At 50.5% G+C, this 49,696-nt stretch carries 38 protein-coding genes, 6 tRNA genes, 3 rRNA genes and 1 other annotated feature; of the genes, 4 read left to right on the top strand and 43 right to left on the bottom strand.

The genetic code is table 11. The annotated features are described in order from the left end of the window. Position 1: 1 nt before the first annotated feature. The 14 genes from C1A11_RS13640 to C1A11_RS13575 all read right to left on the bottom strand — a co-directional run bounded on the left by C1A11_RS13640 (position 2) and on the right by C1A11_RS13575 (position 13,582). Positions 2-76: transfer RNA gene (locus tag C1A11_RS13640), tRNA-Glu, on the bottom strand. A 15-nt stretch (positions 77-91) separates the two neighbouring features. Then, positions 92-208, bottom strand: a 5S ribosomal RNA gene (rrf, locus tag C1A11_RS13635). Positions 209-333: 125 nt separating this feature from the next. After that, a 23S ribosomal RNA gene (locus C1A11_RS13630) occupies positions 334-3,173 on the bottom strand. Between the two features lie 202 nt (positions 3,174-3,375). Further along, positions 3,376-3,452: transfer RNA gene (locus tag C1A11_RS13625), tRNA-Ile, on the bottom strand. Positions 3,453-3,457: 5 nt separating this feature from the next. After that, positions 3,458-3,533: transfer RNA gene (locus C1A11_RS13620), tRNA-Ala, on the bottom strand. 128 nt (positions 3,534-3,661) lie between these two features. Then, positions 3,662-5,188, bottom strand: a 16S ribosomal RNA gene (locus C1A11_RS13615). The 16S, 23S and 5S rRNA genes sit together here with 3 tRNA genes alongside, the layout of an rRNA operon. A 584-nt stretch (positions 5,189-5,772) precedes the next feature. Beyond that, complete coding sequence (locus C1A11_RS13610) at positions 5,773-6,444, bottom strand: sigma-70 family RNA polymerase sigma factor (RefSeq protein ID WP_102050982.1); 672 nt, start codon at positions 6,442-6,444, stop codon at positions 5,773-5,775. A 3-nt stretch (positions 6,445-6,447) separates the two neighbouring features. Further along, positions 6,448-6,885 carry an anti-sigma F factor gene (spoIIAB, locus tag C1A11_RS13605; RefSeq protein ID WP_102050981.1) on the bottom strand — a complete coding sequence of 146 codons (438 nt, stop codon included), beginning with the start codon at positions 6,883-6,885 and terminating at the stop codon, positions 6,448-6,450. Further along, complete coding sequence (locus tag C1A11_RS13600; RefSeq protein ID WP_102050980.1) at positions 6,882-7,205, bottom strand: STAS domain-containing protein; 324 nt, start codon at positions 7,203-7,205, stop codon at positions 6,882-6,884. The genes spoIIAB and C1A11_RS13600 overlap by 4 nt, the downstream gene beginning before the upstream one ends. Positions 7,206-7,392: 187 nt before the next feature. Next, positions 7,393-8,682, bottom strand: coding sequence for a bifunctional folylpolyglutamate synthase/dihydrofolate synthase (locus tag C1A11_RS13595; protein ID WP_102050979.1), 1,290 nt, complete (start codon positions 8,680-8,682; stop codon positions 7,393-7,395). A 352-nt stretch (positions 8,683-9,034) separates the two neighbouring features. Beyond that, entirely contained in the window at positions 9,035-11,659 is a 2,625-nt protein-coding gene (locus C1A11_RS13590) for a valine--tRNA ligase (RefSeq protein ID WP_102050978.1), read from the bottom strand. Between the two features lie 146 nt (positions 11,660-11,805). Continuing rightward, positions 11,806-12,010, bottom strand: a binding site (T-box leader). Positions 12,011-12,083: 73 nt separating this feature from the next. Then, positions 12,084-13,160 (bottom strand): 6-phosphofructokinase, encoded by a 1,077-nt coding sequence (locus tag C1A11_RS13585; protein WP_102050977.1) that lies wholly within the window; start codon positions 13,158-13,160, stop codon positions 12,084-12,086. 237 nt (positions 13,161-13,397) lie between these two features. Continuing rightward, a tRNA-Pro gene (locus C1A11_RS13580) sits at positions 13,398-13,473 on the bottom strand. Between the two features lie 35 nt (positions 13,474-13,508). Continuing rightward, positions 13,509-13,582 (bottom strand) — tRNA-Gln (locus C1A11_RS13575). A 241-nt stretch (positions 13,583-13,823) separates the two neighbouring features. Between C1A11_RS13575 and C1A11_RS13570 the strand changes: the two genes are divergently transcribed. Continuing rightward, complete coding sequence (locus tag C1A11_RS13570; protein WP_102051104.1) at positions 13,824-14,045, top strand: YdbC family protein; 222 nt, start codon at positions 13,824-13,826, stop codon at positions 14,043-14,045. Between the two features lie 2 nt (positions 14,046-14,047). Continuing rightward, entirely contained in the window at positions 14,048-14,632 is a 585-nt protein-coding gene (locus tag C1A11_RS13565; RefSeq protein ID WP_102050976.1) for a hydrolase, read from the top strand. A 42-nt stretch (positions 14,633-14,674) separates the two neighbouring features. Here C1A11_RS13565 and trxA read toward each other — a convergent pair whose 3' ends face one another. From trxA to mraZ, 14 genes are all read right to left on the bottom strand, one after another. Continuing rightward, on the bottom strand, positions 14,675-14,986 hold the full coding sequence (gene trxA, locus C1A11_RS13560; RefSeq protein ID WP_102050975.1) for a thioredoxin: 312 nt from the start codon (positions 14,984-14,986) through the stop codon (positions 14,675-14,677). Positions 14,987-15,324: 338 nt separating this feature from the next. Beyond that, positions 15,325-16,464 carry a coiled-coil domain-containing protein gene (locus tag C1A11_RS13555; RefSeq protein WP_102050974.1) on the bottom strand — a complete coding sequence of 380 codons (1,140 nt, stop codon included), beginning with the start codon at positions 16,462-16,464 and terminating at the stop codon, positions 15,325-15,327. Between the two features lie 261 nt (positions 16,465-16,725). Continuing rightward, the gene (gene ftsZ / locus C1A11_RS13550; RefSeq protein WP_102050973.1) at positions 16,726-17,889 is read right to left on the bottom strand and encodes a cell division protein FtsZ; all 1,164 of its coding nucleotides are present in this window, start codon (positions 17,887-17,889) and stop codon (positions 16,726-16,728) included. A 218-nt stretch (positions 17,890-18,107) separates the two neighbouring features. Beyond that, entirely contained in the window at positions 18,108-19,184 is a 1,077-nt protein-coding gene (locus C1A11_RS13545) for a cell division protein FtsQ/DivIB (protein WP_180950373.1), read from the bottom strand. Positions 19,185-19,244: 60 nt separating this feature from the next. Next, positions 19,245-20,501: a UDP-N-acetylglucosamine 1-carboxyvinyltransferase gene (murA, locus tag C1A11_RS13540; RefSeq protein WP_180950372.1), complete on the bottom strand. Its 1,257-nt coding sequence runs from the start codon at positions 20,499-20,501 to the stop codon at positions 19,245-19,247. Between the two features lie 130 nt (positions 20,502-20,631). Then, entirely contained in the window at positions 20,632-21,810 is a 1,179-nt protein-coding gene (murG, locus tag C1A11_RS13535; RefSeq protein ID WP_102050970.1) for an undecaprenyldiphospho-muramoylpentapeptide beta-N-acetylglucosaminyltransferase, read from the bottom strand. A 58-nt stretch (positions 21,811-21,868) separates the two neighbouring features. Further along, positions 21,869-23,008 (bottom strand): putative lipid II flippase FtsW, encoded by a 1,140-nt coding sequence (gene ftsW, locus C1A11_RS13530; protein ID WP_102050969.1) that lies wholly within the window; start codon positions 23,006-23,008, stop codon positions 21,869-21,871. Between the two features lie 67 nt (positions 23,009-23,075). Continuing rightward, on the bottom strand, positions 23,076-24,089 hold the full coding sequence (mraY, locus tag C1A11_RS13525; protein ID WP_102050968.1) for a phospho-N-acetylmuramoyl-pentapeptide-transferase: 1,014 nt from the start codon (positions 24,087-24,089) through the stop codon (positions 23,076-23,078). A gap of 67 nt (positions 24,090-24,156) precedes the next feature. Then, a complete protein-coding gene (locus C1A11_RS13520) occupies positions 24,157-25,545 on the bottom strand; it encodes a UDP-N-acetylmuramoyl-tripeptide--D-alanyl-D-alanine ligase (protein ID WP_423242028.1) in 1,389 nt (462 codons plus the stop codon). Positions 25,546-25,564: 19 nt separating this feature from the next. After that, positions 25,565-27,016 (bottom strand): UDP-N-acetylmuramoyl-L-alanyl-D-glutamate--2,6-diaminopimelate ligase, encoded by a 1,452-nt coding sequence (locus C1A11_RS13515; protein ID WP_102050966.1) that lies wholly within the window; start codon positions 27,014-27,016, stop codon positions 25,565-25,567. Between the two features lie 47 nt (positions 27,017-27,063). Then, entirely contained in the window at positions 27,064-29,298 is a 2,235-nt protein-coding gene (locus C1A11_RS13510; RefSeq protein ID WP_102050965.1) for a penicillin-binding transpeptidase domain-containing protein, read from the bottom strand. 110 nt (positions 29,299-29,408) lie between these two features. Beyond that, positions 29,409-29,879 carry a hypothetical protein gene (locus C1A11_RS13505; RefSeq protein WP_102050964.1) on the bottom strand — a complete coding sequence of 157 codons (471 nt, stop codon included), beginning with the start codon at positions 29,877-29,879 and terminating at the stop codon, positions 29,409-29,411. Between the two features lie 44 nt (positions 29,880-29,923). Beyond that, the gene (gene rsmH / locus C1A11_RS13500; protein ID WP_102050963.1) at positions 29,924-30,859 is read right to left on the bottom strand and encodes a 16S rRNA (cytosine(1402)-N(4))-methyltransferase RsmH; all 936 of its coding nucleotides are present in this window, start codon (positions 30,857-30,859) and stop codon (positions 29,924-29,926) included. Next, complete coding sequence (gene mraZ, locus C1A11_RS13495) at positions 30,860-31,279, bottom strand: division/cell wall cluster transcriptional repressor MraZ (protein ID WP_102050962.1); 420 nt, start codon at positions 31,277-31,279, stop codon at positions 30,860-30,862. A 267-nt stretch (positions 31,280-31,546) separates the two neighbouring features. Here mraZ and C1A11_RS13490 point away from each other — a divergent pair. After that, positions 31,547-31,633, top strand: a tRNA-Leu gene (locus tag C1A11_RS13490). A 296-nt stretch (positions 31,634-31,929) separates the two neighbouring features. Here C1A11_RS13490 and C1A11_RS13485 read toward each other — a convergent pair. Together C1A11_RS13485 and C1A11_RS13480 are read right to left on the bottom strand one after the other, a co-directional pair. Then, on the bottom strand, positions 31,930-33,348 hold the full coding sequence (locus C1A11_RS13485; protein ID WP_102050961.1) for a sodium:solute symporter family protein: 1,419 nt from the start codon (positions 33,346-33,348) through the stop codon (positions 31,930-31,932). Positions 33,349-33,976: 628 nt separating this feature from the next. Then, on the bottom strand, positions 33,977-35,095 hold the full coding sequence (locus tag C1A11_RS13480) for a PrpF domain-containing protein (protein ID WP_102050960.1): 1,119 nt from the start codon (positions 35,093-35,095) through the stop codon (positions 33,977-33,979). A 334-nt stretch (positions 35,096-35,429) separates the two neighbouring features. Here C1A11_RS13480 and C1A11_RS13475 point away from each other — a divergent pair, with 334 nt between their 5' ends. Continuing rightward, positions 35,430-36,173: a C1 family peptidase gene (locus tag C1A11_RS13475; protein WP_102050959.1), complete on the top strand. Its 744-nt coding sequence runs from the start codon at positions 35,430-35,432 to the stop codon at positions 36,171-36,173. Between the two features lie 102 nt (positions 36,174-36,275). Here the strand turns inward: C1A11_RS13475 and C1A11_RS13470 are convergent, their stop codons facing one another. From C1A11_RS13470 to C1A11_RS13410, 13 genes are all read right to left on the bottom strand, one after another. Further along, positions 36,276-37,226, bottom strand: a complete 951-nt coding sequence (locus C1A11_RS13470; protein ID WP_102050958.1) for an L-lactate dehydrogenase — start codon at positions 37,224-37,226, stop codon at positions 36,276-36,278. Between the two features lie 169 nt (positions 37,227-37,395). After that, the gene (locus tag C1A11_RS13465) at positions 37,396-38,910 is read right to left on the bottom strand and encodes an L-lactate permease (RefSeq protein ID WP_102050957.1); all 1,515 of its coding nucleotides are present in this window, start codon (positions 38,908-38,910) and stop codon (positions 37,396-37,398) included. 128 nt (positions 38,911-39,038) lie between these two features. Further along, positions 39,039-39,329 (bottom strand): hypothetical protein, encoded by a 291-nt coding sequence (locus tag C1A11_RS13460; RefSeq protein ID WP_102050956.1) that lies wholly within the window; start codon positions 39,327-39,329, stop codon positions 39,039-39,041. 336 nt (positions 39,330-39,665) lie between these two features. Then, entirely contained in the window at positions 39,666-40,358 is a 693-nt protein-coding gene (locus C1A11_RS13455) for a V-type ATP synthase subunit D (protein WP_102050955.1), read from the bottom strand. Positions 40,359-40,391: 33 nt separating this feature from the next. Then, a complete protein-coding gene (locus tag C1A11_RS13450) occupies positions 40,392-41,765 on the bottom strand; it encodes a V-type ATP synthase subunit B (protein WP_102050954.1) in 1,374 nt (457 codons plus the stop codon). Between the two features lie 2 nt (positions 41,766-41,767). Next, positions 41,768-43,540 carry a V-type ATP synthase subunit A gene (locus tag C1A11_RS13445; RefSeq protein WP_102050953.1) on the bottom strand — a complete coding sequence of 591 codons (1,773 nt, stop codon included), beginning with the start codon at positions 43,538-43,540 and terminating at the stop codon, positions 41,768-41,770. 39 nt (positions 43,541-43,579) lie between these two features. Further along, complete coding sequence (locus C1A11_RS13440; protein ID WP_102050952.1) at positions 43,580-43,906, bottom strand: V-type ATP synthase subunit F; 327 nt, start codon at positions 43,904-43,906, stop codon at positions 43,580-43,582. Then, positions 43,899-44,864, bottom strand: coding sequence for a V-type ATPase subunit (locus C1A11_RS13435; RefSeq protein ID WP_102050951.1), 966 nt, complete (start codon positions 44,862-44,864; stop codon positions 43,899-43,901). The genes C1A11_RS13440 and C1A11_RS13435 overlap by 8 nt, the downstream gene beginning before the upstream one ends. 21 nt (positions 44,865-44,885) lie before the next feature. Beyond that, positions 44,886-45,476 (bottom strand): V-type ATP synthase subunit E, encoded by a 591-nt coding sequence (locus C1A11_RS13430; RefSeq protein WP_180950371.1) that lies wholly within the window; start codon positions 45,474-45,476, stop codon positions 44,886-44,888. A 45-nt stretch (positions 45,477-45,521) separates the two neighbouring features. Beyond that, positions 45,522-46,004 (bottom strand): V-type ATP synthase subunit K, encoded by a 483-nt coding sequence (locus C1A11_RS13425; protein ID WP_102050949.1) that lies wholly within the window; start codon positions 46,002-46,004, stop codon positions 45,522-45,524. A 2-nt stretch (positions 46,005-46,006) separates the two neighbouring features. Next, positions 46,007-48,031, bottom strand: a complete 2,025-nt coding sequence (locus C1A11_RS13420; protein WP_102050948.1) for a V-type ATP synthase subunit I — start codon at positions 48,029-48,031, stop codon at positions 46,007-46,009. A gap of 33 nt (positions 48,032-48,064) precedes the next feature. Beyond that, positions 48,065-48,373, bottom strand: a complete 309-nt coding sequence (locus C1A11_RS13415) for a hypothetical protein (RefSeq protein ID WP_102050947.1) — start codon at positions 48,371-48,373, stop codon at positions 48,065-48,067. A gap of 279 nt (positions 48,374-48,652) precedes the next feature. Further along, entirely contained in the window at positions 48,653-49,552 is a 900-nt protein-coding gene (locus C1A11_RS13410; protein ID WP_102050946.1) for a hypothetical protein, read from the bottom strand. Positions 49,553-49,696: the final 144 nt, after the last annotated feature.

Below are 49,696 nucleotides of genomic sequence, written 5' to 3'. Positions count from 1 at the left end.
TTGGTGACCCGTGGGAGAATCGAACTCCCGTTTGCGGCGTGAGAGGCCGCCGTCTTGACCGCTTGACCAACGGGCCATAAAAAAGAAAAAGAGCCGGCACCTACCTATCCTCCCGGGTCGTCTCCAACCAAGTACTTTCGGCACGATCGAGCTTAACTTCTGTGTTCGGAATGGGAACAGGTGGAACCTCGACGTCATCGGCACCGGCTACATATGCTCAGAACTTTGCTTCGAGCCTAGCCTTACACATATTCTTTTTCTTTTAAAGGGTTTGTACCCTCAAAACTAAACATTGATTTACTGCGTTGACAAATGTAGAACCTGACAAAAGATGTGGTCAAGCCCTCGACCTATTAGTACATCCTAGCTCAATGCCTCACAGCACTTACACATGATGCCTATCAACCTTGTAGTCTTCAAGGGGTCTTACCTGATTAACTCAGTGGGATATCTTATCTTTGGGCCGGTTTCACGCTTAGATGCTTTCAGCGTTTATCCGATCCGCACTTAGCTGCCCAGCTATGCCCTTGGCAGAACAACTGGTGCACCAGAGGTGCGTCCATCCCGGTCCTCTCGTACTAGGGACAGATCCCATCAAATATCCTGCGCCCACGACAGATAGGGACCGAACTGTCTCACGACGTTCTGAACCCAGCTCGCGTACCGCTTTAATTGGCGAACAGCCAAACCCTTGGGACCGAATACAGCCCCAGGATGCGATGAGCCGACATCGAGGTGCCAAACCTCCCCGTCGATGTGGACTCTTGGGGGAGATCAGCCTGTTATCCCCAGGGTAACTTTTATCCGTTGAGCGATGGCATTTCCACTCACATACCACCGGATCACTAACTCCAACTTTCGTTACTGCTCGACGTGTCTGTCTCGCAGTTAGGCTGGCTTATGCGTTTGCACTCTATGGCATGGTTTCCGTCCATGCTGAGCCAACCTTTGAACGCCTCCGCTACTTTTTAGGAGGCGACCGCCCCAGTCAAACTGCCCACCTGACAATGTTCCCCGACCCGATTCAGGGCCGCAGGTTAGAATTTCAGTATCACAAGAGTGGTATCCCAACATTGGCTCCACCAAAGCTGACGCCTTGGCTTCAAAGCCTCCCACCTATCCTGTACATGTAATACCGAAACCCAATATCAGGCTACAGTAAAGCTCCATGGGGTCTTTCCGTCTTGTCGCGGGAAACCGGCATCTTCACCGGTACTACAATTTCGCCGGGCGGGCTGTTGAGACAGTGCCCAAATCATTACACCATTCGTGCGGGTCAGAACTTACCTGACAAGGAATTTCGCTACCTTAGGACCGTTATAGTTACGGCCGCCGTTTACTGGGGCTTCAATTCAGTGCTTGCACACATCCTCTTAACCTTCCAGCACCGGGCAGGTGTCAGCCCGTATACGTCATCTTTCGATTTAGCACAGACCTGTGTTTTTGCTAAACAGTTGCTTGGGCCTATTCTCTGCGACTCACATTGCTGTGAGCACCCCTTATTCCGAAGTTACGGGGTCAATTTGCCGAGTTCCTTAACAACCCTTCTCCCGTTGGCCTTAGAATCTTCTTCCTACCTACCTGTGTCGGTTTGCGGTACGGGCGCCTAATCAATACATGTGGCTTTTCTCGCCATCGTCCAAGTACACTTCCCTACTAAATTTCAGTCCCTTACGCCCAGGTAAACCAACACCTGGGATGTACCCTTTCAATGTGTCCCCACACTTAACAATTTTGGCGGCTACGGAATCTCTACCGTATGTGCATCGGCTACGCCTTTCGGCCTCACCTTAGCTCCCGGCTAACTTGGAGCGGACGAACCTTGCTCCAAAAACCTTAGGCTTTCGGCCATGTGGATTCTCACCACATTCGCGCTACTTATTCCGGCATTCTCACTTGTATACAATCCACCGCCGCTTACGCTACGACTTCACCTCGTATACAACGCTCCCCTACCCAGATATTTGCATATCTGCCTAAGCTTCGGTGCAGGTTTTAGCCCCGTTGAATTTTCGGCGCAGAGTCACTCGACCAGTGAGCTATTACGCACTCTTTGAATGAGTGGCTGCTTCTAAGCCAACATCCTGGTTGTCTTAGCAACTCCACATCCTTTTCCACTTAAACCTGCTTTGGGACCTTAGCTGTAGATCTGGGCTGTTTCCCTCTTGACAATGAGACTTATCTCACACTGTCTGACTCCTGTGAAACAATACTCTGGCATTCAGAGTTTGATAAGTTTCGGTAATCTCTCGACCCCTAGACTATTCAGTGCTTTACCTCCAGGTATCTTATCACAAGGCTAGCCCTAAAGCTATTTCGGGGAGAACCAGCTATCTCCGAGTTCGATTGGAATTTCTCCGCTACCCACAGTTCATCACCGACCTTTTCAACGGGCGTGTGTTCGGACCTCCATGGAGTTTTACCTCCACTTCATCCTGACCATGGGTAGGTCACCCGGTTTCGGGCCCAATGCATGCAACTAAGCGCCCTATTCAGACTCGCTTTCGCTGCGGCTTCGTTGCTGAACAACTTAACCTCGCTACATACATTCGCTCGCCGGACCGTTCTACAAAAAGTACCTGATCACACATTGACGTGCTCTCAGTGCTTGTAGGCACAGGGTTTCAGGTTCTATTTCACTCCCCTCCCGGGGTGCTTTTCACCTTTCCTTCACAGTACTATACGCTATCGGTCACTAGGTAGTATTTAGGCTTGGAGGGTGGTCCCCCCGACTTCCCACGGGATTTCACGTGTCCCGCGGTACTCTGGATCCTGCTCAGTCACTCAAGTTTTCACCTACATGGCTCTCACATTCTTCGGCGTGCTTTCCCACACACTTCGGTTAACTCTCATGAATCTTAAATGCAGTCCGTAACCCCGAAGGTATTTCTACCCTCGGTTTGGCCTCTTCCGCGTTCGCTCGCCACTACTAGCGGAATCTCTTTTGATTTCTCTTCCTTGCCCTACTTAGATGTTTCAGTTCAGGCAGTTCCCCACATACACCTATTTGATTCAGTGTATGTTCTACGGACATGACTCCGTAGGGGTTTCCCCATTCAGAAATCTGCGGATCAATGTTTATTTGCAACTCCCCGCAGCTTATCGCAGCTTATCACGTCTTTCATCGGCTCCTAGTGCCAAGGCATTCGCCCTGCGCCCTTTTTAGCTTGACCGTTTTCTTTTGCTATTTTGATTCTCCATTTGCCAACTAAAAGAATTTTTACGAAATTGTAGATTTTAATCAAATCTAAATTTTGTGAAGTACTCACTTGGGAGTAAATACTTCATCTTTGTAGTTTTTACGCAGTTATCAATGTTCAGTTTTCAAGGTACATTTGCATTTTCGCTTCTCGCTATATCGTTTCTTTCGAAACGTGGTGGGCTCAAGTGGACTCGAACCACCGACCTCACGCTTATCAGGCGTGCGCTCTAACCACCTGAGCTATGAGCCCACATTTGGTGGAGATGAAGAGGTTCGAACTCTTGACCCCCTGCGTGCAAGGCAGGTGCTCTCCCAGCTGAGCTACACCCCCATACATAGCGGTCGCTAAATGCTTTGAAGGCAAGGCCTTCAAAATTAAACAATATGAATTAGAAACTCTTACGAAACCCTGTACCAAGCATCGATCACCTAAGTGTTCGTGCTTGCCTGACTCCTTAGAAAGGAGGTGATCCAGCCGCACCTTCCGATACGGCTACCTTGTTACGACTTCACCCCAATCACCAGTTTTACCTTCGGCAGCGTCCTCCTTGCGGTTAGACTACTGACTTCGGGTCCCCCCGGCTCTCATGGTGTGACGGGCGGTGTGTACAAGGCCCGGGAACGTATTCACCGCGGCATGCTGATCCGCGATTACTAGCAATTCCGGCTTCATGCAGGCGAGTTGCAGCCTGCAATCCGAACTGAGACTATTTTTATGAGGTTCGCTCCACCTCGCGGCTTAGCATCTCTTTGTTAATAGCCATTGTAGTACGTGTGTGGCCCAGGTCATAAAGGGCATGATGATTTGACGTCATCCCCACCTTCCTCCGTTTTGTCAACGGCAGTCTTGCTAGAGTCCTCTTTCGTAGTAACTAGCAATAAGGGTTGCGCTCGTTGCGGGACTTAACCCAACATCTCACGACACGAGCTGACGACAACCATGCACCACCTGTCACCGTGTCCCGAAGGACTTCATGTATCTCTACACTATGCACGGGATGTCAAGACCTGGTAAGGTTCTTCGCGTTGCTTCGAATTAAACCACATACTCCACTGCTTGTGCGGGCCCCCGTCAATTCCTTTGAGTTTCAACCTTGCGGTCGTACTCCCCAGGTGGATTACTTATTGTGTTAACTGCGGCACGGAAGGGGTCAATCCTCCCACACCTAGTAATCATCGTTTACGGCATGGACTACCAGGGTATCTAATCCTGTTTGCTACCCATGCTTTCGAGCCTCAGCGTCAGTTAGTGCCCAGTAGGCCGCCTTCGCCACTGGTGTTCCTCCCGATATCTACGCATTCCACCGCTACACCGGGAATTCCGCCTACCTCTGCACTACTCAAGAAAAATAGTTTTGAATGCTGATACGGGTTGAGCCCGTAGATTAAACATCCAACTTATCTTCCCGCCTGCGCTCCCTTTACACCCAGTAATTCCGGACAACGCTTGCACCCTACGTTTTACCGCGGCTGCTGGCACGTAGTTAGCCGGTGCTTCCTCCTCAGGTACCGTCATTATCGTCCCTGAAGACAGAGGTTTACAATCCGAAGACCTTCTTCCCTCACGCGGCGTCGCTGCATCAGAGTTTCCTCCATTGTGCAATATTCCCCACTGCTGCCTCCCGTAGGAGTCTGGGCCGTGTCTCAGTCCCAATGTGGCCGATCAACCTCTCAGTCCGGCTACCGATCGTAGGCTTGGTGGGCCGTTACCTCACCAACTACCTAATCGGACGCGAAGCCATCCTTCAGCGAATAAATCCTTTGATCACTGTACCATGCGGTACTGTGGTCTTATGCGGTATTAGCAGTCGTTTCCAACTGTTGTCCCCCACTGAAGGGCAGGTTCTTCACGTGTTACTCACCCGTTCGCCACTAAACTTGTACCTCGTCCATCCGAAAACTTCAGAAGTGCAAGCTCCGTTCGACTTGCATGTGTTAGGCGCGCCGCCAGCGTTCGTCCTGAGCCAGGATCAAACTCTTAATCAAATGATATCAAAATCAGATGAATCTGAATTAGATCGCTCTTCACTCAGTACGCAATCGCTTGCGTCCTTAAAATGAATTACTTAAATAGGAATTTTATATTAACGAGCTGCTTTCCTAGCAGCTCAAGGGTTCCGTTTAAGCTTCGTTCATATTGTTTAATTTTCAAGGTCCTGCAGCCTTTCGGCCTTTTTCGCTCGCCGCCGTTTCGGCGGGTTGCAAGAATTAATTATACACGATTGATTTCGCTTTGTCAAGAGGTTTTTTGAAGTTTTTTTCGAAGCCGCTAGGCTCGTTTCTTTACTTCGTTTTTCCTCCAGGTCCGCTCGCCTTTCGTGTCAGCCGCTCACCGGAGCAGCTCATATATAATACCATGCCACCATCTTAAAGTCAACGGTTTTTTCGCTTTTTTTCGCAAAAAATGCAGGTTCGTCATTCTGACCTGAACCTGCATTTTTTCGTGTTGATTTTGGACGAATCGGAGCATATTTTCCACATGTTTTCCACACGCAAACAGCTCTTACGCTTCTCTTATATATATTACATTATAATAGGGCAAAAACATCTTTGTTTGATAGAGTTGATCTCTATTCTGTCAGCTTTTTACGTAGCAGGGCAAGCAGTTTCCTCTCTCGCCTTGATATTTGCACCTGCGTTGTGTTCAAAAGCTTTGCTGCCTCGCTCTGTGTTTTATTCTCGTAAAAGCGATATCGCAGCAATAACCTGTCTTGTTCAGGGAGTGTAACAATCGCTGCGCGCAGAGAAAGCGACTCAGCAATATGTTCCTCTTCCCCTGCTACCGGCACATCGAACTGTGGTGAACCGTCATCATCTCCCGCGGGGGTCAGCGACAACACCGGCAGTGCAGCAGTCAGCGCTTCCGCTACCTGCTCTGGGCGTACCGACAATACTTCAGCAATCTGGTTTACAGTGGGCTGCATTCCTGTCCGCTTTTGCAGATCATCGCGCACTGCATTGATTTTAATTGATAGTTCTTTGATCGACCGACTTACCTTCACCTGGCCTCCATCGCGGAAGAGCTTTTTAATCTCTCCGAGAATGACCGGCACGGCGTAAGTAGAAAATTGGACGCCTCTGCCTTCGTCAAATGCATCATAAGCTTTTACTATCCCCATGCATCCGGCGGAATACAGGTCGTCATATTCGATCCCTCTTCCTCGGAATCTCCCCGCGCAGGCGTGGACAAGACCGAGGTTGTGTTCAATAAATTCGTCACGGCTGCATTGAGAAATCGGCATGAATTATGTTTCGCTCCTTTGGGTAATCTTTTTCCCCATGGTTACGGTGGTGCCTTTGCCCGGTGTCGACCGCACCTTCAACGTATCCATAAAGGTTTGCATTACCGTAAAGCCCAGGCCAGAGCGCTCTTCGCCACCGCTGCTTACCATTGGCAGCATGGCGTTTTCCACATCTGCAATGCCGATGCCGCGGTCGGTCACTTTGATGCGCACAGTGCAATTTTCGTAAAGGCTGACGGTTATGTAGATTTGGCCGATTGTTTCTGGATAGGCATGCACGATGCAGTTGGTGACCGCCTCGCTTACTGCAGTTTTAATATCAGCCAGTTCATCTAACGAAGGGTCGCACTGCGCGATGAATGCGGCTACCGCGCCGCGTGCAAACCCTTCGTTGCTGCTTTTTGCCGGAAAATTGAATTTTGCGGTATTCAGCGCTCTCATTGTTTTACTTCCCCTTTCGATTCCATGATGCCTTCAATTCCGGCGATGCGCAGCAGCTTCGCCGTTTGTGGGGATACACCGCGAATCGACAGCGTTCCGCCCAGAGATTTCAGCATACGGTGCCGTCCAAGGATCAGCCCGATGCCCGAAGAGTCCATGAAACTTACTGCCGATAAATCCAGCACAACAAGTTTTGGCTCGTAAGCGAGGATCCGCGCATCTATTTTTGCGCGTACAAGCGTCGCCGCATGGTGGTCGATTTCTCCACACAGGCTAACACACAGTACGCCCTCACGCTGCTCCATTGCACAGTCCAACATAACACGTTTCCTTCCTTTCCGCTTTTGGCCGCACATCTGCCACTTGGCGTTTTTCGATGGCGTCCGGGGCTGCTCTTTTTTCGCATATTTTAGCGGAGCTGTAAAAAACAAAACCCCTATGCCGCAGCAGCTTGTCCTGCTTTCAGCATAAGGGTTTTTGTCAAAAGATTCTGTCGAAAAAGAGCGTTCAAATCATTTTTTCCGCTTGACCTGCCAAATAAAGCGAGCCGCAGATGCAGATACCGTTTTCTTGCCGCTCTGCGTCGCGCAAAGCTTCTGCAAGGGTAGCACGCGGCTCAACATGCCCAAAATAACGCCGACATTTTTCTGCCAGTTCCTCCGGGGGCATTGCACGCTCGCCTTCCTCTGAAGGCACTGTGTAAACGAGTTTAAAGCAATCTGAAAGCGCAGCCAGGGCACTGACATCTTTATCTCGCATCATACCAATAATGCCTGTCAGCTCGGGCAGCTTCATAGCTTTCAAGGTCGCCGCAAGTGTAGCGATTCCATCGGGGTTGTGGGCACCGTCAATAATCAGCAAGGGGTTACGGCGCACAATTTCAATGCGTGCAGGCAGTTTCACTTTCTCCAAGCCTGCAAGAATCGCCTCATCGCTGATTTCATATCCTGCATCACAAAGGGCAAGCGCCGCTTCTACTGCCACTGCAGCGTTCTGAGCTTGATGTGCCCCCGGCATTTGAAGCCCTACCGTATATCCGCCGTAATCAATACGATTTTCGCCGGCAATCTGCCAGCGCAGTGTAATATCCTCGGGTTCCGGACAGCGCAACGCAATTTGCTGCTCGGCACAGGCAGCCTCAATGACTTCCGTTACTTCAGGTAGCTGCTCCGGTGCACTGACTGCCACGCAGCCGGGTTTGAGAATGCCGCATTTATTCTTTGCAATTTCAGCCGGGGTGTTTCCAATCAGGGCTGTATGGTCCAGCGCAATTTTTGTGAGCACCGCTACTTTGGTATTGCGAATCAGATTTGTGGCATCGCCTGTACCTCCAATGCCCGCCTCCATACAAACGAGGTCGCAATGTTGCTCTGCAAACCACAAAAGTGCTGCCGCCGTAGTGCATTCAAACTCAGTGGCATGCATGCCCTCAGCCTTTTCAAGCGCATCTGCCGCTTTTTTCACTTTTGCCAGTACGCTTGAAAGTGCCGAGTCCGAAATCATTTTACCGTCAATCTGCATCCGCTCTGCAAACTCCACTACAAACGGAGAAATATTCAGCCCCGTTTTATAGCCTGCCTCTGTGCAGATAGAGGCGATAAACGCTGCCGTACTGCCTTTGCCGTTAGTACCTGCGATATGCACAAAAGCAAGCTTTTCCTGTGGGTTGCCCAGCAAGGCACAAAGATTTGCCATCGCCTTTGGATAGGTGCCGCGCTTTAAACGCTGACGAGAGGCAAGCCAGGCAATGCCTTCCTTCGCCTTTTCTGCAGCCGAGCGAGATTTTTTTATCTCCATGGTGTTTTATAATCCTTCCAAATCATCTGTGTTTTCGTTAGCATCGTAGTTTGGCTCTCATGCCAAATTCAAAAATGTCCCAAAATGGTGCTTTTATTATACCGCCCACCCTGCAAAAAAGAAAGTAGGCCGTTGAATTTTCGCATATTGCTTATCTTTCCCTCATTCGCTTGTAGCTGCTGCATCACGTCGCCTTAACTATGTGTTGGCAATATTTTTATCCTTCAGACCAAAATAGCCCTCTTTTTCAGTACGTTCTTTCCGCTTGGTTCTATTGCACAAATAAAAAGCACCCCCTGCCGGCAATAAATGCTTTGCAAGGGGTGCTGCTTCATTTATGATTTTTCGCGAATTAAGAAAGTGCCTCGATGCTCTCGAGCACCTTTTTCTTCTTGTCTTCGGCTTTTGCCAGTTTCACGCGCTCGCCTTCTACCACAGCTGCCGGAGCTTTGGCAACAAAGCCCGGATTGTTCAGCTTGCCAGAAAGTGCAGCAATGTCCTTTTCGCAGCCTGCGAGTTCTTTATTCAGACGTGCCAGCTCTTTTTCTTTGTCTACCAGCTCCATCATCGGGATAAACGCACGTGCTGCATCGGTGACGACCTGCACATTGCCGGCGGCATCGCCTTCAAACGCAGCGCCGATGGTAATCTCGTTTGCAAAGGCAAATTTGCTCAGGTAAGCCTCGCCTTTGTTGAAATCGTCAGCATGCTTGGTTTCGATAAAGAGGCGGGTTTTCTTTGCAGGGTGCACGCCCATCTCGGCACGCACAGCACGGATGGCTTTGATAAGCGCAACCAGATTGGTAAAGCCTTCTTCGTCCTGTGCAAAGTGCAGCTCTTCGCGGTACACCGGCCAGTCAGAAACCATGATGCTCTCACCGCTGCCCGGCAGTGCACGGTAAATCTCTTCGGTGATGAACGGCATAAACGGATGCAACAGCTTCAGTGCTTCGGAAAGCACATACACCAGTACACGGCGGGCATTGTCTGCCTGCTTTTCGTCGCCGGAGTTTAAGCGCAGTTTGGCAATCTCGATATACCAGTCGCAGTAAACGTCCCAGATAAAGTCATAGACTTTCTGTGCAGCAAGGCCGAGGTCGTAGTTTTCGATGTTCTCGGTAACTTCTTTGATAACGCTGTTCAAAGACGAAAGCACCCAGCGATCCGAAAGGTCCAGCTCTTCCGGCAGACCCGTTTCCATACCATCACGCAGGTTCATCATCACAAAGCGCGCAGCATTCCAGAGTTTGTTCGCAAAGTTACGGCTGGATTTTACCTTCTCTTCGCTGTAACGGGTATCGTTGCCCGGGGTGGAACCGGTAACCAGCGTAAAGCGCAATGCATCCGCGCCGTACTCTGCAATCACTTCCAGCGGGTCGATGCCGTTGCCCAGGGATTTGGACATCTTGCGGCCCTGTGCATCGCGCACGAGGCCATGGATGAGCACCGTGTCAAACGGTACTTCGCCGGTATGCTCGAGGCTCGAGAAAATCATACGGGCAACCCAGAAGAAGATGATGTCATAACCGGTGACCAATGTGCTGGTCGGGAAGAAATATTTGAAATCCTGGGCATTCTCATCAGGCCAGCCGAGAGTAGAGAACGGCCACAGCGCAGAAGAGAACCAGGTGTCGAGGGTATCCTCATCCTGGCGCATTGCACCGCCGCATTTCGGGCAGGTGTGCACCGCCTTTTTAGAAACAACCACTTCGCCGCAATCTGCACAGTAATATGCCGGGATGCGGTGGCCCCACCACAGCTGACGCGAAATGCACCAGTCTTTGATGTTCTCCATCCAGTGGTAATAGGTTTTATCAAAACGTTCGGGCACAAATTTAACTTTCTGCTCACGAACTGCTTCAATGGCAGGCTTTGCAAGCGGCTCCATCTTTACAAACCACTGTTTGCTCACCATCGGCTCAACGGTGGTACCGCAGCGGTAGCAGGTGCCAACGTTGTGCTTGTAGTCCTCGGTGCGTACCAGATAGCCGCCCTCTTCGAGGTCTTTCAGCATTGCTTTACGTGCTGCATAGCGGTCCATGCCGGCATACTTGCCGCAATCGGCAGTCATGTGGGCATCATCGGTCAAAGTTTTGATGATTTCAAGGTTGTGGCGCAGACCGACTTCAAAGTCGTTCGGGTCGTGTGCCGGGGTGATTTTCACCATGCCGGTGCCGAAATCCATCTCAACATAATCATCAGCAATGATGGGGATTTCACGGTCGGTCAGCGGCAGTTTCAGCATTTTGCCTACTACATCTTTGTAGCGCTCGTCATCCGGGTTAACCGCAACGGCGGTATCACCGAGCATGGTTTCGGGACGGGTGGTTGCTACTTCAATATAGCCGCTGCCATCTGCATACGGATAGCGGATATGCCAGAAGTGGCCGTCCTGCTCCTCATACTCAACCTCGGCGTCCGAGATAGAGGTACAGCAGTTGGGGCACCAGTTAATGATGCGCTCGCCACGGTAGATAAGGCCTTTTTCATACAGCTTGCAGAATACTTCAAGCACTGCCTCGCTGCATTTGTCATCCATGGTAAATGCTTCGCGCTCCCAGTCGCAGGAAGAGCCAAGTTTTTTCAGCTGCTCAATGATGCGGCCGCCGTACTGTTTTTTCCAGTCCCATGCGCGCTCCAAAAAACCATCACGGCCAATATCTGCTTTGGTTACGCCGTCTTCTTTCATTTTCGCAACAATTTTCGCCTCGGTTGCAATCGAAGCATGGTCGGTGCCGGGCACCCACAAAGCACAATAGCCCTGCATACGTTTGGTACGGATAAGAATATCCTGCAGCGTGTTGTCCATCGCGTGGCCCATGTGCAGCTGTCCGGTAATGTTCGGCGGCGGGATTACAATGGTGTAGGGTTTCTTTTTGGAATCTGCCTCGGCGTGGAAATAGTTTTTGTCCAGCCAAAACTCGTAAGTCTTGTCCTCAACCTGAGAAGGATCATACAATTTGTCGAGTTCTTTCATATCGTTACAGTGTCCTTTCCTGTATTGTTTTTTTATCAAATCTCCTCTTTTTTAAGAGGATTGTTGGCTGCAATCGCGCAGTAAGATGCCACCCACTGAAGGATAGGTTGCCCGCGGTATATAAAAAAAGCCCCAAGTGCCGAAGCACTTGGGACGAAATAACCGTGGTACCACCCAAATTGGCAGAATACTCTGCCCACTTAAGTTCCTTAACGCGGAAAGACGGAAACGGCTGATTTCATTCACCGTTTCTGCTCCAAAGCGACCGCGTACTTCTATACCAACCTGCTTTCACCAGCCGCAGGCTCTCTGATGGTTGCCGAAATACGCCCTCTTTTTCTGTGCATTTTGCAATATCAGTATAAGTTTAAACAGATTTTTCTTTTTTGTCAAGCAACCTGTCAAGTTTTTCGAAAGCAAATCGTTATCCCAGCGAAACCCCCATGCTGCGTGCGACCTCCAGCATCGGGCAATCTGCGGGTACCAGCTTGCTCTTGCCTGCAATCTCCTCCAGCGGGTGGTCTACTACTTCGCCGTTCACCATCGCAACTGCAACACCGTAGTGCTCTTCTTCCACCAGCTTTGCCGCATAGGTACCAAACTGGGTCGCTAACACCCGGTCATAGGCAGAAGGGCTGCCGCCGCGCTGAATATGCCCCGGCACCGCAATGCGGGTTTCAAACCCTGTAATACGCTCAATGTCTGCGGCAATACGAGTTGTGGCTGTTTTCAGCCCTCGTTCGGCCCGGTAGGCGGCGCGTTCTTTTTTCTTCATCTTGGCTTCCTGCACATCATAAGCGCCCTCTGCCACAGCAAGAATCGAAAAGGTGCGCCCTTTTTCGTTGCGCCGATCAATCGCTTTTACCACATTGCCAATATCGTAAGGCTGCTCGGGAATCAAAATAATATCCGCGCCGCCTGCAATGCCAGAATACAGCGTTAGCCAACCAGCCTTATTGCCCATCAGCTCGATGACCATAACCCTGCGGTGGCTCGACGCAGTGGTATGAATACGGTCAATTACCTCGGTTGCAATATCCACCGCCGTGTGAAAACCAAAAGTTACATCGGTGCCCCAAATGTCGTTATCTATCGTTTTCGGCAAACCAATCACATTCAGCCCTTCGGAACGCAGCAGGTTTGCCGTTTTATGGGTACCATTGCCACCAAGACAAAGCAGGCAGTCAAGGCCCAGCTTATGATAGGTTTTCTTCATTCGGGCAACTTTGTCGATGCCATCGTCTTCAACCACCTGCATCATTTTAAAAGGGGTGCGCTGGGTACCTAAAATGGTGCCGCCGGTGGTGAGGATGCCGGAAAAATCGCTCTGCTTCATCTCCTGCGCGTCGCCGCTAATCAGCCCCGCATATCCATTGCGGATGCCGACAATTTCAACATCCTCGCCAAACTTTTGGTAAAGCGCCTTGGCTGCGCCGCGAATTGTTGCATTTAGCCCGGGGCAGTCACCACCGGCCGTTAAAATACCCACTCTTCTTCCCATACAATCCCCCCTGTTGGTTCGCACTTTTTGTTTCATAGTAGTCCTGCTGCGTCAGAATGTCAAGCGCGGCCCCACACGCAAAACAAAATCCCATATCTTATTTTTCACCTTTAAAAAACTAAAAGAAAAAGCAGAGCACTTATCGTGCCCCGCTTTCGCCCTTTACAAGCTGTGCCTAGCACCGCCTCTTTAAAATACAAAAAAAAAAACCGCCGTTACAAGAACGGCGGTTTTTTTTGGTCGGAGTAGGGAGACTCGAACTCCCGGCCTCTTGGTCCCGAACCAAGCACGCTACCAGCTGCGCTATACCCCGAAAAAAATGCAGCAGCAAAAGGCTGCTGCATTGCATGGTTGCGGAACTAGGATTCGAACCCAGACAAACAGAGTCAGAGTCTGTCGTGCTACCTTTACACAATTCCGCAAGGTGCTTTATTATTATATCTACACCAATGCATTTTGTCAACACCATTTTTCATTTTTTTTGCAAAAAATCCGATTCTCTTCGGACCTTTCTCTCAAAACAGGCAAGTTGTAAAAACGTGCCTGTTTTTTCTGGCGGGGAAAAGGCTTGCATTTGGTCTGCAAAACACTTAAAATAAGTAAGACCTATACCTCGGTCACTACCGTGGTGTCGATTTAGAAATTAGGATGGTGCATAAAATTATGGCAGAATTCAAGTACGAAGTGGTAGAGCGAATTGCGGTGCTTTCTCAGAGCCCCAACGGTTGGGAGCGTCAACTGAACATGGTAAGCTGGAATGACCGCGAGCCGAAATACGACATTCGCGACTGGTCCCCGGATGGCAGCAAAATGGGTAAGGGCATCAGCCTGTCCCACGACGAGCTGGCAATCCTCAAAGGCCTGCTGAACGATATGGAAATTTAATTATGAACTATAAAGAAGAGTTTATTGCAATCTTCCAAGAACATATTCACCGCGATGGGGCCGAAGCACTGCTGGCCTGGCTGCAAACTACCGATTTTTTTACCGCGCCGGCTTCTACCCGCTTTCACGGAGCCTGCGAGTGTGGTCTTGTCATGCATAGCCTTAACGTTTATAAAGTGCTGTGTGACCGCCACTACACCGAAGGCGAAAATATGGAAAGCTATGCGATTTGCGCGTTGCTGCACGATTTGTGTAAAGCCAATTTTTATAAGCCCGGCTTTCGCAACGTAAAAAATGAGCAGACCGGCGCATGGGAGAAAGTTCCTACTTATACGGTAGCGGACGCATTCCCCTACGGCCATGGTGAAAAGAGCGTTTATCTCATCGAGCGCTTTCTTCGCTTAAAGCCGGCAGAGGCGGTTGCCATTCGCTGGCACATGGGCGGTTTTGATGATTCGGTGCGCGGCGGCAGCTTTGCAATCAGTGAAGCGTACGATAATTATCCCCTCGCCGTAAAATTGCACTTGGCAGACCTTGAAGCAACCTATCTTCTTGAAAAAGGAACCAGCGCGGTACATCGACGCTGATAAAAAACGCTGTGGCGGAAATTCCGTCACAGCGTTTTTGTTTTATAAGCCGAGGTTGCTCATTAGTTTTTGTTTTGGTACAAAGCCCAGGCTTTTGCCTGCCGGCTCGCCGTTTTTAAACAGAATAACGGTCGGGATAGACATTACCCCGTATTTTGCCGCCAGCATGTTGTTGGCATCTACGTCTACTTTGCCAACCACAATAGAATCAGCGTTTTCTTCTGCGATTGTCTCGATCACAGGGCCCAGCATTTTACAAGGGCCGCACCAGGTTGCCCAAAAGTCTACAATTACAGGTTTTGTGTTTTTCAGCACCTGCTCTTCAAAGTTAGCTTCTGTCAGCGTTATTACCATTGTTTACTTCCCCTTTCTTTCAATCAGATAAGAAATTTTCTATTTTATGGAAATTATACCATACCTGTATAGAATCCACAACTCTCTTTTTACAGAATAAGATTAGGGTAACACAGCGTGGCTGTTTTATTCCTATACCGCACAGTACAATCTCACCGTAAAACTTTCAACAGTTTTCCACATCCTTTTATGATTGAGGATTGCAAGTTATGGAAAAGTAAATGCATCAATATTCACGCCCGTTACAATTGCAGTTCTTCACTTTTGGGTGCACTGTGCGCCGCATTATGAAAAAGCACCGGCTTATCTCATAAGCCGGTGCTTTTTATCGGCAATTCTCAGCCGAGCAATCTATTGAGTTTTTCCAGCACAACATCGGAAAGGCTTTTAGCTGCCGACGGTGCGGTATGTGCTATTTTTTGCTGATGTACTACGGGCGGTACCGGCTGAGGCGCTACCGTTGGCACAGCTTCTGCTGAAACAAAACCCGGCACCTTTTGGCCAGCTTCTTCTACCGCCTGCTCAATTTTTCGCGTTGCGGCCCGAAGGCTGTCATAGGCTGTGTCCATTTTGCGCTCTACTTCTGCCAGCTCGCGGCGCAGCGTTTCAATGCTCTCGCCCACTTCGGAAGTTTTGCGCTGCATCTGTTGTTGCTGTTCTTCCGCCTGGCGCTCGGTTTCTTCCCGCAGGTTTACAGCTGCACGGTTTGCATCACATACAATTTTATCGGCATCCAAGCGAGCAGCGCGCAGCGTTGCCGCGGCCTGTACGCTGGCACACTCCAGCAAGCTCTCGCTCTTTTTCTGGGCCGCATGGTACTCTTCCACAATCGGCTGCAACGTTTCTACACGCAGGCTCATCTGGTCTTTTTCTTCGTTGGCCGCTTCCAGCTGTCCCAAAAGGCTTTCTTTTTCTTCCAGCAACGCCTGCAACTCATCCCCTGATTTTTGCTGCTCGCCGTCAAACGTCGCCAGCTTTGCGCAAAGGGCTTCTTTATCCGCCTGTAAGGTTTGCACCTGGGCATTGCGCTGCGCAATTTCCGCACGGCTTTCAGCAAGCTCTGCTTCCACGCTGCGCACGTTAGCAAGCTGCTCTTCCAGCTCTGCCACTTTTTGCTCCAGCCGGGCATGCTCGCCTTTCATAACAGCTTTATCCTGCTCTGCGGTAAAAAGCTTTGCTTTAAACTCAGCAGTTTCCTGCCGCGCTTCTGTCAGCTCTTCGTTCAGCTGCCGTGCACTCTGTTCTTGCTCGGTCAACTTATCACACAGTTCTTTTGTTTTGGTCAGCAGGGTGTTTTTATCCTCCTGCTCATCGGCAAGCTGCTTTTGCAAAGCTTCAATCTGCCCTTGCAGTTCTTGCTGCTGTTCTGCATTTGCCGCAATCATTTCATCTATGTAGGCTAGCACCTCGTTTTTACGAAAGCCGAGCACCGCCGTCGGCAATGTACGCGCTGTGGGTGCAGTTACGGTCCCTTCCACGTGGATACCTCCCTTTTTTGTGGGGTTTAGGCGTCTTTTGCCTTTTTTTCTAGTATAGCATAAAAGCAAGACGAAACAAATGCTTTTTTGTCGACATCCGTTTTTTCACTTTTTCGTGCAAATGCCTTTTTTTTCTTGTATAATCGTTTTGTTTTAGCCAAAAAAGCAAGCAAGGCTTTTCATTCTACCGCTGCAGAAGAAAACCTTGCTTGCTTTTTATCTATTTTTCTTTTTCTCTCTAAGCCTGATGTCCAGCTAAAATCAGCCGCGGTTATTCAGCAGTGCCAGCACATCATCATAATAGCCGGTATCGTCAGAAAAACCTGTGCTGGAAGAAGTCTTAGCCTCGCTCTCGCCGCCAAATGCAAGTTTGCCAAAGCCAGTGGAACCACTGAAGCCAGTGCTTGCAGCGGGGGCACCTGCGGGGGCTGTTGCCTGTGTCGCGCCAGCCGTTGCGCCAGATTCCGGCACATTGTCAAAGCCGGTCGCAATCACCGTAATATGCATCTCATCCGAGAGCGTCTCGTCAAACGCAGCACCCCAGATGATGTTTGCATCGGGATGTGCCGACGAAGTGATCAGCGACGCTGCGGTTTCAACCTCTTCGAGTCCGATATCCGGAGAAGAAGTGATGTTGATGATAACGCCGCGTGCACCGGCAATGCTTGTCTCCAAAAGCGGCGAAGAAATAGCCGCCTGTGCTGCTTCTTCTGCTTTGTTGTGGCCGGTGGCCGATCCAACGCCCATGTGTGCATAGCCCGCATCTTTCATGATGGTGCGTACGTCGGCAAAGTCCAAGTTGATGAAAGCCGGCTGATTAATCAGGCCGGAGATACTCTCAACACCCTGACGCAGCACATTATCTGCTGCTTCAAATGCGTTCAGCAGTGTAATTTTCTCTTCGCTAATCAGTTTAAGCCGCTCGTTGGGGATGACGATCAAGCTGTCGACACGCTCAAGCAGGCCGGAGATACCCTGCTCTGCGGTGTTCATTTTGCGCTTGCCTTCAAACGCAAAGGGCTTCGTGACAATGCCGACAGTAAGAATGCCCATCTCTTTGGCAATATCTGCAACAACAGGGGCTGCGCCGGTGCCGGTGCCGCCGCCCATACCTGCAGTAATAAACACCATCTGTGCACCCTTCAGTGCAGCCGCTACTTCGTCTCGGGTTTCCTCGGCACTGCGCTGGCCAATCTCCGGGTCAGCACCTGCGCCGCGGCCCTTCGTCAATTTTGCACCCAGCTGTACTTTATGAGTCGCCTTAGAAGCGAACAATGCCTGCTGGTCGGTATTCATTGTAATAAATTCGACGCCTTTTAAGCCGGATATGACCATGCGATTTACTGCATTGCCGCCACCGCCGCCCACGCCGATTACCTTGATTGTTGTAATATTTTGCATTTCTACATCCAGAACAAATGCCATTGATAGTCCCCCCAAAGCAATCTTTGTATGATTATTCTTCTGCCTGCCTGCTTGCAAAACCGGCGGCAAAAGTGTTTCTTTATATTACTTCTATAATTGCATAATACTGTAATAAGAGTACCAGATTTTGCACTTCAATTCAATACTTTTCGCAAAATGTCGCAAAAGTCTGCGCTGTATTTCCACACTTTCAACAAATTTTGAAGATTTTCACTCTCTCATGGTCGATAATAGGCAGTGCCTGCATTTGAGGCATCTATCGTACCGCCAGAGCTGTCGGTAAATGTACCGTCTGCGGTTCCCTGCTCCAGTGCTTTGGCCACTACGCTCAGCTTGTAGTCCAGCTGGCTGCTTGTCCCCAGCCGAATTAAAATGCGCCCCGCATAGGTTACGGTAAGCTCATACTCATCGGTCAGGTCCGCTGCTGTTATGGGCAAACCAGATGTTTTTATTTCTGCCAGCAGGGTTTTGAGCAGCGCATCTTTTTCTGCATCACCACTGGTTACCTGCTTGCCCGCCGTTGGCTCGCTTGCAGTATATCCGCTCACCTGAATCAGCCCTTCTTTCGGGGCCGCAGTAAGGTCAAGTATCCGCAGCGAACTGCTGAGCAAAACCCCCTGTGATTCGCTGGTGGGCAGGTACAGCGCTTCCTCTGCCGGTTCCACGAGAAAAACCACTGTTCCGGGCAGCCTACGCCGTACTTTTATAGTTTCCAGATAAGGCAGTTTTTGCTGCATTTCTTCTGCCTTTTCGCTCAACCGAAAGCGAAAAATATTATCGCCTATGGCAAGACCGGAAGCATCAATTAACTGTTGCTCGGTATAAGTACTTTCGCCATTTACCCGGTAAGAGTCAATCGGGAATAAAACGGTGAACGAAAGCGCCAGTCCGACCCCAATAAAAAGCAAAATCAGCACGCTTGCGATAATCCTTTTTTTGCGTCGGGCCCGGCGTGCCGCACTGTGGCTGATGCGCCCCGGCGGCTCTTTGCCTTGCCTTGGTTTTTGCCCGGTATCTTGCACCTGCACCGGTTGTTGCGCCCTTTGTTTGGCCGCTTGTTTTTTTGCGGCTTTCTGCGCCTTTTTCTGTGCTTGGGCCTGGGCTTTTTGTTTGGCTTTCAGCTCTGCCTTTTTTTGTTGTTTCAGCCGCTTTTTCTGCTCTGCAGTCAGCGGCTGGGGTGGTCGTTCGCCACGCTGTACTGCAAGCCTTGCTTCGCGCCGCCGCATCATCTCGGCTTTTTGTTCCGGGGTTAGCGGCAGGCGCTCGCTGCCTTCTTTTTTCTTTTTAGGGGCCAACCGCTTCCCCTCCTCTCTTTTTGGCTGCTTTTGCATGGCAATAAGCAGCTGTTATCCTTGTTATTTCTCCCAGTAAAGCTCTGCGCCAATGCGCCCAAACAACTGGGCAATATCCTCATAGCCGCGAGCAATATACTCGGTTCCAGTAATGCGACTTTTGCCTTGTGCCGCCAGTGCAGCTATCACCAGTGCGGCACCTCCGCGAAGGTCCTGTGAGGCAAGCAGACCACCTTTTAAGCCTGAAATCCCATTGATGTACAGCCGGCTGTTTTGCACGTGTGCCTCAGCACCCAGTCTGCAAAACTCCGCTGCACAAGCAAAACGGTTTTCAAAAATGGTTTCACGAATCATGCTTTCCCCCGTTGCCTGCAATGCTGCCGCCGCAAAAAGCGGGCCCGCATCGGTAGGGAACTCGGGATAAACCCCCGTTGTAACAAATGCAGCATCCGGTCGTTTTTCCATCTGGATGCGCAATACGCCCGGCTCCGGTCGGCAAAGCTCTGCGCCCATCGCAGAAAGCGTATGCAGTACAGCGTTCAAATGGCTGTATCGCACCCCTGTCAAGGTAACATCGCCGCCGCACGCTGCCACGCCAAACAATACAGTTGCCGCGGTAATCCGGTCGGGAATCGGCGTGTGCGCTACGGCTTTCAGCCGCTCTACACCGTCTATTGTCATGCAGGTGCCGCCGGCACCCTGGATGCGGGCACCGCAACGGCGCAAAAAGCGGGCAAGATCAGTAATCTCTGGCTCTTTTGCACAGCCACACAGCACGGTGCGGCCTTTGGCGAATGCGGCTGCCATCATCAGTGTTTCGGTAGCCCCAACGCTGGGGAAAGATAAACAAAAATTTGCACCATGCAACCCTTTGGGCGCGCGGCAGATAATAGTGTTCGGATGGGTCTCGATTTCTGCGCCCATCGCACGCAATCCTTCAATATGGAGATTGATGGGCCTTGCGCCGATACGGCAGCCACCTGGAAACGAAATATGGGCTTCGCCACAACGGTAAAGCAACGGAACAATGTAATAAACGGAAGAACGCATCGCACCGGAAAGTGAATCCGGTACCGAGGGCTTCATCTGATTGCTTGCACATACCAGCACATCGGTGCCCTCTCTGCAGGCACAGGCCCCCACTGCATTTAGCAGCGCAAGACTGGTATCCACATCGCTTAAACATGGTACATCACAAATACGGCTTTCCCCTTCGCAAAGCAGTGCCGCCGCAAGAATCGGCAATACACTGTTTTTGGATCTAGGGATTCGCACACTTCCCTCTAGCCTTCTGCCACCTGTTACAATCAATTCCGCCATTTCCCTGCCTCCTCCTGCATACTCTCCCCACCAGGCTGCCATCAGAGGCTTTCGGTCTGGTCTTGGGAATCTGGCTCATCGTATGCAAAAAAGGCAAAAGTGGTGAATCCGGGAGCTTATTTGGGCTTGCTTAATCTGTTTTTTGCGAATTTGGCTCGTTCTTGTCAGGTACCGGTTCGCTGAGATCAAGCTCTCCACGCATCAGGCGCATCAGGTAAACGTAGATTTTATCAAGGCTGTTCAAATGAGCACAGGCTTTGGCCCGAATGCCCATGTTGCGCAGCGTGGCGCGGTCCGAGGTCAGTTCATCGACCTTTTCGATCAGCAGTTCGCTAGTCAGATCTTTTTCTTCGATCAGCACTGCTGCGCCAGCATTCGCCAGCTCAAGCGCGTTATAGTATTGGTGGTTTTCTGCCACGTTAGGGGAAGGAATCAGAATCGAAGCACGCCCGGCAGCCGCAAGTTCGCTGATGGTAATCGCGCCGCTGCGGCTAATAACAAGGTCTGCTGCCGCAAGATAGCGGGCCATATCGTTGATGTACTCGCTCACCCGCAGATGCGGGTTACCGCTTAGTCCGCGCTCACGGCTTAAAGTGGCAAACAGCTCTTTGCCGTAGCTACCGGTGGCATGCAGATGCGTAAAGTTACGTTCCTTTACATGCCATGCAGCAAGGTCGGCAACCACTTCGTTGATTCGTCTTGCACCAAGGCTACCGCCAAAAGAAAGTAGAACAATCTTGTCCTCCGGGATGCCGAGTGTCTTACGTGCTTCCTCCCGGGTCTGGTGGATAATCTCGCTGCGCACCGGGTTGCCGGTGACAATCGTTTTATGTTGCGCGCCCAGCTTAGACACTGCATCCGGCATTGCTGCAAATACGAGATCTACATGTTTTGCCAGAATTTTGTTGGTCACACCTGGAAAAGCGTTTTGTTCATGCACTGCAGTGCGAATGCCCGCTTTAGAAGCTGCCAGCAGCACCGGCCCGCTGACATAACCACCGGTACCGATGACAAGGTCCGGCTGAAAATCCTTGAGAATCTTTCTGCTTTTCACACCAGACGAAGAAAGGTGCCAAAGCGCCTTTACATTGCGCACAATGTTGTGGGGTGAAATGCTGCGCTGAATGCCCTGCACCTCGATGTGATAAAACGGGTAGCCCTGTTTGGTTACAAGGCCATACTCCATACCTTCGCGGCGGCCCGCAAAGGCGATGACAGCATCGCTTTGACGCTCTTTAATATAGTTTGCGATGGCAAGCGCCGGATTGATATGTCCGGCGGTTCCGCCGGCTGCAATCAAAACACGCATAAACTCACGCTTCCTTTCCCTCAGTGGTTTGCTCTGGCCTTTTGCAAGGCTGTATTTTTTATTCCTTTGGATACCTACATTGTCGACTGACCGACAATACAATCCCCATTTCGCCCAGCAGCATAAGCAACGAGGTACCGCCGTAACTGAAAAATGGCAGGCTGATGCCGGTGTTTGGGATGGTGTTCGTCACAACGGCAATGTTCAGCATTGCCTGAATGGTAACCTGTGCCGTGATGCCAACCACCAGCATCGCGCCAAATTTATCTTTTGCGTAGATGGCAATGGTTGCACCGCGAATCAGCAGTGCTACAAACAGCAGCACCACCAGCATTGCCCCCACAAAACCCAGTTCTTCGCAGATAATGCTGAAAATAAAGTCATTCTGCGGCTCCGGTACATACATGTGTTTTTGACGAGAATTGCCCAGCCCGAGGCCAAACAATCCACCGCTGCCAATCGCATAAAGGCTCTGCACCGTCTGGTGGCCTTTGCCCTGAATATCCATAAACGGGTTCTGCCACATCTCGATACGGGTCATTGCGTATGGCACCAGGTCCGGGAATGCAAGCACCGCGGCAGTAATACCGCCCGCGCCAATGGCACCGCCGATGCCAAACCACTTGAGGCTTGTGCCACCGATAAACATCATAACTGCACCAATGGAGCAGATGAGTATCGTACCGGAAAGATGCGGCTCCAACAGCATTAATACAGCTACCGCACCAAGCACAATGCCAAATGGCAGAACGCCGTAAGAAAAGGTTTTCATCTTATCTGCATTCACCGCTATGATGTTTGCAAACAGCACGATAACGGCAAATTTAGCAACCTCACTGGGCTGAAAGTTGCCCAGGCCGGGGATAAAAATCCATCGTTTCGCACCGTTGAGTTCTGGCATAAACAGTACGATAACCAGCAGCACCATGGTAAGGGCTAACAGCGGCAGTGCCAGCTTGTGGAAAATGTGGTAATCTACCCGCGAAGCTACAAACATGGCAATTACGCCAATCACCGCAAAAAATGCTTGCTGTTTGATGAATTTATAACTGTCATTAAAACGATAGTACGCTGTTGCGTAGGAAGCGGAGAACAGCATGATTAATCCGAATATCACCAGTGTCAAAACCAAAACCATAAACGGCAAATCAATGCTGCCGATGCTTTTTTCCGGTTTGACAAGCTTAACTTTTTTCATGCTTCATCTCCTTTCTTTACTCGCAGGCTCAAATGAGCCTCTGCGCCATACAGCGCATTGATTCACTTTAGCCGAGGTAGAGGTAGATAAAGCCCAAAACCACGCCAACCAGTGTTACCATACTGAACGCCCCGACGATTTTGATTTCGCTCCAATCGCACCGTTCAAAATGGTGATGGATGGGGGTCATTTTAAAGATACGTTTGCCATGGGTCAGTTTAAAGTAAAGCACCTGAATCACAACGCTGCCGGCCTCTGCGATGTAGATGATGCCAAACAGCAAAAGTAGTTCTGGCCGGCCAATGCCGAAGGCCAAAGTTACTACCGCGCCGCCGAGATACATGCTGCCGGTGTCACCCATAAAACATTTGGCGGGGTAGAAGTTCCAACACAAAAAGCCTGCGCAGCCACCTGCTACCGCAGCACCGAAAAGCCCAAGTGCATAGTAGCCAAGCAGTGTTGCCGCTGTCATAAAGCCAAGCATTGCCACAAAAGTAACCGAAGAGGCGAGTCCGTCGATGCCGTCTGTAAGATTAACTGCATTCACCATAAAGATGATGAAGAGATATGCAATCGGGTAAAATGCAAGACCAAAGTCTACTACCCCGAAGATAGGCAGCGAAACGCTGGTGGAAAGCACCCCCAGCAGATGCAGCGAAATAAGGTAAAGTGTGGTGATTGCTACTTGCATGACTACCTTATAGCGAGCCATCAAACCAAGGTTTTGTTTGCGCACGGCTTTCAGATAATCATCGATAAAGCCGACCAGCGAAAATGCAATGGTGGTCAATACCGTTACCGCAAGCAACACCAGCTGATGTACCTCGGTGCTCTGGGCAAGATCCGGCATTGCAATACGCAGCGTTGTGTAGGCAATTACAGTGCCCATCAAGCTGCCCAGAATAAACATAAATCCGCCCATCATCGGGGTGCCTTGCTTTTTATTGTGCCAGGTGGGACCGATCTCTTTAATAGTCTGTCCGCAGTGCAGCCTTTTCAGCCACGGCAGGATAAAAAATCCCGATACCGCCGTAATTGCCATCGAAAGCAATGCGGCAATGATGAGTGATAATCTTGCCATTTTATAAATTCCCCTTTTTCTCACGCCGGCCACCCGGCGGGTCTGTGCATCATTTTCAGTGCACGGTTTATTCGTCTTTCAGCAAATTGTAAAACGCCTCAAAGATCTCTTCAAATTTCATGCCCCGGCTGGCTTTAAACAGCAGGGTATCACCGGCTGTGCATTGCTGTGCAAGCAGCTGGGCTGCGTCTTGTTTGTCGGTGCAGTGGTATACATTTGGTACGCCTGCCGCCTTTGCGCCTTCGGCGATGCGCTCACCCCAAGGGCCATAAGTAACCAGCAGTGTTACGCCGTTTTCTGCGGCAATGGCACCAGCCTCCAAATGGGCCGCTTCCGAAATATCGCCAAGCTCAAGCATATCGCCCAGCACCGCTACCCGTTTGCCGCCACGTTTTGCCGCCAGTGCAGCCAAAGCTTCCAGCCCCGCTCGCATCGAATCCGGGTTTGCATTGTAGCAGTCCTCGATAACCAGCATTCCGTTTTTTTCTACTAGGTGCTGGCGCAGCCCGGTCGTCTGATAGTTTTCCAGCGCAGCTGCGGCACGTGCCGGGTCCAGCCCCTGCCGGGTGGCCAGCGTATAAGCCGCCAGCGCATTATAAATATTATGACGTCCGACCGCCGGAATGAACACCGAAAACTCACCGTTTTGCTTGTCACACAACAGAAATTTTTCGCCCTTGGTGCTGCTTTCGATATTTTGCGCCGTCACCTGTGCAAACCGATCATCAATGCCAAAGGTAACCTTGCGCAAATCTCTGGACACCATTGCTTTTGAGAGCAGGTCGTCGTCCCCGTTTACAACCAGCACACCGCCGGGCGCCATGCCGTCGCAAATCTCCATTTTGGCTTTTAAAATATTCTCTCGGCTGCCCAGATGTTCAATATGGGACACCCCAATGCGGGTGATGATAGCCGCATCCGGCTTAGCCGCCAGCGACAGCTTATGCAAATCCCCCATATGGTCCATGCCCATTTCCACCACTGCGTATTCGGTGGTTTCATCCAGCCGAAACAGTGTGTTGGGCACACCCAGCTCGTTATTCTGGTTGCCCTCGGTTTTCAGTGTTTCGCCAAAAGCCGAGAATACCACGGCGCAAAACTCTTTGGTGGTGGTTTTCCCCACGCTGCCGGTCACACCCAGCACCATCGGGTGGTACTGCGCACGGTAGTTACCGCCGATTTTGATCATCGCGTTCAGGCTGTTTTCCACCAGAGCAGTTTTCTCAGCCGGTACGCCTTCAATGGGATGCTCGGCGACGATGCATAACGCCCCCTGTGCCAGAGCAGTCGCGGCATAATCATGCCCGTCTACCCTTTCGCCCTTGATGGCAACGAATATGGTTCCGGGGCCAGCAGCGCGAGAATCGGTCACAACCGCCTGCACCATTTCGTTTCCGGATACCTTCGCCACCCCAGCGAGCAAAGTTTTGAGCGACAGTGATTTCAAATATATCACATCTTTTCTATTGAATTTGTCAGTTGCCGTCGGAAAGGCCCGCTTCGCGCAGCCAATCCGCGACAATGCGGTGTTCATCGAGATAAATCGTCACACCGTCGATTGCCTGATAATCTTCATGTCCTTTGCCACAAAGCACAAGCAGGTCGCCCTCACCCAGCAGTGCAAGCGCTTTGGTAATTGCCCTGCGGCGCTCCACTTCCACAATATAGGGTTTCCCGCCGGTGCGCAGCACACTTTCCGCATCTTCAAGGATATGATACGGGTTCTCGCTGCGCGGATTGTCAGAGGTCAAAATAATCTCATCGGCGTATTTCAGCGAGGCACGTGCCATCGCATGGCGCTTGGTCGCGTCGCGCTCGCCTGCACAGCCAAACAGCACATACAGCCGTCCCCGCACAAACGGTGCAAGGCCAGAAAGTATCTTTTCAATACCGTCTGCGGTGTGTGCAAAATCACAGATAACGGTGAATTTTTTGCTATAAAGCACCTCACATCGGCCACGCACGCCACTGCTGTTGGTCAAACCTTCGGCCACAATCTCCGGCGCAATGCCAAGGGCAAGTGCCGCGCCGCCAGCGCAAAGCGCATTGTGGGCAGAATAGCTGCCCGGCATCGGGAACTTGACGCGCTGAATAAAATCTCTGCCCACCATTTCAAACTGCACGCCACCGGCACGCAGTTCTACGTTTTTGGCGGTAATCTCCGCCTCATCCAAGCTGGTGGAATAGCGAATCACCTGCTGCTCAGGAATCTCTTTAATCAGCCGCTCACCATATGGGTCATCGAGGTTGATGACCGCCGTTTTGGTCTGGTCAAACAAACTGCGCTTTGCCGCGTAGTAGTTCTCCATGGTTTTATGGTAATCCAGATGGTCTTGCGTCAGATTGGTGAACGCTCCCACCTCAAACTGCAAGCCATAAAGCCGCAGCTGCGCAAGCGCCTGGCTGCTGGCCTCCAGCAAAGCAAAGGTGCAGCCAGCACCTACCATGCGCGAAAACAGCGCATCCAGGTCCCACGGCTCCGGGGTAGTAAACTTTGCGGGAATCTCCATTTTATCCACTTCGCTGCGTATCGTGCCAATCAGCCCGCAGCGGTAGCCCGCGCGCTCTAAAATTTGCTTTAGCACAAAAGTAACGGTGGTTTTGCCGTTGGTACCGGTCACCGCTACCAACCGCAGTTTTTCTGCTGGGCGCCCAAAAAAGTTGTGGCATAAAAGCGCATAAGCTTTCACCGAATCCGGCACTACGACCTCTTTTTCGAGGCCAAGTGGGCGTTCGGTCACCACCAGCGCAGCGCCTTCTTCCAGCGCTGTAGGGGCGTAGTCATGGCTGTCGTACCGGGCGCCTTTGGTGCAGACAAACACCGCTCCCGGTTTCATTTTGCGAGAGTCCCGGATGACCACACTGGCCTCTCCCTCCGGCAACGTGCCGGTATATTGCATCTCGCGAAACAGTTCTGTAAGCTGCATAACGCGCCTCCTTCTTTTTATGGCATTGCTGTTGCTGCGCAGTAATATTAGTCGTAAATCGTATTATCGCCAAAAACTACGGTAACTACCGTGCCCGCCGGCACTTGTGTACCCGGCTCAACGTTTTGGCTGAGTGCCTTGATGTTGGTATCATCAGAAATGACACCTTCTTTAAAGATATTTAGCCCCACCGCGGTCAGTGCCTGCGACGCTGCGGTGTTAGAGCGGCCGATGATATCCGGCACCGTAATCATGCTGTCTGCTGCGCCGTCCTCGGTATAAAGGATGACGGTGCTGCCTTTCGCAAGTGAAGTGCCACCGGACGGGAACTGCCGCACCACGGTAGTGCCATTGCCGACTACCTTGCTGAAGAAGCCCTGCTTTTGCAGTGCCGCCTGCACGTCAACCAGCAAACCACCGGTCTGGTCGCCAAGGCCAGCCGTAACCTGTGCCTCGCCATTTTCTTCGTTGTAAACAGGCTGAATGCCGATGTAGGGCAGCACATCGCCCAGCACTTTGCCAGCGACAGGAGCTGCCAGCATACCACCGTAAGACGAGTAGCTGTGCGGCTCATCCAGTACGATAAGTACAGCGACCTTGGGGTCGTTGATCGGCGCGACGGCCACGAACGAAGCAATACGTGCTTCCGGGTCGCCGGAGTCGAGCTTCTGAGAAGTACCGGATTTACCACCGACCTGATAGCCGGCAACCTGCGTTTTACTAACTGCAGCACCAGCCATCAAGGTACGCATCTGCGCAGAGGTTTCTTCGCTGATTACCTGACGTTTGGAGGCAGGAGTAACATCTTTCACCACGTTGCCGTTTTCGTCCAGAATTTTGCTGACCATATGCGGCTGCACCAGATGGCCGCCGTTGATGGCAGTGGAAACTGCGGTAATCATCTGAATCGGGGTAATTTTAATGGACTGGCCAAACGAGCTGGAGGCAAGCTGCACCGGGCCAAGGCTTTCTGCTTTATAGAACTGGCTCTGTGCTTCGCCTGGCAGGTCAATGCCGGTCTTTTGGGTCAGACCAAACGATTCAAAATAAGAAAAGAAGGTCTCCGCACCCATCTTGGTACCGATTTGGATAAATGCCGGGTTACAGGAGTTAACATACGATTGCAGTAGCGTTTGCGAACCATGGCCTTCCGGGTGCGCACAGCGCATACGGGTACCGGCAACGGTCAGCGAGCCGCTACAGCTAAAGGAACTGTTAATCGTGCTGGAGCCGGAATCCAGTGCCGCTGCCGCGGTGACTGTTTTAAAAACAGAACCCGGCTCGTAAAGGTCGTTAACGGCCTTATTACGCCATTGGAACTGACGTGCTTTTTCCAGCGCTTCGGTGTGTTCATTTACATCGGCAGTAGCCGGGTCATCCTGCACCGCATCTACCTGCGCGCGCAGTGCCTCATCATAGATTGTGAACGGATCGTTGGGATCGTAAGCGCCCTCAGTTGCCATTCCTAAAATTGCACCTGTGTTTACATCCATCACAATGCCAATGGCACGCTGCGAAACGTTATGGGTTTTTACTGCAAGCTGCAGGTTCTTTTCCAGTGAATGCTGAATTACTTCGTCCAGGGTAGATACCAAACTGTTGCCGTCTTTGGCTTCATAGTAGCTTTCTTCAGCATAGGGCATCTCGTAGCCAAGCGCGTTGGTTGCCTGTACGCTGCGCCCCGGTGTGCCGGAAAGGGTGTCGTTATAATAGTATTCCAGCCCCGCAAGGCCTTTGTTATCGCTGCTGGTAAAACCGAGCACAGTCGAAGCAAAGTCGCCATAGGGGTAGTAGCGCTTGGTATCCTGGTCAATATTGACACCAGGTAAGTCAGCACTGCTCACCCATTCACGCACAGCATCGGTTGCCGGTTTTTCTACCTTTTTCTTTACACTCTCGTAATAGCTGTTGCTGGTTCGCATCCGCTCGAGCAGTGCGTCATAATCCACTTCTAAAATCTCAGAAAGTCCTTTGGCAACTGCCTCTTTTTTCTCATCCGGAATCTCTTTCGGAGAAACCGAAATATTCCACACCGTCGTGCTCTGCGCGAGCACTTTCATGTTGGCGTCGTAAATAACGCCGCGGTTTGCCGGAATCGTCGTTGCACGCATCTGTTGTTTGGATGCTTTGGCCTGCAGCTCTTCATAATCCCGCAGCTGTAAACAGCCCAGATTATAGCCAAGTAGGCCAAAACCGCCGAGCACCATTACAGCAACTGTGATGATGATGCGCCGGCGGATTGTTATCGTCGTATTCGGTTTTGGAGTTTGCTCTTTGGACATAGGCGAGTCGTTCCTTTCGGAAATTGCTGGGTAATCGTCAGCACCTTATAAAAAGACACGGCTTGAAAAAAGTCTTTTCAAGCCTTGTCGTCTCTTTTCATACTTATGTATTACGGTGCGATGTATTCCATCAGATTCATAAAACCACTCTGGAAATCGCCCAGCAAAGTCTTCACTTCTCCCTGTGGCTTGACAACTTTATCCTCGTTTTCCAGCGTGATGTAAGTCACCTGGCTGGGGTCCATTTCCATCAAGCCCAGTTGGTTGCGGGCGGTAGTCTCTACCGATTGCAGGTTCATTTTACTCTCTAAGGTAAGACTAAGATAATCGTATTCACTTTTTACTTCATTCAGCTCTTTTTGGCTTCGCTCAATCGAAGCCGAAAGCTCGGTGACCTGTGCACGTGAATAGAGCACGCCCCAGCTGAGAGATAAAGCCACGGCGCTCAAAGCAATTACTTTCAAGCCAGAAAGGTCTTTTTTCCGCTTCGATTTATTTTCGTTGGCAACGACGCGTAGGTTGCGGGGCTGTTTTTCTTCCCGGTTTTCAAAAGTACTCAGGTCATATGCAAAGTCCTGCATGGGGCGTCACCTCCTTTGTTTATCGTATTGCAAAATGCAAACGTTTAAATTTTTTCTATAATGCGAAGCTTAGCCGAGCGGGAGCGTCGGTTCACGGCCAGTTCCTCTTCGCCAGCTTCAATTGGTTTGCGGGTAATCTGCTTTGCCTTTGCCACACCGCCGCAAACGCAAACGGGAAACTCTGACGGGCAGGTACACGCGGTACACCAGCTGCGGAACCGCTGTTTTACCAGCCTGTCCTCCAGCGAGTGGAATGTGATGATGCAAAACCGCCCGCCCGGAGCGAGCAGATCAAACAAAGCGTCAAGCCCTTCTGACAAAGCGTCCAGTTCTCCATTAACGGCAATACGGAGTGCCTGAAAACTGCGACGCGCAGGGTTTTTCTCTTTTCGCCGCACCGCAGGTGGGAAGGCAGAAACGATAACCTCCGCCAGGCGCGACGTTGTTGTGATCGGCTCGCTCTCGCGAGCGGTTACGATTTTTCCGGCGATCTGCCACGAGTACGATTCCTCACCATACTCCTTTAAAATGCGAGCCAGCTCTTCTCTCGAAAGGCTGTTCACTAAATCGGCCGCTGTCGGTCCGGTTTGGCTCATGCGCATATCCAGCGGGGCATCGCCTAGATAAGAAAACCCGCGTTCCCGCGCATCCAGTTGATGCGAAGAAACACCGAGGTCAAGCAGTACGCCGTTTAGTGCAGGACGGCCCACTTGCTCTAATGCTTGTGCTGCATAACGAAAATTAGATTGAATTACAGTTGCAGGCAACCCCTGCAACCGCTCGGTCGCCACAGCGACAGCGTCGGGATCCTGATCCAGTGCATAGAGCCGGCCCGTTGTCAGTCGCTTTGCAATCTCTTTGGAGTGTCCAGCCCCACCGGCAGTACCATCCAGGTAAATACCATCCGGTTGAATAGCAAGTCCCTCAATGCACTCTGCCAGCAATACCGACACATGAGAAAAACTGATAGGTTCACTCATTTAAAAATCCAGTCCTTCCATTGCCTCAGCCATTGCGCCATCGCGCATACTTTCGGTCATTTCTTTCCAGCGTTCGGGGCTCCATATCTCAGCATAGTCGTCCACGCCGATGACGATTGCGGTATCTTCGATACCTGCATGCTCACGCAGATGAGCAGGCAGCAAAATACGCCCCTGCTTGTCCGGCTTTTCCAGTTCTGCACCAGAATAAAGCATTCTCTTCAGAGCGCGGTTTTTCACCATGCCGCTTTCAGAAAGTTTTGCCCGCACCGCTTCAAATTTAGAAAGCGGCAGTGCAATCAAACATTCGTCCAGCCAGCGGGTAACATAAAAGGTTTCACCCATCTCTTCACGGAACTTTGCAGGGAAGTTAAGACGGCCTTTTTCATCGATCTTTTGGCTGTATTCACCGGTAAGCATCGTTGCCGCCTCCTTCCTCGCGAAATGAGTCTACCCACTTTTCTCCACAATTACCCACTTAGATACTTTCATTATACAATTGCAATTTCTAAAGTGCAATACCTTTATAGGTAAAAACAGAGCCTAACGTGTGAGGAAAAACTCAAGAAAAAAACCATTTTTCACCTTTTTCGACCTTTAATTAAAAAAGTTGCAAAAAATATTGAAAAAACTTTTCTGCCTCTTGATTTTACTCGCGAGATTCGCTATAATATTAAAGTATTCCATGCCGGTGTGATGGAATTGGCAGACGTGCGGGACTCAAAATCCCGTGGTAGCGATACCGTGTCGGTTCGACCCCGACCACCGGCACCAAAAAATCAACTCATGTTGATGCAATAAGACCCGCCTCATATGAGGCGGGTCTTATTGCATTTGTACGTTTTCACACAACCATTTATAAATCACCGCTGCCAGCGACAGCCTCACTCGAACGGTCGCTCTGCTACCTATACGATTAGGGTCTAAAGTATTCCATTCCCCTTCTTAACCAAAAGAATATGCAAAACGCTGCCCACAGATTTTCTCCGCAGGCAGCGTTTTGTTTATATTGTAAGTGAAACTATTTCAAGTCTTTCCCTGTATCGGCTTTTGCAATATGAAACCGCAAGTTAAGCCATGCGTGCAGGGTTCTTTTTATAGGTAGCAAGGCTTACTACAATCAATACAATGCCGCAGGCAATCGAACCGGGAACCGCAGCGCCCAGTCCGCCGGGCTCGCCAATCATTTTCCAAAGCACGCTCACGGCAAAACCGGTAAGCACGCTGGAAACAATGCCCTGCTTGGTTGCTTTTTTCCAGTACAACGCTGCAACTGCCGGCAAGCCAACCGATGCCGCATAGAATGTCCAGGCAAACATCAAAGCATCGTAAGCATTTTTGATGTAAAGTGCAATGATGAGCGCTCCCAGCGCCAAAACCGCAGTAATGATGCGGGAGTAAGAAAGTTCTTTTTTGTCCGAAAGGTCGGGTTTGTGCGTCTTCCAAATGTCGCGCACAAATGTTTGGGTGGAAATCAGCAGATAGCTGTCTGCGCTGCTCATCATAACCGAGAGAAGCCCCGCAAGAGTTAAGCCAGTAATGCCGATGGGCAGAACACGAATAACCATAGCCGGAATAACTGCATCTGCGGTGCCGAACTCTTCGATAATGTTGGGCAAAATCTGACGTGCAGCAAGCCCCAAGGTAAGTGTAATAAGAATCGTAACCGCATAGACGCTGGTGCCCCAGAACATGCCTTTTCTCGCAGTTTTTCGGTCTTTCGCCGCAAAAGCACGCTGCCACATTTCAGCACCGGCCACAGTAAATACCAGGTTGGTTACAATCATACCAATCAGGTTGCCGTCCAGCTCAATCTGGAACATCTCTTTCGGTGTATTCGCCAGCAAAGCGGTAAGTCCGCCTGCCTGAGTAACACTCATAACCGGCAAAATCATATAAACAAAAAGCAGCAGCATAAAGAACTGTGCAACATCTGTATATACAACACCAAACAGACCAGAGGCTGCTGTATAGGTAATAAAAATCAATGTGGCAAATATGGCGCCCATCTCATAAGTAATGCCCATATTGCCGCCAAGCATTTTAAAAATAGTGGCGGTTGCAGATATCTGAGAAGCTACCGTCGCCATCATGGTATATCCAATCAGCGCGGCAAGCAAGTATTTTACATTTTTACCATAGCGGTATTCAATCAGTTCCGGAATCGAGGTAATGCCCCGTTCCTGGCCTACTTTCTGGATTCTGCCCGAGATAGCCGAAAACAGAAACATGCCCAGCAGATAGGGCACTGCCACAACAACCGACCGCATTCCGCTTGTATAGCTGATGCCGCCTCGTCCCATCATGGCACTGCCGCCAATAATGGTTGCGCACACCGTTGCCGCCAGCACCACGGGCCCGAGGCTTCTACCCGCAACGTAAAAGTCGCCTCCGTTTTTCACCCGTTTCACAAAATGCATGCCGACGCCAAGCATCCCCAGCATATACAATACAACAATTGTGACGTCCAAAGTGGTTACATGATTCATCCTACATCTCCCTTTTAATAAATTGTTTTTTAACTAACAATCTAATTTTACAGCATAAGTTGTCAGTTTGGCAAGTCGTGAAAATCACCAAGCCTTTGCTCTGGAATCAAAAATGTTTTGTAATCTCTCTGTGTTTTCTGCCTTTCAATTCTTTATTTTAAATTAATTTTTACGGCTAACAATAAGTTTTTTAAATCTATTCGCAGTTCTTCCTAAACAAGTGTTAAGTTCTGTATATATTGGTTATATAGTAAAAGTGGCGCTTTCAGTGAAGCGTAAAATGCACCGTCCACAAATGCCATGCAGTGCTTGCATCATTTTTTCAGTGTATAAAGACAAAAATTTTTGCCGGCAGCAACGCATTTGACAATAACTTCCAGGCAACAAAAAGCTTTTTTTCTGTAAAGCAACCCGGAAGTCTGCTAAAATCGCAATCCTACCAACATGAAAGCTCCTGACCTGCTTTTCAAACAGAATCCGGAGCTTTCTTTATTTTTATATCACTTTTTCAAATAAAACCCCAGAGCAACCACAAGCGGATAATCGTCTCTTTGCCGCGCTAATGATTGCTGGCCTTCTGAGGACCTACCCAATTCTGCACTTTTGTAATCGATTTTTTAAAATCGGATTAATTCTTAATATAAATTGTGCCATCCATAATTCGGCGTGCTGTTGTTTCCAGCGCCACATAATTTACTGCCTGTTCTTCTACGCTCAGTTTGAGTTGCATCACACCACTCGGATGTCCCAATCTGACGACACCTTTCTGTGCTAACTGAATCGAATCGGCAAGCAGTGTACCAGACACCACACCGGCCACGGCAGTGGCATTGGCGGAGGTAAACGGACTTGCTTTATGTGGTTGACGCACCGACCAGATTCTCACACAAATGTCCATATCTTCCGCTGCAATTTTGCGGCCTGAAAGATCTATGTAACCTTTGGGCGTTGTAAAAATGCCTATTTTAGGAACACCGGAGAAGTTATGATACGCATCGTCTAAATCTTTTGCAATTTTTAATTTTACAGCAACTGCGCACCGAATGGCTTCCAAAAATGCACTGGCGTCAGAACATGCCTCCAGTGTTTCCGGCAATTCCGTACCGGTGAGTCCTACATCTTCTGCGCGCACTAACACCATGGGGTTCGAGACGTCCAAAATAGTAACATCAATGGTTCCAAAACCAGCAATCTGCAACTGCTCTTGCGGACTGCCTGTGGGGAATAATGCCCCGGTTTTTGCCCCGGCAGGATCCATAAACCGAAGTTCCAGCGCAGGGGCAGTGCCATCAATCCCTTCTAGCACAAAATCTCCCTCTTGTGCCAGCACACCGCCTGGTGTGGACACGCAGCAGACTACTGTTTTTTGAGTATTCAGGTTCAGCATCCGAACCTCGGTAACGGGATCTTTGGCCTCTACCAAGCCTTCTTCAATCGCGTACGGGGCAACTGCTGCGGACATATTTCCACAGTTCGAGGTATAATCCACCTTTGTGCTTCCTACCACCACTTGAACTGAAAGATAGGCAAGGTCTACGTCGGGCCGTTCCGGTTTTGAAATAATTACTGCTTTGCTGTTGGAGGAAACGCCGCCCCCTACGCCATCCATCTGCTTTGGGTCTGGCCCACCTATCGCCTGCAGAATAATATTGTCCCACTCTTCGGTGTTTTCAGGCAAAAATTCTTCTCGAAAAATCAATCCACGGCAAACGCCACCGCGCATTAAAGTTGCGGGGTATTTTCTCATAAAATTCTCCTTATTCCTCTTTTTCAGTCGGGAGCAAGACCTCTTATTTTCCTCGTCAATTGGTCTGTATTGACATTATATCATGGGAGTAATCTTGCTACAATTCGCATTTTTATGCAAAATTCAAATCGATTTTCTGCATTTTCAACTTAACCTGTTTTTGTAGTGTCAGCTTCATGCTTAGGTAATTGTACTTCTTTTTATAAGTCAGGCTTTTAAGATTGTGGTCACGGGCAAAGTGTCGTTTCACCTGTTATGCAGGCAAGTCTATTCACCAATTTGCGTACTGTTCAATATACTCTGGTAGAAGAACCTTGATAAAGGAGGTCCGGATATGAGAGTTTATAACCTTGTTCGACAGAGCGAGGACGCGCGTGACTATAAGGTTTCGTTGGCACCTACAATTGGCGAGTTGCCAAAAGCAGTAGATTTGCGCCCTATTTGCCCGCCGGTTTTTGACCAAGGTAGTCTTGGCAGCTGCACGGCAAACGCCGGGGTAGCCGCCCGAATGATGCTTGGCCATATCGATTCCATGTTGTCGCGGCTTTTCCTATATTATAAAGAGCGCGAACTAGAAGGCACCGTGAATCAAGACACCGGAGCTACAATGCGTAGTGTCTGCAAAGCATTGGCTGCCTATGGGGTTTGCCTGGAACTTTTTTGGCCTTATCGAATTGACCGATTTGCAGTTCCGCCTCCCGCCTCGGCAACCTGGACTGCGCGGAAATATCGCATTTCTGCCTACCGTAGTTTTGACATTCTTGACCCGGATGCTCAAATTCTTCAAATGAAACGCTTTCTTGCGTTGCAAAACCAGCCGGTAATGGCAGGTATTGACGTGTACCAAAGCTTTGAATCCCCTTCTGCCACGCAAACCGGCATCATCCCTATGCCAAACCCGAAAGTAGAGCGGCGCCTAGGTGGCCACGCTATCCTTTTGGTGGGGTATGATGATGCACAGCAATGCTTTTTATTCCGCAACAGCTGGGGTACCGATTGGGGCGATAAGGGTTATGGTTATCTGCCTTACGCGTATATTTCCCAAGACTACGCATTTGATTTTTGGGTCTTGGAATAGTTCCTCTTTCACTTTATTGATAGCGAACAACGCTTTCCTTTCTCAAGATAAAAAGCCGCCTTTTTTAAGGCGGCTTTTTATCTATTTCTATCGCAGTTTCAATTATTTGATATCTTTGATGTGCTCCATGTTTTTGCGCACATCTGCACAGCAACCTTTAAACTGCTGATACTCTTCGTCTGTCATCGGCAGCTCGACCACCTGCTCTACACCCTTAGCGCCAATCACAGCAGGCACACCTACAAAAAGATCCTTTTCTCCATATTCTCCACACAGCTCTGCTGAAACCGGCATAATCTGTTTTTCATCGTGCAGCACAATATTCACCATGCGGGCACAGGTACTGGCAATGCCGTATTCGGTGCAAAACTTGCCGCTAAAAGTGACCCATCCGCCGGCAATTGCCTCTTTGCGTATAGCCTCGCGGTCAAACTGGAAACGTGGGTCAGTTTTTGCACAATCTTCCAGCGAGCGGCCACCGAAAGAAACCGCAGACCAAGGTGCCATCTGGGATGCCCCATGCTCGCCCATCATATAGCAGTTGATGGATTTATGGTCTACGCCTGTCTCACGAGCAAGGCAGGTACGCAGGCGGGAGGTATCCAGCCCAGTGCCGGTGCCAAAGACTCTGCCACGCGGCAATCCCGAAAGCTTTGCAATCTGGCTGGTCACAATATCGCAAGGGTTGGTGATGTTTATGATAACGCCGTCAAAGCCGGATGCCATAATTTTGTCCACATACCCGCTAACTGCCTTAATCGTAAAATCCATCTCATCCAGACGGTCGTGGTTGTTACGCAGAATATCGATATTGCCTGTGCTGTTTACAATCACATCGCAGTCTTTCAGGTCTGCAAAGTCTCCGGGGCGTACATCTACCCGGTGCGGAAAGTACATGCAGCTATCCATCAAATCCTGACTTTCGCTAATGGCTTTTTGCGCATTTGCATCTATTAAAACAATCTCGTCGGCGATGCCCTGAATTGCAATTGCATAAGCGCAATGTGCTCCCACGTGGCCTACCCCGATGATACCTACAATTCTCTTTTTCATGTTTCTGTTTCCTTTCTGTTATGCGGCCAAGCTTTTTACAGCTTTACCGTCTATGTTGATTAATTTATCTACGCGAACACCGCTGGCTGGTTTACATTGTAAAGTTCAAAGCTGCATCGTGCCGTTTCAAATATTAGACCGTGTGGTCCAATATTGTATTTTCTAGCTTTTAAACTACAAAAACCACAAGTGTATAAATCATACTCAATACCATGTAAACTGCGATTAAAACACCAAACGCCGGCAGCGTTTTTTTCATTACCTTTGCTTCTTTGCCTACTTCGCCCACAGTTGCACAGGCAGCAACCGTGTTGTTGGGGCAAATAAGGTTGCCCAGCGAAGCGCCTGCGTTTTGCGCGGCAAATACCGTTACGGGATTCATCCCCAGCGACTGAGCTGCCGAAACATGAAGTTCTGCAAACATAATATTAGAGCCCAAACCGGTACCTGTGATAAAAGAGCCCATAGATCCAATCAGCACTGCTGCTGCCGGGTAAAGCACCTTTGCAAAAGCCGCAATGTTTTGTGCAATCAGTGCCATCATGCCGGTAGCTGCTGACTGCATGATATAAGATACCACCAGCAGGCTGCCCATTGTAACAAGCACCGGCACCATATTGCGGCCTGTCAGGCGGCATACTTCTTTAAACTCTGTACGGCTTACCCGCAACGTTACTGCACCAAGCACCGCACAGAGAAAAATCACACAATCAACCCAAACGATGTATCCGAAGGTGGTAAGAATTTTCAGCGGAACGGTATACCGAATAACCGGCAAAAGCACCAGCATGTAAAGGTACGGAGAAAGTGCCTGCACCGAGCTATACTTTTGTTTTACCCCTTGTGGGAACTCGTAACGGTATTCTTCCGGTGTGCGAATCGGCACCACTTTCACATAAAGCACTGAAAACAGAATCGAAATAAATCCTGTGCCCATCGAGGTAACTTCCGGCCCAATAAAATTAGACAGAAAGAACATGGTGCCCCCAGTGGTTACGCCCGCATACAGCAAATAGGGTATGATGCCCCGAAACCCTTTGCGGCCAAAGGTAAGTGCTACAATCAAAAACGGAATAATAAGAACGCCGAACATATGAATGCGCCCTACCATGGCGGAGTTTTCTGCCGCTGTGCTAATCCCTGCATTCACCAATGCCGCGCCGCCAGAAATTGTTGTCAATCCGGCGCCGCCCCACGAGCAGGGCGTTGCATCGCCGAGCAGTGCTACCGCGATGGCCGTGACCGGCTCAAACCCCAGCGCCACCAAGAACGGAGCGGCAATGGCAGCCGGTGCACCAGCGCCTGCGGCACCCTCAAGAAAGATGGGAACCATCATGCCAACGATAACCAACTGCACTCGTCGGTCGGTGCTGATTTTAGCAACTGTGTTTTTCACGTCTTCGATGGCCCCTGTGGCTTTCAGCGTATTTAAAATAACGAATGCTGCAAACACCATGGCCACAATTTTCAGGCCTTCTTTAATGCCCTTCCAAAGCAGTGCATCGACAGTTGCAACATTCTGTGTAAAGCTCATCGACTGCACGTTGAACCAAGTGAACGCCAGCACAATCGTCCATACCAGTGCAAGCGGTGCAACTTTCATCGCTGGCTTTTTAAAAGCCAAAATACCGACGAGCACCACAATAATCGGGCTTGCAGCTAAAACAAAATTGATGACTTCCATAACTAACTTTCCTCCCCAAAATAAATACAGCACTGCTTCATTGCTGATAGATGCTCTGATTGCGATGCCGCATAATAAAAAACCGGCTCTGCCCGAAATGGACAAAGCCGGTTTTTTGATACCTGTAATTACGCCATTGGGCGCAATGGATACAAAAAAAGCGGAATTCCATAATCCGGACGCAGAAAATAATTGCAGATAAGCAGTAGTGCAATTAGGCCTAGCAGGCTAATTAGGGTAAGGGATAGCGCAAGAATAGCGCACAAAACTGCAACAAAAAAGGACACCAACAGAGTGGTGTCCTTGCGTAGAGCAAAACGAGAAGCGGAGCAAACCTGGGCGCAGCGAGAAGCAGCTTTGTCAGCGCAAGCTGCAAAGCAAAAAGTCGTATTCATTGCAACGCTATTTACAAAGTTCATCCCTCGCCGCCCCTTTCTCTCGAAAATTAAGTTAGTCTTATTTTCTTCCAAGTTGTGGTAAAAGTCAAGATAATATTTTCATGTTTTTTGCATTTTAGTGATATTTTATGCAAAGCGCCAACAGAGAGTTTCTTTTGCGCATGGCACTTTAGCACTTTTAACTGGTAAACTATTTCTGTTTTGATGGTCGCAATGTGTTTAATGCCGACTAACCTCTCTTTTCCTTTTCCCGTCTGCCCTCACAGTGAGCTTTGCCCTTAATGCTTCTGCCAAAAAAGAAGACGGTGACAAAAAAGGTAGCAGAATTTCTGCCACCTTTTTAATGATGTTATAAACTTATCCGCTCTGCTCCATTCGGGTACGGGCTGCAACTTCGGCGCGCTCTTTGTAATGATGCGTTTGCTCCAGCATCATGTCTTTTACTTTCATCAAACGAATCTGCGTGCTTCGCTCGTTTTCGTCCAGTTTCATCGTAATAAACTTGATGTTGGTTTGCAAATCCGGAATCATCACATGCTCCAGCGCATTTACGCGTCGGCGTGTTTTCTCAATTTCCGCGGCCATCAGCTGGCAGCTTTTCTCCACCTGCGCCAGCCGCAGCATATCCGGCAAAAGCCCTGCCATCGACGCAATTGCGTCGTCCAAATCTGCGGATGTGTAAGCAAAACCGTAAGAATAAAGGTCCCCCTGATCTGCACTGCGGTGCTGGGCTGTGTACTCCGGAATCTCCACGCTCATGACGTTGCGGGTTGCTACTTCAAGATAGACCCGCTGCGTCGGTGCCATCAATGCGGTGTTCATTGCCTCATCGCTCATACCAGAACGCGCAAGCACAAAATCTCGGTTGGCCGAAGCGATGCCGGCTTCTACCTTTTCGCGCAGGGCTTTATTTTCGCGCACCAGCTCTAAAAACTGTCGCATCAATTCGTCGCGCTTGTCTTTGAGCAGTTTATGGCCCCTTGTGGCGGTAACCAGCTTTTTCTTTAGCCGGGTCAGTTCCATTCGGGTTGGGTTCACATGGGTCGCCATTCACACTGCGCCCCCTTTCTTTTGCGTTTTCGCTCAAGTTTTTCCGTAATAGCGGTCAAGGTCTTCGTCCTTAATGCGCTTCAGCTCGCTGCGCGGCAAAATAGAGAGCAGCTTCCACCCAAGGTCAAGTGTTTCTTCAATGCTGCGATTGGTTTCGTAACCTTGCGAAACATATTCTTTTTCAAAAGCGTCTGCAAATTTTGCATACAGTTTATCAATTTCGGTCAGTGCAGCTTCGCCCAAAACCACCGTCAGCTCTTTTGCCTCTTTGCCGCGTGCATAGGCTGCAAAGAGCTGATTCATCGTGCCGGAATGGTCAGCGCGGGTTTTGCCGTCGCCGATGCCTTTATCTTTCAGTCGCGAAAGGCTGGGCAGCACGTCAATAGGCGGCGCAATGTTTTTGCGATACAGCTCACGCGAGAGGATAATCTGTCCCTCTGTAATGTAGCCGGTCAGATCAGGAATCGGGTGGGTTTTGTCGTCCTCGGGCATCGTCAAAATCGGAATCATCGTGATTGAGCCGTTTTTGCCCTTCTGGCGGCCAGCGCGTTCGTACAGCGATGCAAGGTCGGTATACATATAGCCAGGGTAGCCGCGGCGGCCCGGCACCTCTTTACGCGCGGCTGAAATCTCACGCAGTGCGTCTGCATAGTTGGTGATATCGGTGAGGATGACCAGCACGTGCATATTCTTTTCAAACGCAAGGTATTCGGCAGCAGTCAGCGCCATACGCGGCGTTGCAATACGTTCAACTGCCGGGTCGTCTGCAAGGTTCACAAACAGCACGGTGCGATCCAGCGCGCCGGATTCGCGAAATGAATTGACGAAAAAGTTGGACTCCTCAAACGTAATACCCATGGCAGCAAATACAACCGCAAATGGCTCGGTAGTGCCGCGTACTTTTGCCTGGCGTGCAATCTGTGCTGCCAGGTTTGCATGCGGCAAACCTGAGGCCGAGAAAATCGGCAATTTCTGCCCACGCACCAGCGTGTTCAGGCCGTCAATCGCCGAAACACCCGTTTGAATAAATTCTTCCGGATAGGTGCGGGCGGCTGGGTTAATCGGCAAGCCGTTGATGTCGCGGCGCTGGTCGGGCAGAATTTCCGGACCACCATCGATGGGGCGGCCAAGGCCGTCAAACACGCGGGAGAGCATATCCTCAGACACACCCAGCTCCATGCTGCGCCCCCAAAAACGCACTTTGCTGGATTCCACGTTGATACCGGTAGAGCTTTCAAACAGCTGCACCAGAGCGTTTTGGCCGTCGATTTCCAGCACCTTGCAGCGGCGGGTTTCGCCGCTTGCCAGCTCAATTTCGCCCAGCTCATTATAGGCGACGTTTTCCACGCCGCGCACCAGCATCAGAGGCCCTGCGACCTCCTCAATGGTTCTATACTCTTTCGGCATGGTCAGTCCTCCTCCTTGCTTTTAGCCACTAAGTCTTCCACTTCGCTGCACAGCTGCTGCAGAATCTCCTCGTACACGGCATCTATCTTTTCATTTTCGGTGTATTTAAAGCGGCCAATAGCCTCACGCACCGGCAAGCTGCAAAGCGCCTCTACCGGCGCGCCTGCCTCCAGCCCTTTGGTAGCCTCATCAAAGTAGGCAAGCACCAGTTTCATCATCAGGCGCTGTTTTTCCAGCGGGGTGTAGGTATCCACGTCGTGGAAAGCGTTCTGGTGCAAAAAGTCCTCGCGAATACTGCGGGCCGCCTCCATCTTGATGCGGTCAGGTGCACTCAATGCATCCATACCGACAAGCTGAACAATCTCGTTCAGCTCGGATTCTTCATGCAGCAAAAGCATGACTCGTGCGCGCAGCTCGAGCCAATCTGGTGCCACGTTGTCGCAGAACCATTTGCCCGTCATGTCGGTGTAAAGCGAATAGCTGGTCAGCCAGTTGATGGCCGGAAAATGGCGCTTATAAGCGAGTGCGGAGTCAAGGCTCCAGAACACTTTCACAATGCGCAGCGTTGCCTGGCTCACCGGCTCGGAAATATCGCCGCCCGGAGGAGAAACTGCGCCGATGACCGAAAGTGCACCTTCGCGCGGCTCACTGCCAAGGGTTTTGATGCGGCCTGCACGCTCATAGAACTGCGCAAGGCGGCTGCCCAGGTAAGCGGGGTAACCCTCCTCACCGGGCATCTCTTCGAGCCGTCCGCTCATCTCACGCAATGCCTCTGCCCAGCGCGAGGTAGAGTCTGCCATCAGCGCCACCGAATAGCCCATATCACGGAAATATTCCGCAATCGTGATGCCGGTGTAAATCGATGCTTCGCGCGCTGCCACCGGCATGTCGGAGGTGTTGGCAATCAACACGGTACGCTCCATGAGGCTGCGACCGGTATTCGGATCTTTCAGCTCTGGGAATTCGTTCAAAACGTCTGTCATCTCATTGCCGCGCTCGCCGCAACCAATGTAAACCACCACGTCCGCTTCCGCCCATTTGGCCAGCTGATGCTGTACCACGGTTTTGCCGGAGCCAAACGGCCCGGGCACCGCCGCAACACCGCCTTTTGCGATGGGAAACAGCGTATCAATCACACGCTGGCCAGTCACAAGCGGCATATCCGGCGAAAGCTTTTGCTTATAGGGGCGGCCACGGCGCACCGGCCAGGTCTGCATCAGCGGCACCTGTTTTTCACCGTCTTTCGTGCGCACGGTGGCAATCATTCCGGTTACTGTAAAATCCCCTTCTTCTATCGCAGTAACAGTGCCGTCCATGCCCACAGGCAGCATGATTTTTTGCGTAATCAGCTCGGTTTCTTTCACTGTGCCAAGCACATCACCTGCCTGCAGCACATCGTCCACTTTTGCAACCGGCACAAAATGCCACATTTTTTCACGGTCCAGGCTGGGCACCTCCACGCCGCGCGCCAGGTTGTTGCCTGCACGCTCCATAATCGCCTCCAGCGGGCGCTGGATTCCGTCAAAGATGCTGCCGATCAGGCCTGGTCCAAGTTCTACGCTCATCGGCATACCGGTAGATTCTACAGGTGCGCCGGGGCCAAGGCCCGAAGTTTCTTCGTAAACTTGAATTGACGCTGCGTCACCGTGAATCTCGATGATTTCTCCGATGAGCCGCTCTTCTGAAACGCGCACAACGTCAAACATATTTGCATCGCGCATTCCGCTGGCAATGACCAGCGGGCCGGCGACTTTTTTGATCGTTCCTTTGCTCATATCGTTGTCTAACCTTCCTTTCGGGCGGATTAATTAAGGTTATTGGCTATCAGCGCCAAAAATAATGTCAGAACCGACAGCCTGTTCTACAAAGCGGCGCACATTTGCAATGCCAGCACCCGTGTTGCCGTAAGCACCGGGCACGGGAATAATCGCGGGCATCAGCCGTTCTGCATATCCTGCAATCTCCTCTTTCAGCGTATCTGCAAGTGCTTCGGTCATGTAAATCACCGCGTAGTCTTCGTCCGCCAGGCGGCGCAGAGTGCGCGCCGCTTCTGCTTTTTCCACAACGGGAACAATTTCAAGCCCAAGAGCCGCAAAGCCGTAAATGCTGTCGCGGTCCCCCAGTATCGCTGCCTTATACATACATCCCCCTCAGCCTTTCCCGCACGGCAGCCGCAGGCAGCCGGTTAAGCTGCCCGGACAAAATCATGCGTACAGATTTGATTTCGCACTCTCGGGCCAGAAGGTATGCAGCCAACGGGCCAATGCCGCTGTTGACTGTTTTTTGGCTGCGGATGGAATTCATCATCAGATTATCGCACCAGCACTCAAACGCCGCTGCGCTCTTGCGCAGCGCGGGGACCGCCTCGGCGTAATCTGTATTAGCAAGGTAGGTGTATAGGGCCTCTAGGCCTTCTCCGGCGGCAAGCGCCAGCCGGTCTGCCGAAAGCGTTTCGCATTCCACCAAAGCCTCTCGCACAAAGCTGCGCGGTTTGCCGAGTTTTGCGCAGCGGGCTGCTGTTTTAATATCTGCCACTGCAACTATCAGCTCGCCATAACGCGCCAGAATATCACTGCCGGAAGCCTTGCCTGCTTGGTAGGTCGCCGCAAGGGCAGCAACGTCCAAACGTATGTCGCAAAGCTGCCCGTCGCCCGAAGTGCGCAGTGCATCAAACGCAGCTTCTCCGGCCACGCGCATCTCCGGCGGCAAATCAGAAAAATCTGCGGTTTCTGCGGCATGCCGCAGCTGTGCAAGCGGCACGGTGCCGCGCGGAAGATAAACAGGTTCCACCTCTGAGCCGGTGATGGTTTTTTTAATCGCGGCTTTCAGGTTGTGGTAGTCGTTTGCCACCAAAAAGACATTAAACGGGGACATATCCTCTACCATTTCAGAGATAAAGTCCCAGGTTTTATTTTCTTCTGCCATTAAAATTGCGCCCGGTTCGTGCAGCTCTGTCTCCCAGCCTTTTTCGGCGAGGATGGCGAGCGCTGCGTCATAATCGGGTGCTGCCAGCATCTGCTCCAGCGTGGTGGAGGTCAGCATAGACAGCTCCCGCACATGGGCGCGGGTAACGGCATAGATGTATAGATTGTTTGCCATTCACGCTTCCCCTCTCTGCCGCTAGGCGCAAAACAAGGTCTTTTGCGCAATGTCTTGCAGCTTTTCGCGCGCTGCATAAAAAAGACTTTCCAGTGAGCAGTTCTGTTCGATTTCTCCGCAGCGCAGAATAAACCCGCCGGAGATTGGCACCGGTGTTTTGCTGATGGTCAGTTTTGCTTCGGGCGCAGCTTTTTTCAGCTGCTCTGCAAAATCTGCCGGCAGCCTTGCCAAATCTTTTTCGCAAAGCTGCATCTCACCCTCGGCCTTGCCAGCGCACTGCGCTGCAAGCTTCAGCAAAAATGCAACAGCCTCACCATCCGGCAGTTCTTCCAGCTGTTTTTGCGCATCGGCGATAACTTGGGCAATCAGCTCTCCGCGTTTGCTGAGCAAAACGCGCCGCTTTGCCAGCCGTGCCGCACTTTGTGCAGCAGTATTTGCCTCGTTCAGCTTTGCTTCATTCAGCTCATCTTCATTGGCTGCAAGCAGTTTTGCTTTTTGCTCTGCCGCTGCCAGCATTTCCTGCACCTCGGCCTCGGCAGCATCGGTCACGGTTTTTGCCGCCGCCTCACTCTCGGCCTGGATATGCGCAATGATTTTTTCGATTCCGGTCAATGGGCTCCCCTCTTTCGTTTTAGATTTTGTGTACGAAAGGATCTATCATACCGGAAGTTTGCCGATGTTGACGATAGCAAGCAGCGAAATCAGCAAGCCGAAGATAGCGTAGGTTTCAACCATAGCGGGCAAAATCATGGCTTTACCAAACTGTTCGGGGTGTTTGGCAACCAGCTGGATAGACGACACCGCGGTACCAGCCTGGCCAATGGCAGAGAAGTATCCGATGATTGCCATCGGCAGGCAAGCGGTAAGGTAAAGCAGGCCTTTGGCAAGGCTCATTTCAGCACTGCCACCGAAGATGCCGCAGTTGATAAAGATCATGAAAGTGACAACGAAACCGTAGATGCCCTGGGTACCGGGCAGCAGCTGAAGAATGAGCACCTTGGTAAACATAGACGGATTTTCGCTGATGACGCCGGCTGCGGCCTGGCCGGTACGGCCAACACCGATTGCAGAGCCAACGCAGGCGAACAGGGCGGAAAGTGCTCCGCCGATTAATGCAAGTGCAACACCAAAGCTATTCATAATTAATTATCCTCCTTGGAAAGTTTGTAATATTTTGTATGTGCGGCAAACGGCTCAAACTTGCGTCCACCGCCATTATAGAACTTGCCGAAGAACTCTACGAACTGCAGGCGGTTGGTGTGAACATACGCGCCCAGCAGGTTGATGCCGAGGTTGATTGCATGCCCCAGCAAAAAGATAATAACAAACACGATAATACCAAAGCCGCCGAGCGGTTCTGCTGCCATGCCTGCCATTTTGTTAATGACTGTGCCAATAACGCCGGTTGCAAGGCCGAGTGCCAGCAAGCGGGAATAAGAAAGGATATCGCTGAGGTATCCTGTGGCACCATACAGACCGTAAAGGCCGCGCAGAATACGCACTACCCAGTTTTTGGAATCTCGCCCAGAGGTAAGAATAATGCCAAGTGCACCTGCAAGGATAGCACCTTTTAAAATTGTCATCCCCACCGGCGGCAACGCCAGCTGAAAGCCTGCAACATCTGCAAACATACTGCTGGTCGTCAGCAGCAGCACCAGCCCGCCAATCAGCAGATACCAAAAGATTCCGTCGTAAAAAATTTCTCGGTATTCCTTGTTTTTAAAGTGCTGCGCCATATTCATTGCAAGGCCGCAGAACAGGTGGATAATACCAAGCAGCAGTGCAAACAGCAACATACGCATCGGGTCATCCAGCGGCGCAAACCACAAGGGCCCAAGTGCTACATTAGAGCCAAAGAAGGTGGAAGCAACAACACCTACCACATCACCGAAGAAGCTACCTTGTAAAAAGCCCCAGAACATAGTAGAAATGCCGCAGTACAAAAACATTTTTAAAGTGTTTTTCATGCTGCTTTCCATGTTTTTGAATTTGGTAAGACAAATGCTGCAAGCCAGCACAATTAAAACACCGTAACCAGCGTCAGAGAGCATCAGACCAAACAGCAGATAATAGAACAGCGACATCACCACCGAAGGGTCCAGCTCACCTTTGGCAGGCATGCTGTACGCTTCCACCACACTTTCCACTGGGGTGGTAAAGGCGTTATTTTTCAGCAATACCGGCACATCTGCCTCCGGGTCAGGCTCTGCGATTTCTACCGCTGCCCCAAACCGCTTTTGCAGCTGCTGCTCTATTTCCGGCGCCTCGTTCGCAGGCAGATATCCTGTTAAGAAAAATGCGTATCTCGATTGCAGCAACGCTTCGGTAACCGCATACTCTTCACTGCGCATGGTGCAGTAGTCAATATAAAATCGCATCTGGTCTGCTTTTTCTGCCAGACTCTGCAATTTTTTGATGTCTGCCTCGTTCGATTCTTCGTTTTTTTGAATACGGGATTGCAAGCGACTCTTTTTGATTTCCGGGATATGTGTCGAAGGGTTTGCAACCCTCATAAAACCCGCAGCGCGCAAAGCACCTTCCGCAGCGCGCCTTTCTTCTTTTCTGCAAAGCAGAAAAATGCCTGTTGCGTCTGAATGTGTAAAGACAATATCCAGCTCATAAGTTTCAAAATGTGGTAGTTTTTCTGCCAAAATAGCCATTACAGCTTCTCTGGTCAGGGGACCTGGCAGTGTACCAATCAATGCCTCGGTAGTTTTAGTGCCTTCAAATGAGGTCGGCACCGCCAGCGGCAACCATGGTTCAAGAGCCGCAATCTGTGCCGTTAAGCGCTGATTTTCTGCTTTGCGGTCTTGAATCGCTTTGCCAAGGGTTAAAATGCGTGCTGTGAGCGCGATGGTCTCTTCGTTTTTTTGCATATATGCATTGCAGGCTTCTTGCGACAGCGTTTCACGCCCCGCCAACATAGAAAGCGGCGGTGCTGACTTTACCCCATAGGTCCCAAGCACTTCTAAAGCGGCTTTGGTCTCGGCAGCGCCTTTGTCATAAAAAGCGCGCTTTTGTGCTGCTTCTGTTTGGGAGATAGAGGCTGCTTCCGGCGCAATAGGCGCCGGCTGCACACAGCCACACCGCTGCAAATACGCTAAAATATCTGCCTGCTGATGCTTCAATCCGCAGACCGTAATCTGCTTCATGGCAACAATCGCCATGCGTTCTCACTCCTCTCACTGTATTTCCGCCGGTCAGACGAGCTCTGCGAGAATCGCATCGATCGTTGTGTTCCAGTTTTGCTTTGCCTGCTGCTTAAGGGTCTCGCATTCCTGCGCGGCCTCCGTTTCTGCCTGCTGCATAAGCGCTTGCGCAGCTTGTGCAGCCTTTGCCAGCTGCCGCTCTCCGGCTTGCTTTGCTGCCTGCACTGCATCGTCACAAATAGCGGCCGCTTGCTTTGCTCCGTCTGCGCGCAGCTGAGCGGCCTGCTTGGCGGCAAGGGTCTGGGCTGCATCTGCAGCGGCCTCGGCTTCCCGTACGGCTGCAATATCGTTTTGATTCATCAGATATCTCCTTTCCTAGGTTGGGCGCGGGCAGGCTCACCCGCAAAATTAGGTCATAGCTTTATCATAGGCGATTTATTCCACAAAATCAATTGTTTATTTCCAGAATCTAAACAACTTTTAGGAATTATATACAAACACAACTTCTTGAAGCCATCTATTTTTTATAAAAGCCTCTGCTGTATTTTGTCATTTGTGCAGACTTGTCCACATTTATAAAGATATTGCGGAGAAGTCTTCTCACTGGCACATTGCAGCTGTCAATCAACCTTCAGCATATTACGGCCTGGGGCTGTTGCTTTCCGGCACGCTTTGCCGCAAGAATACTTCAGGGTCAAAACCGTACATCTGCACTATCTCTAGCCTGTCACTAATACAAAGGTCCAGCGGTGTCACAATCCTCCCCTCATCCGAATCAAGATCCACCCCAAAATGCTGCCAGGCGTACCAAACCAAATAAGCACACTGCAGCCCAAAAAACTGGCTTTCTTGCGATGCTGCTTTTTCATGAAAAATACCTGCTGTAAGGCGGTATGGCACATCATGCAGCACTTCCATACCGTAATCGGCTACCTCTTGCCTTTCTTCTGGAGATGCATCCTTCACCCGCAAAACTGCATAGTTTGCAAACTGTCGCCAGCTGTCGATGCTGCTTGTTTCTGAATTTTGCCCCAGCACCCGGCTTTCCAGTGTCGTTTCGGCATCCACCACCAGCCCGGCATGGCCATGTTTCCACCCAAACGAATGCGTGCTGAGTGAAACGATAATATCGCCCGGCTCGGCCGCTATAATAGGCGGCGCTCGCATGGGTTCCCCACTTTCCGTGGTCATAACATCCTCGCGAGTAAACCAGCCGAGCATGGGTTCGCATTGAATATAGCGCTGCGCAAAAAATAAATCTTGATAATGCAAAATCTGCTGCACGCCTTCTTCTCCTTGCGCTTTCAATAAATTCACAGCACTTTTGCCCAGCCCCGTCTGGCGCATCAGCAAATCGTAATCTTCCGGCTTTAAGGTTTTCTCGCTTAAAACAGGGTCCAATTCTTCTTTCGTATACTGGGGTGTAAAAAATCCATTTTTGTGCGCTACCACCGCTTGTGAAAACAAGACCCAAACAATCAGTGCTACCACAACCAGTGTGGCGCAGGACGCGATTAACCCCCAATTTTGCCTTTTCACATGTTCCCCTTCTTTACAGCGCAGCACATTGCTCCTATGATGGCGCATTTTGAGCCAGATAAACCACCTTTGACAGATTGGCAAACACTTTCTGCAAATTAAGCTGCCGCATACGCCAACTTTTCTTCTCTTACCTTTAAATAA

This window comes from Pygmaiobacter massiliensis (assembly GCF_900199435.1).
GTDB lineage: Bacteria > Bacillota > Clostridia > Oscillospirales > Ruminococcaceae > Pygmaiobacter > Pygmaiobacter massiliensis.
This window is presented reverse-complemented; position numbering and strand designations above follow the sequence as displayed.

Excerpts from the sequence above, each read along its gene's own strand:
- C1A11_RS13465 (WP_102050957.1), bottom strand. The coding sequence starts at position 38,910 with ATGGAAGTCATCAATTTTGTTTTAGCTGCAAGCCCGATTATTGTGGTG.
- C1A11_RS13475 (WP_102050959.1), top strand. The coding sequence starts at position 35,430 with ATGAGAGTTTATAACCTTGTTCGACAGAGCGAGGACGCGCGTGACTAT.
- C1A11_RS13420 (WP_102050948.1), bottom strand. The coding sequence starts at position 48,031 with ATGGCGATTGTTGCCATGAAGCAGATTACGGTCTGCGGATTGAAGCAT.
- trxA (WP_102050975.1), bottom strand. The coding sequence starts at position 14,986 with ATGGTAATAACGCTGACAGAAGCTAACTTTGAAGAGCAGGTGCTGAAA.
- C1A11_RS13510 (WP_102050965.1), bottom strand. The coding sequence starts at position 29,298 with ATGTCCAAAGAGCAAACTCCAAAACCGAATACGACGATAACAATCCGC.
- murA (WP_180950372.1), bottom strand. The coding sequence starts at position 20,501 with ATGGCGGAATTGATTGTAACAGGTGGCAGAAGGCTAGAGGGAAGTGTG.
- C1A11_RS13480 (WP_102050960.1), bottom strand. The coding sequence starts at position 35,095 with ATGAGAAAATACCCCGCAACTTTAATGCGCGGTGGCGTTTGCCGTGGA.
- C1A11_RS13440 (WP_102050952.1), bottom strand. The coding sequence starts at position 43,906 with ATGTATAAGGCAGCGATACTGGGGGACCGCGACAGCATTTACGGCTTT.
- C1A11_RS13450 (WP_102050954.1), bottom strand. The coding sequence starts at position 41,765 with ATGCCGAAAGAGTATAGAACCATTGAGGAGGTCGCAGGGCCTCTGATG.
- rsmH (WP_102050963.1), bottom strand. The coding sequence starts at position 30,859 with ATGAGTGAACCTATCAGTTTTTCTCATGTGTCGGTATTGCTGGCAGAG.
- C1A11_RS13485 (WP_102050961.1), bottom strand. The coding sequence starts at position 33,348 with ATGAATCATGTAACCACTTTGGACGTCACAATTGTTGTATTGTATATG.
- C1A11_RS13585 (WP_102050977.1), bottom strand. The coding sequence starts at position 13,160 with ATGGGAAGAAGAGTGGGTATTTTAACGGCCGGTGGTGACTGCCCCGGG.
- C1A11_RS13565 (WP_102050976.1), top strand. The coding sequence starts at position 14,048 with ATGAACTATAAAGAAGAGTTTATTGCAATCTTCCAAGAACATATTCAC.
- mraZ (WP_102050962.1), bottom strand. The coding sequence starts at position 31,279 with ATGCTTACCGGTGAATACAGCCAAAAGATCGATGAAAAAGGCCGTCTT.
- C1A11_RS13505 (WP_102050964.1), bottom strand. The coding sequence starts at position 29,879 with ATGCAGGACTTTGCATATGACCTGAGTACTTTTGAAAACCGGGAAGAA.
- C1A11_RS13590 (WP_102050978.1), bottom strand. The coding sequence starts at position 11,659 with ATGAAAGAACTCGACAAATTGTATGATCCTTCTCAGGTTGAGGACAAG.
- C1A11_RS13610 (WP_102050982.1), bottom strand. The coding sequence starts at position 6,444 with ATGCCGATTTCTCAATGCAGCCGTGACGAATTTATTGAACACAACCTC.
- C1A11_RS13415 (WP_102050947.1), bottom strand. The coding sequence starts at position 48,373 with ATGAATCAAAACGATATTGCAGCCGTACGGGAAGCCGAGGCCGCTGCA.
- C1A11_RS13425 (WP_102050949.1), bottom strand. The coding sequence starts at position 46,004 with ATGAATAGCTTTGGTGTTGCACTTGCATTAATCGGCGGAGCACTTTCC.
- C1A11_RS13595 (WP_102050979.1), bottom strand. The coding sequence starts at position 8,682 with ATGGAGATAAAAAAATCTCGCTCGGCTGCAGAAAAGGCGAAGGAAGGC.
- C1A11_RS13570 (WP_102051104.1), top strand. The coding sequence starts at position 13,824 with ATGGCAGAATTCAAGTACGAAGTGGTAGAGCGAATTGCGGTGCTTTCT.
- murG (WP_102050970.1), bottom strand. The coding sequence starts at position 21,810 with ATGCGTGTTTTGATTGCAGCCGGCGGAACCGCCGGACATATCAATCCG.
- C1A11_RS13460 (WP_102050956.1), bottom strand. The coding sequence starts at position 39,329 with ATGAACTTTGTAAATAGCGTTGCAATGAATACGACTTTTTGCTTTGCA.
- C1A11_RS13470 (WP_102050958.1), bottom strand. The coding sequence starts at position 37,226 with ATGAAAAAGAGAATTGTAGGTATCATCGGGGTAGGCCACGTGGGAGCA.
- ftsZ (WP_102050973.1), bottom strand. The coding sequence starts at position 17,889 with ATGGCATTTGTTCTGGATGTAGAAATGCAAAATATTACAACAATCAAG.
- mraY (WP_102050968.1), bottom strand. The coding sequence starts at position 24,089 with ATGGCAAGATTATCACTCATCATTGCCGCATTGCTTTCGATGGCAATT.
- C1A11_RS13600 (WP_102050980.1), bottom strand. The coding sequence starts at position 7,205 with ATGTTGGACTGTGCAATGGAGCAGCGTGAGGGCGTACTGTGTGTTAGC.
- C1A11_RS13515 (WP_102050966.1), bottom strand. The coding sequence starts at position 27,016 with ATGCAGCTTACAGAACTGTTTCGCGAGATGCAATATACCGGCACGTTG.
- C1A11_RS13435 (WP_102050951.1), bottom strand. The coding sequence starts at position 44,864 with ATGGCAAACAATCTATACATCTATGCCGTTACCCGCGCCCATGTGCGG.
- C1A11_RS13445 (WP_102050953.1), bottom strand. The coding sequence starts at position 43,540 with ATGAGCAAAGGAACGATCAAAAAAGTCGCCGGCCCGCTGGTCATTGCC.
- spoIIAB (WP_102050981.1), bottom strand. The coding sequence starts at position 6,885 with ATGAGAGCGCTGAATACCGCAAAATTCAATTTTCCGGCAAAAAGCAGC.
- C1A11_RS13455 (WP_102050955.1), bottom strand. The coding sequence starts at position 40,358 with ATGGCGACCCATGTGAACCCAACCCGAATGGAACTGACCCGGCTAAAG.
- ftsW (WP_102050969.1), bottom strand. The coding sequence starts at position 23,008 with ATGAAAAAAGTTAAGCTTGTCAAACCGGAAAAAAGCATCGGCAGCATT.